A 56579-nucleotide genomic window follows, 5' to 3' on the forward strand; every position below is an offset into this window, starting at 1 on the left:
TCTGCCGTCTCAGTGGGGTCGCATTATAGGGAGATCCGAAAACAGATCAACCCTTTTTTTAAGAAAACTTAAAATAAATGACTGTTCGCTGCGTATTTGAGCTAAACGCTCAAAAACACAACTAAAAGTAGCCTTTATTTAGATGATAGTAGTGCTTTTATGTAAATGAATGCTGTGATTGCGCTTATTTATAACTTACCCATTAAGTAAAGCTCTATAATAAGTTTATAAGTACTATTAAAGCTTACTAGATAGGCCCATTCATTTCTTAAGCTAAAAATTCTTAAAATTGATAAGTAGATAAGTAGATAAGTAGATAAGTAGATAAGTAGATAAGTAGATAAGTAGATAAGTAGATAAGTAGATAAGTAGATAGAATAACTCAAACAATTTGTTTATCAAATCTTTGGTATTAAAAAGCCGAGCATAAGCTCGGCTTTTTGGTGTCTCTTTAAAGACTTACTCTGCAGACTGCGCGTCTTCTTGAACTTCTTCGTTAGTCGCTGGGCGACCCACTAGTTCAATATAAGCCATTGGTGCATTATCACCAGCACGGAAGCCACACTTAAGAATACGAGTGTAACCACCTGGACGGTCTGTATTACGAGGACCGATTTCGCTGAACAATTTACCAACTACTTCATTATCACGCGTGCGAGCAAACGCTAAACGGCGATTTGCTACACTGTCAGTCTTAGCCAGTGTGATTAAAGGTTCAATTACACGGCGTAACTCTTTCGCTTTAGGCAAAGTAGTTTTGATGATTTCATGTTTCACCAAAGAACCTGCCATATTGCTGAACATCGCTTTACGATGGCTACTGTTACGGTTTAATTGACGACCACTCTTACGATGGCGCATGACCCTATCCTTCTAACTAAACTAATATAGTGATTTAGATTATTCAGCTAGGCTTGCAGGCGGCCAATTTTCTAGGCGCATGCCTAGAGAAAGACCACGTGAAGCTAGCACGTCTTTTATTTCAGTTAGAGACTTCTTACCTAGATTAGGCGTTTTAAGAAGCTCAACTTCAGTGCGCTGAACTAAATCACCGATATATTGAATTTGCTCGGCTTTCAAACAGTTTGCTGAACGTACTGTTAGTTCAAGATCATCAACTGGACGAAGTAGAATAGGATCGAATTCTGGCTTCTCTTCTTTCTCTTCTGGCTCAGTTACATCACGTAAATCTACGAATGCATCTAATTGCTCAGCTAAGATAGTAGACGCACGGCGGATCGCTTCTTCAGGATCTAAAGTGCCGTTTGTTTCCATATCAATGATTAACTTGTCTAAGTCTGTACGTTGCTCAACACGGGCTGATTCAACCGAGTACGCAATACGTTCAACTGGGCTGAATGATGCATCAAGCAGCAATCGACCAATTGGACGCTCATCGTCATCAGAGGATAAACGACTAGATGCCGGCACATAACCACGACCACGCTCAACACGAATACGCATGCTGATCTCGCTGCTATCTGTCGTTAAATGACAAATAACGTGATCTGGATTAGCAATTGTTACATCGCCATCGTGCTGAATATCAGCCGCAGTCACAGGGCCTACACCAGATTTAGTCAGGGTCAGAAAAACTTCATCTTTGCCTTCTAACGTTACTGCTAGACCTTTTAGGTTTAGTAGTATTTCAATGATGTCTTCTTGTACGCCTTCTTTCGCGCTGTACTCATGCAATACACCGTCGATTTCAACTTCAGTTACTGCACATCCAGGCATAGATGATAACAGTATACGGCGTAAGGCATTACCCAGAGTATGACCAAAGCCACGCTCTAGTGGTTCTAAAACTACTTTAGAACGCGTTGGGTTGATAGCGTCGATATCGACTAACCTTGGTTTTAGAAATTCTGTAACAGAACCCTGCATTTTATCCTCTCTTAACTCTTAACTTTACTTAGAGTAAAGTTCGACGATTAGTTGTTCATTAATGTCCGCAGACAGATCTGAACGCTCAGGTAGGCGCTTAAAGCTACCTTCCAATTTCTTACCGTCAACTTCAACCCAAGTCGGCTTTTCACGTTGCTCAGCCAACTCTAGAGCAGCGATGATACGTGCTTGTGTTTTAGACTTCTCACGGATTACTACAGTATCTTCTGGAGTAATTACGTATGAAGGAATATTCACAACACGACCATTAACTAAAATCGCTTTGTGGCTTACTAACTGACGTGCTTCAGCGCGTGTGCTAGCAAAACCCATGCGATATACAACATTGTCTAAACGTTGCTCTAAAAGCTGTAACAAGTTTTCACCTGTATTACCTTTAAGGCGAGCAGCTTCTTTGTAGTAATTACGGAATTGCTTTTCTAATACACCGTAGATACGACGTACTTTTTGCTTTTCACGTAATTGTAAACCGTAATCAGATAAGCGACCTTTACGAGCGCCGTGCTGACCAGGTGCAGTCTCAAGTTTACACTTAGAGTCGATAGCTCTTACGCCGCTCTTAAGGAACAGGTCAGTACCTTCACGACGACTCAGCTTGAGCTTAGGGCCCAAATATCTTGCCATGTTATTTCTCCTAACCTATTGTTAAACGCGACGTTTCTTCGGTGGACGACAACCATTATGTGGTATTGGCGTCACGTCAGTAATGTTGGTGATACGGTAACCAGCAGCATTCAAAGCACGTACAGCAGATTCACGACCTGGACCTGGACCTTTAATGAAAACTTCTAGATTTTTTAAACCGTATTCTTGAGCAGCAGTACCTGCACGCTCTGCAGCAACCTGAGCAGCAAATGGTGTAGATTTACGTGAACCACGGAAACCTGAACCACCGGCAGTTGCCCATGATAATGCATTACCTTGACGGTCGGTAATTGTTACAATAGTGTTGTTGAAAGACGCATGAACATGAGCCATACCATCAGCAACTTGCTTTTTAACCTTTTTACGACGAATTGGTGTCTTAGCCATAATACTATCCCCTTATCGCTTAATAGGCTTACGAGGACCCTTACGGGTACGCGCATTAGTCTTTGTTCTTTGACCACGTAGTGGTAAAGAGCGACGGTGACGTAGGCCACGGAAACAACCAAGGTCCATAAGGCGCTTGATATTTAGAGTAACTTCACGACGAAGGTCACCTTCTACAGTGTACTTGCCAACTGCATCACGCAGTACGTCAAGAGTTTCGTCTGAAAGTTCACCGATTTTTGTGGTCTCGGCGATACCAGTCGCTTCTAAGATAGCCTTAGAGCGAGTCTTACCTATGCCATAAATTGCTGTTAAACCAATAACTGCATGTTTATGATCAGGGACGTTAATGCCAGCGATACGGGCCACTAACACATCTCCTATATTTGAATTTGGTAATCAAAAGTTTGAAAAGCCCGTAAGGATACTCAAACGAAGACCAAATCACAACTAAAAACACAGGCCGAGAAATCTCAGCCTGCACGACTGTTTACTTAGCCTTGCCTTTGCTTATGCTTAGGCTCACTGCAAATTACGCGTACTACACCAGCACGTTTAATAACTTTACAGTTACGGCATATTTTCTTAACGGAAGCACGTACTTTCATTGCTCAACTCCGTAAACTGACCTTATCGGCCGTAGCCTTTAAGGTTCGCTTTTTTCAGCACAGAATCATACTGATGTGACATCAGGTGAGTCTGTACTTGTGCCATAAAGTCCATGATTACTACAACGATAATCAAAATTGATGTACCGCCGAAATAGAATGGCGTTTGCCATGCCATAGTCATGAATTCGGGCACCAGACAGATAAAGGTTATATACAAAGCACCTGCCAATGTCAGGCGTGTCATCACTTTATCAATGTATTTAGATGTCTGCTCACCTGGACGAATACCTGGGATAAATGCGCCAGATTTCTTCAGGTTGTCTGCTGTTTCACGCGGGTTAAAAACCAACGCTGTGTAGAAAAAGCAGAAGAAGATGATAGCTGCAGCTAATACCATCGCATACAAAGGTTGACCAGGAGTCAACGTTGTTGCAATAGCTTGTAGCACATCAGCGACCGGACCTTCACCCTGGCCGAACCAGCTTGCAATTGTACCAGGGAACAGAATTATACTGCTAGCAAAGATTGGTGGAATAACACCCGCCATATTTACTTTTAGTGGTAAATGCGTGCTTTGAGCAGCAAATACTTGACGACCTTGTTGGCGTTTAGCGTAGTTAACAACGATACGACGTTGTCCTCGTTCGAAAAACACTACAAGATAAGTAACAGCGAATACTATAACCGCAACCATCAACAGTACAAAAACATTCAAATCACCTTGGCGCGCCATTTCGGCTGTCGAACCAATAGCAGACGGCAGGTTAGCTACAATACCAACAAATATTAGAACTGAGATACCGTTACCGATACCACGTTCAGTTATTTGCTCGCCCAACCACATTAGGAACATAGTACCTGTAACCAAACTCACCACAGCGGTGAAGTAGAAACCGATACCAGGGTTAACAACTAACCCTTCCATCATGCCCGGTAAGCTAGTCGCAATACCGATTGATTGGATAGTAGCAAGCACAAGCGTGCCATAGCGTGTGTACTGGCTAATTTTTTTACGCCCTTGCTCGCCTTCTTTCTTAAGCTCTATAAACGGAGGATACATATGCGTTAATAGTTGCGTAATAATCGAAGCCGAGATATACGGCATAATACCCAGTGCTAACACTGAAGCTCGCTCAAGCGCACCACCGCTAAACATGTTGAACATCTCAACAATGGTGCCCTTTTGTTGCTCGAAGAAATCGGCAAGTACAGCGGCGTCAATCCCAGGGATTGGCACAAATGAACCTAGACGGTAAATAATGATAGCACCTAAAACAAATAGTAATCGACGCTTCAATTCCGAAAGTCCACTTTGTGCACTTTGTGTATCTTGACCTGGTTTAGCCATCAGTACTTCCTTAGTCTTCTACCTTGCCTCCGGCAGCTTCAATAGCTTCGCGAGCACCTTTAGAAGCCTTAAGGCCTTTAACGGTAACAGCGCGTGAAACTTCGCCAGATTTAACAACTTTAACGAACAGAACGTTCTTTTTAACTAGACCAGCTGCTTGTAACGCGTTTAGGTCTACCACATCGCCTTCAACTTTAGCGATTTCAAAAAGGTTTACTTCTGCAGATACTAACGATTTGCGTGAAGTGAAACCAAATTTAGGTAGACGACGTTGCATAGGCATTTGACCGCCCTCAAAACCAACGCGTACTTTACCGCCAGAACGTGATTTTTGACCTTTGTGACCACGGCCACCAGTCTTACCAAGACCAGAACCGATACCACGACCAACACGTTTTGGAGCAGTTTTAGAACCTGCAGCAGGTGAAAGTGTATTCAAATGCATGAAATTAACCCTCTACCTTTACCATGTAAGAAACTCGGTTGATCATACCACGTACACATGCTGTGTCTTCTAACTCAACAGTGTGGTTGATACGACGTAAACCAAGACCGCGTAATGTAGCTTTATGCTTCGGTAAACGACCGATAGAGCTCTTTACTTGTGTTACTTTTACAGTTTTATTTGCCATGGTTACCCCAGAATTTCGTCTACGCGCAGACCACGTTTAGCAGCGATTGACTCTGGAGAGTTCATGTTCTCTAGAGCTTGAATCGTTGCACGTACTACGTTGATCGGGTTGGTAGAACCGTAACATTTAGAAAGTACGTTCTGCACACCAGTAACTTCTAGTACTGCACGCATAGCACCACCTGCGATGATACCAGTACCTTCTGATGCTGGTTTCATGAACACTTGTGAGCCAGCATGACGTCCTTTAACAGGATGCTGTAATGTGTTGCCATTTAGGTCTACATTGATCATGTTGCGACGTGCTTTTTCCATTGCTTTTTGAATAGCAGCTGGAACTTCACGTGCTTTACCATAACCAAAACCTACTTTACCTGCGCCATCACCAACTACAGTTAGTGCAGTGAAGCTAAAGATACGACCACCTTTAACTACTTTAGACACACGGTTTACCGCGATTAGCTTTTCAGCTAAATCAGGCTGTTGTTGCTTTGCTTCTACGTTAGCCATTGTCTACTCCTAGAATTGCAAACCGGCTTCACGCGCAGCATCAGCTAGCGCCTTCACACGGCCGTGATATTTAAAGCCACTGCGATCAAAAGCAATCTTTTCGATGCCTTTGTCAGCCGCACGTTCTGCAACCGCTTTACCAACTGCTTGTGCAGCTGAAACGTTGCCTGTGCCTTTAACTGTTTCGCTAATAGCTTTCTCAACAGTAGAAGCAGCAGCCAGTACAGTACCCTCAGCATTAACTACTTGAGCGTAAATGTGACGTGGCGTGCGGTGGATAACAAGACGCGTTGTGCCTTGTTCAATATAATTTCTACGAGTGCGTTTAGCACGACGTAGACGAGCTGTTTTTTTATCCATCGTCTTACCTTACTTCTTCTTAGCCTCTTTACGGCGTACATTCTCATCTGCGTAACGAACACCTTTACCTTTGTAAGGCTCAGGTTTACGGTATGCACGAATGTTAGCAGCTGTTTGACCAACTAACTGCTTATCTACGCCCTTAACTAGAACTTCTGTTTGGCTTGGAGTTTCAATCGTAATTCCTTCAGGAACTTCGAAATTAACTGGGTGCGAGAAACCAAGTGTTAAGTCTAAAACTTTACCCTTAGCTGCTGCACGGTAACCAACACCTACTAACTGAAGTTTCTTCTCGTAACCTTCATGCGTACCAACAACCATGTTGTTGATAAGAGCGCGAGCAGTACCTGCTTGTGCCCATGCATTAGCTACGCCTTCACGAGGTAAAGTTGTAATAACGTTGTCATTAATTTGTACTTCAACTGCATCGTTGATAGTACGCGTTAATTCACCGTTTTTGCCTTTAACTGTGATGTCCTGGCCTTTTAATGTAACTTCTACACCGGCAGGAACATTGATTGGTGCCTTTGCTATGCGAGACATAGTTCCCCTCCGATTAAGCTACAAAGCCAATGATTTCACCACCAACACCAGCACTACGTGCTGCGCGGTCTGTCATTAGGCCTTTAGAAGTTGATACGATAGCGATACCAAGACCACCCATTACCTTCGGTAATTCGTCACGTTTCTTATAGATACGTAGACCAGGGCGGCTAACACGCTGGATATTTTCAATTACAGCTTTGCCTTCGAAGTATTTCAACTCGATAGAAAGCTCAGGTTTCGCTTCGCTGTTTACTGCGAAATCTGCGATGTAACCTTCGTCTTTTAATACTTTAGCTACTGCTACTTTCAGCTTTGAAGTTGGCATCGTTACTGATACTTTCTTCGCTGATTGACCGTTACGGATACGTGTGAACAAATCCGCGATAGGATCTTGCAAGCTCATAGTCTTACTCCCGTGATACTATTACCAGCTAGCCTTTTTAAGGCCAGGAATTTCACCGCGCATAGCTGCTTCGCGAACTTTAATACGGCTCATGCCGAATTTGCGAAGGAAACCATGTGGGCGGCCCGTAATGTTACAACGATTACGTTGACGTGCAGGGCTAGAATCACGTGGTAAAGCTTGAAGCTTAAGTACCGCGTCCCAACGATCATCTTCAGATGCGTTAACATCGCTGATGATAGCTTTTAGTGCTGCACGCTTTTCAGCGTACTGAGCAACTAGTTTAGTGCGCTTTGCTTCGCGCGCTTTCATAGAATTCTTTGCCATAACCCTACCCTTATTTCTTGAATGGGAAGTTAAACGCTTCTAACAACGCACGGCCTTCCTCATCAGATTTCGCAGAAGTTGTGATTGTGATATCCATACCGCGTACACGGTCTACTTTATCGTAATCAATTTCTGGGAAGATGATTTGTTCACGTACGCCCATGCTGTAGTTACCACGTCCATCAAAAGACTTAGCACTCACACCACGGAAGTCACGGATACGTGGGATAGCGATTGATACCAAACGCTCAAAAAAGTCCCACATACGCTCGCCGCGTAAGGTTACTTTACAGCCAATTGGGTAGCCTTCACGCACTTTAAAGCCAGCAACAGATTTGCGTGCTTTAGTGATTAAAGGTTTCTGACCAGAGATAGCTTCTAGATCCGCTACAGCGTTATCTAAAATCTTCTTGTCAGCTAGGGCTTCGCCCACGCCCATATTTAATGTGATCTTTTCGATCTGAGGGACTTGCATGACAGAGCTGAAACCAAACTTCTCTTGAAGCTCAGCAACTACTTTGTCTTTATATACTTCATGCAGTTTCGCCATCATTCTACTCCAACTATTAGATAGTTTTACCAGTAGATTTAAAGATACGTAATTTCTTACCATCTTCAATCTTGAAACCTACACGATCTGCTTTACTCGTTTCCGAGTTGTAGATCGCAACGTTTGATACGTCGATAGACGCTTCTTTCTCAACAATGCCGCCAGCTTGGTTCAATTGTGGAACCGGCTTTTGGTGTTTCTTGATTAAGTTAATGCCTTCGACAAATACTCGACCAGACTCGGTAACAACTGAAAGCACTTTGCCGCGCTTACCTTTGTCTTTACCTGCTAGTACGATTACTTCGTCATCACGACGGATTTTTGCTGCCATGATAGACTCCTTACAGTACTTCTGGGGCTAGTGAAACAATTTTCATGAACTTGTCATTACGAAGCTCACGAGTCACAGGGCCGAAGATACGAGTACCAATTGGCTGCAAGTTATCATTTAAGATAACAGCCGCATTGCTATCGAAACGGATCAGAGAACCGTCCGGACGACGAACGCCTTTTTTGGTACGCACAACTACCGCGTTTTTAACATCACCTTTCTTCACTTTACCGCGAGGAATAGCTTCTTTCACAGAAACTTTAATGATATCGCCAACTGCCGCATAGCGACGGTGTGAACCACCAAGGACTTTTATACACTGCACTTTGCGAGCGCCGCTGTTATCAGCAACTTCCAGCTGAGTTTGCATTTGGATCATGTTAATGACCTCCGGTGTAGTAATTACAACTTGCCTTAAATTTGTTTAAAATCAAGGCACTTCGATTAAATCCCACTCTAAAAACAACGGAGTTGTCTCTTAAGGGCGGGCAATTGTACCAGCATTGGCTAGTGAGTGGTAGGTTATTTTTTAATTAATTTGAGTGAAGGCCAGATTAAAACTGAGTAAAAACCGCTATGTAGCTATTTTACAAGTGGTTATAAAACAACCAAGGCGCTAATAGCGCCTTAATTATTTATTTGTGGTTGCTTATTAGCTTTAGCCAAATAAGCCTTTTAGTTTATCTTTAACCTTGTCCTTGGCTTTCTCTTTTGCTTTTTCTTTGGCATCGTCTAGCTTTTGCTTTGCTTTATCTTTAAGTGCATTGCTTACATCTAGCTTAAAGCCAACGTCATGGAATGGGCCTTTTATTCGCAGTGGGATTTTAAAGCCCGTGCTGTCATCTGTAGTGCCTTGTCCTTCAATTGAATCAACAATGCCGGTCACTAAGCGATAATCAACATTGGTTTTAGGTAAATCTACATCGCCCTCACCTGTAATACGGATAAGTGGGCTCATCAGGGATAGGTCGTTATTATGTCCCACGCCATTCGTAAAATTAAAGCTACCGGTGAACGCAGAAAAATCTGTTTGCTCAGATTCTTCAAAGCCTGTATCTAGCCCTTCGCTTACAGCGCCCAAGTTACCTGTAATAAGCTCTTTACCCTTACGAACCATCTCAGCGACGTTTGCGCCCTTAACAGCCCCATCAGCAAATTCAAAACCAACCTTACCGTTTAATCCATCAATAAAGGTTTTTTGACTTTGGCCAGTCGTAGTTAAGTTCCAATTTAATGACCCTTTACCCATAAGTTTATCAAAGCCAGCTGCATCTGTGAGTAATGGCTGCGCATCTATGTCGGTTAAATCAAAATTTGTGCTTATTTTATAAGGCGTTTGCTGGGCATTTATATTAATGACCCCTTTACCGGTGCCCTCATAGGCTTTAAAGCTATCTAAACTTAATTTAGCAACGCTGTTGTTTAAGTCGACTGTAAATTGATTCGCACCGAGCTTAATATCATTCGCTTTTAAACCGCTTGAACGAATAACTACGTTAGCATTAAGTGCATTTAATGCGCTTAAATCAATTTTAGTATCGTCCCAAACAATCGGCTGTGCGGCTTTAGGTTCTTCGCTTTGCGGCGCTTGTTGCTTAGCTGCTGCCTCCGGTAAGTATGGATTTAGGTCAAGCATACCTAGGTCTATGTCGGCATTAACCGCTAGTTTATTTCCTAAGTTAACTTCACTTTTACCTTTAATCTCTAATTCATCTAGGGTAGCAATCAGCTCTTCTAGGTTAAACGTATCATTTATAAGGTGCATTTTGCCGTTTACGCTAAACGCATTAAATGCATTTTCTTTGGCGTTTAAGTCTACTCCCTGCCAAATTGCTAGCTCTTTAACAGAGTCACCACTGAGCGCTAACTCACCTTTTATATCTTTTCCTTGTTGCGCAATACTGCCGTTAAAAGTAAGGTCGACCAAGCGAGAGTCTACGCTTTGAGTAACCTCAAACATCGCCCCTTCAATAGCCTTTGCTGGCGTATCAAGTTTTACATCTAGCTCAAAGCGCTCTTGCATATATGTAATGCCGCCTTTGATCTCTAATGTTTTACGCAGTGATGGTAATAAAATAGCCAGCTCTAGGTCACTAATTTGCTGTTTAGCGCCAGTTTGCCCATCTAGGTAAGTAAATGTACCACCGTAAATAGCCACTTCACCTAGCTCTATATCAAAATTCTCTGGTAGCTTAACAGCCCCACCAGATTGAGTTTGCTCTTGCGGCTGCGCTGCTACAGCATCAAACAACTGCCAGTTAGCTTTACCGTTTTTATCAGTTTCTAATAAAATATTGGGTTCGTTAATAACAAACTTATCAAGTTTAAACTCACCACCAAATAACGATAACCAGGGTATATGCACAGCTAATTGCTCCATACTGGCCATGTCGTCGCGCGAGCCTGTCTGCATATTTGCAAAGTGCACATCGTTAAGCTCTAACTTTAATGCAGGAAATACACTAAGCGTTTTATCACCTTTAATAGTAAGTGTGCGCCCTGTTGTTTTTTCAACCTGTTCAGATACTTTATTAAAAATAGTATCAGTTGGAATTAAAAACGGAGCGGCAATAATTAACGCAATACAAAGTAAGAGTATTACACCAACAATTTTGAGTAAGGTCTTCATGATCATCCTTTCAAACGTGCAAATAATGTTCTTATCATAGCGAGTGTTAGCTTTAAAATCATTGTCGTTGCGACAAAAAAGCTGTTTATTGTAATTTATTTAATTTGAGATGAATTTATGCTTAAAAGTAAACTTTGCGAAATTGGTGACTAAAAGTAAAGCTCATCAAATTTAAATCTAGCCAAGTATTAAACCCTACAACATTGCATCCCTTAAATTGTTAGGTATGATGCACGGCCCTGTTGCTATTGGCGTATTTGCGCTAAAATAAAGCAGCTAAAAAATGTATCTACTCGGAGACTCTACAAGGCATGAAAAAACTGCTAATTTCACCGTCAAAAATGGCGCTAGGCGAACAAGAAAGTCAAATTTACCAAAACATCTTGAAGCAAGCTTCAGAACTAAGCCTAAACCTAATGGCCGTGAAAGTAGAAAACCACCCAGAGGATTTTTTAGGCTGGTGTTATGAGCTACTAAGTGCAAGTAAAGACCGCATAAATTACGACTTACTAGAGCCAAAACAGCTACCCGTTTTAAAAAAGCTGCACGATCAGCTAACCTCTGCAATTAGCTTTTTACAGCTTAAAACACTACGTGTAGCACCTTGGCCTGTTATTAGTATGTTTGTAGAGCAACATAAAGAACTTATTGCACTGGAAGAACAGCTTCGCCTTACCACGTATTTGCACACCATTCGTGAGCAAGCATTAAAAGACATGATCCCAGAGGATTTACTGGCATTTAGTGGTAAACACACTGCTACGCTCGATCCAAGCACCTATAACTTTGATGTTGAATGGTTTGCATCAACAAAAAGTGCAAAAGGTTTTCATCAAATGCTAGCCGACTTACCTGGCGCGTTTGACGATGCACTTGCTAACATTCCGCTTGAAGGAGATGTGAGCGAAGCTGATTACCAACAGTTTGTTGTTGCTTATTTACTTGCCTTTAACGGTAGCGATGAAAAACCTACCCTTGCCCCTGCTACACGTTTATTAGCAATGCGCCGCCCAGATGTATTTACGCCAATTAGTAATAGCCGTCTTGATGCATTATGCGCAGCTTTAGGTATTACAAAACTAAACAATCGCGACTTTGAGCGCTACTGGCAAGATATAGTACAAAGCATTCATGCTATGTCGTGGTTTAAAATGGCTAATGGCAGCAATGAACTAGAAGAGCAACTGGTCAGTATAAAAGCATTACTACCGTGCTTTTTTTACTATGCAGATGCCAGCACGGCCGACAATTCAAATTATATTAAGTTATTAAACAAACCTAAACGCAGCACAACAAGTGCGGGAAAACCACAACGTAGAGGCAAAGAGTCAGCCGAAATACTTGTAGACCGCGCACTTGCAGCCGATGACATTCCTGAGCATATTCGTAGCAAACGCGACTCTATTATTAGCGAAGTACAAAAAGGGCGCGGAGTAAACGAAACAATTAGTCTCATGCGCACTATATTTGGCTAAATTTACCTAACCTAACTGTATTTTTCTGGTGCAGTTAGGTTAAATTATGCACCAGCAGTGTGCGTTTTTTAATTAACCTCCTCAATCATTCCCTCTTCTAAAACTTCTCAACATATTGTTTTATAAAAGTAAAAAACCAGTTTTATAGAAATTATTTTAAGCTGGCACATACAGTGCAATTGCATTCCCAGTTAAACAATAAAACACCGCCAGTCAAAGGGTTGCCAATAAGAGAATAAAAACCTAGGCGATAAAAATCATATAACGGGAAATGGACATGCTAAAACTAAAAAAAACCATCGCAATTAGCGCAATAGCTTTATTAGGTGCTACATCTTTAACATCAACAGCCGTACATGCAGAAGTAACAGCAAACGCAGCGGCTACGTCTAACTACTTATGGCGTGGTCAAGAGCAAACTGGGGGCGATGCTGCTATTTCTGGCGGTATTGATTACGCTGACGAGTCAGGCTTTTATGTAGGTACTTGGGCATCAAATGCTTCATGGGCCGATGAAATGACTTATGAGCTTGATGTTTACGCGGGTTTTGGTGGCGATATTAACGACACATTTAGCTACGATGTAGGTTACATTTATTACGCTTACCCAGATGCAGCTTCTGAGGCAGATGCTGATTTCTCTGAAATTTACGGTAGCATCAGCGCAGAAGGTTTCACCTTTGGCGCTGCAATCCTTGCCACTTCAGCGGCAGATGGAGATGGCACCGACTTTGGCGATTCATTATACCTAAATGCCGATTACAGCTTTGCTGTTGGCAGCAATGGTACTGAGGTTGCGCTGCACTTAGGTCACTACTCTGGCGACTTTATAGGTGATGATAATATTATTGATTACGGTATCTCTGTATCAAAAGATGGTTTTACTTTTGGCGTATCTGACACCGACATGGATGAGTCAGATGTTAAAGTTTACGTAGGCTACGCTGTAGACTTTACGCTTTAAAACAAAATGTGTTACTTGCTGCAACACTAAGGGCCTTTTGGCCCTTTTCTCGTTTAGGGCACCTAAATACTCACAGCGCCTTTTAATTTTAGCGACTAAAGCACCTTACTATAAAACCCACTTCAGTTAACCGCCGAGCTCCTCGCTGCTATTACCTCTTTTTACCAATATGCTAATTCGCTTTATTAAGCTTTATTGCGCATTGGTATTAGCAATTCGCCAAAACAAAAAAGGCCGCATTAAATGCGGCCTTTCAGCTAATCGTTAAAACTTAGCTAGGTTATTTTTACTGTCTTTATCTACAAGCTTAATGTATGGGTCTACCCCTGCGTACACTGGCTTTTCTTTTACTTTTAGCTCAATAGCATTAGTACCAGAGACTATTTGATGCTTTTGCGAGTAAATCACAAAGTCTTCAGCGAGTAGGTTTTCAGGATCATCGCTAAATAATGCAATATCAATTAGCTCATCGAGCGGCTGCTCGGTTTCTTCACCTTGTCCATCGGCATGCTGCTTAGTTGCTTCAACGCTCAGTGTTACTGTATAAAAACCTTCGCTATCAACATCATCTGTAACCGACACTGCTTTCATTTCAAGCTCATAAAGCGTTATATATTTAAACTGATCATCAATAAAACGTTGTTCAGCTTGTGTTGCATCTCGCTTTAAATAGCTAAGTAAATCAAGTGTGGTTGGGTATGGCGTTGATTGGTATTTAAACTCATTCAAAAACGCTTTAAGTGCGGCATTTAAGCGCTCTTCCCCTAATCGGTCATAAATCGCCATCATCGTAACTGAGCCTTTATTGTAATGAAGATATTGTTGAGACTGCGTTTTATACAGCGGCATTTCTTCAAAGGCTTCGCCTGTGCGGCCCATTAAGTATTTATCTAACTCGTACTTTAAGAATTTACGAAGCTTCTCGGCGCCAAAGCGTTTTTTTAGCACCATAAGCGCACTGTATTGGGAGAGCGATTCAGAAATAACGGCACTCCCCTCTACATTAGCCCCCGATACTTGATGCCCCCACCATTGGTGTGCAACTTCATGTGCGGTTACATAGTAAGGTAGGTCAACTTTACTCTCATCTCTTAAGTCTGTAATAAAGCCAATACTTTCTGAGTAAGGTACCGTATTGGCAAAACTTTGCGCAAACGAGCGATACTTAGGAAATTCAATAATACGTAACTGCTTATGCTGATATGGCCCAAAGGCTTGCGTGTAGTAATCTATTGAGTCTTGTACTGACTCAATCATACGGTCAACATTCCATGCATGATCTTTGTGGTAGTACACCTCAATATTTACACCGTTGTGCTCAACCTTTTTGCTTTCAAGCTCCGCCGAAAGCACAGAATAAAAGTTTATAATAGGGGAATCCATTTCATAAACAAAAGTACGTCGTCCGTCTTTTACACTCTCACTTTTTAAGTAACCAGGTGTAATAGCAAACTGCGACTCATCGGTGGTTACCGTTGCCTTGTAGTTTATAAAGCCATTAGCAGGCCCAAACTCATTTTGCGTATAATAGCGGCTGTCTTCTAGTTTATGTGCACGTTCAAGTTCAGGTAAATCGTGCTTGCGGCGCTCATACTTATCCGCAATTTGAAAATACTTTTGATAACCAAAATTTGGCAATAATTCTCCATTATTTACAAATGTACCGTTGTGCACGAGTTGAGTATCAGATCTCCTATCAACAAAACCGTCGTGTTCACGAGAAACTGAAAGCTCACCTTCGCGTACTTCATTAGGCATTAGCGGTTGTTCAAACTCAAACCATACCATGCCAAAATCGGTTAAACGCTCAACTATTTTTCCGCCCGCCATTTTTACATCCCAGCTTTTAGATTGGCTAGGCTCGTTAATTAACACACGGGTTATTGGCTCGTTTGCGGTATTGGTAAACTTAATTTTAGCCACGGCATTTAAAGCACGTTTTTTAGGATAAATATCAATGTGTAAATCAACATCAGTTATTATAGGCAGTGGCAAGTCTTTGTATTGTGAGAACTCTTGCTCATACCTTACTTGTAGCACTTCGTTATCATCACTTGTTACAAACTCATTGATTACACGGGTGTTGTAATAAATGTTATAACCCGCGCCCACAAATACCAATAAACTTATAACGGCTGCAATCTGGCCTTTTAAAGACATGTTGTAACGCACTAAAGATAAACGCGTACGCAATGTTTGCGATGGACCACGATGCCATAAAGCAAACCCTACAATAGCTAAAAACACACTCAATGCGCCCCAATATAGGGTATACCAATGCGCGCCTTGTAAAAAATGCCCGTAACCGTTTATGTCTGAATACGGTACGCTACTGCTTTGCGAAAAATGATACATATGATGCTCAAATCCGTAAGCACCCATTACCATTTGAGCAATGTAATACAAAATAAACAAACCCATACCTATGTATTTATTAGGGCTAATTATTTGTAAAAAGAACGCCAAAATAGCCATCATAATTAAAGGCAGTAATGTAAGGTAACCCAACCTAAATAAGTACTGGCCAAGCTCTAGGTTAAATTGCCCCTTAAATAGCTGCACCGCAATGGTAAACATCATGCCTACTAAATAAAGGCCACAAACTGCAGTGATTAGCGCAATAATTTTAGATACCCAAAACACACTGTTATGCACCGGGTAGCTGTCAACAATATCGCCCATACCACTGTGGCGTTCTCGCCAAACCAGCTCTGCGCTGTAATAAGCAATAATAATAAACATAAATATAGCGGAGGCGTTTTGAATAATGCCCACCATGTTTTGTGTGAGCGGCCAATCTGTTGTGCCATATGCGCCAATAGGCGCAAAAAGTGGTGCGAGTAACGTAATAATACTGACGCCCGCTAAAATCATAAAAGGAGCACTTAATATAACCTGCTTAAGCTCAAATAAGCTGCGCATTACTAATTGTGATTGTGTATTGACCCCTTTTGACTTGTAATTTTTAGCGCTGCTAATAAGTGCTGCTTGTTTATTTTTTACAAACGTAGAGACAGCAAATTGCTTTTTCTGTTTTTTAGTGACTACGCGGTTACCTAACTTTCCGAGGCCAAAAAACATCGCTAAACTTATTGCTACCCATAAAATACGGTTAATTAAAAAATCGCCCGAAAGCGTTAACACTTCAGTATTTTTATCACTTACAGTCCAGTAACGGGTTAAGTCAATTAATGAACCAGTGCCAAATGGGTCTGCGTAAACAACAATATTTCTAAACGCTAAATCATCAAAATAGATACTCGCCAATTGGTAACTTATGTAGATCACCACGGCTGTTACATATACCGCCATCATAGTTTTAAAATAAACCGCCACACTATTAAAAATAGCACTGAGCACCAATAAGCTTGGCACGGCTAAATATAAAAAAGGCGCAGCGTAATATATAAACTTATTAGGGCCTACTAGCTCACTATCAAGCCAGCCAACCAACAAACCAAATTGAGTTCCCAAAAACACGCCTAATGGCACAGTTAAAAAAACAACGAGCACAACCAAGTAAGCACCAAAAAAGCGCCCTGATTGATAAGCAAGCGGGTTAACGGGCTTACTAAACACCAGCTCATCCATTTTGGTCTCACTATTGCGAATCGCAGAGCTTGCAACAAAGTTAACCACTAAAAACATAGCAAGCGTACAAAAGGTAACTGTTAAAAGCATAATGGTATAAGGCGAGTTCATATGAACATTAGCCCCGCCTAACGGAAACTTACTACTGGAGCTTATAAAAAACGCCATAAAAAAGAAGATTAATGAGGTCACATAAAACGAAGGCTGACGCACAAAATAGCGCAGCTCAAACGCGAGCATATTAAAAAACATAGCGCCCCCTTATGCTACTTGGCTATTACGGTGATTAAGCAACGTAGAAAAGTACACGTCTTCTAGGTTTGCACTGCTGAGCTCAAAACCTTCAGGGGCCTGTTCGGCTAATACGTGTAATATAGTTTGCCCAGCAAATAAGCGTTTTGAAATAACAGGCAGTTGCGGTTCAAGCTCTAGTGCTTCTTCTTGGCTCATGGCTTTGCGCCATATTTGGCCTTGGAGTTTATCGGTAAGGGCAATAGGGTTACCCTCTAATAGTATTTTTCCGCCTGCCAGTACGGCCATGTTTGGGCAAAGCTCTGCTACATCTTCAACAATGTGGGTCGATAATATAACGACTTTTTGCTCGCCTAAGCTTACTAATAAATTATGAAAACGATTTCGCTCCTCAGGGTCTAGCCCTGCGGTGGGTTCATCAACAATTAGTAAATCAGGGTCGCCAAGTAAGGCTTGTGCAATTCCAAAACGCTGGCGCATACCGCCTGAAAAGCCACTTACCGCTTTTGAGCGATGTTGATACAAATTAGTATGTGCAAGCAAGCCTTCCACCGACTCTTTACGCTCGCCTTTGTTATGAACGCCCTTTAAAACAGCCATATGATCTAGCAAGTCGTAAGCACTAACGCGAGGGTAAACACCAAAATCTTGCGGTAGATAACCCAAACGTTGACGTAGAGCCTGTGGGTCTTTAAAAACATCAATACCATCAAAAGTAATTGAACCCGCATCGGCAGATTGCAACGTTGAAATAGTACGCATTAGGGAAGATTTACCTGCGCCATTTGGCCCAAGTAGCCCAAACATCCCTTTTCCTATAGATAAATCAACACCTTGTAGTGCATGTACGCCATTATCGTAGGTTTTAGATAACCCTGTTATTGAGAGCATTTTTACTTCCTTGAATTTTAATAGTTTTTTTATTGCGCTTTTTATATCACATTAAAAAAAGGAACATAAGTTACGCAGCGGTTAATTTTGTAACAATAAATAAACACAACAGGTAATAATACTTGCCTCGCATTTATTCAGTCGGTATAAAAACCACACACACTTTATAAAAAGCGTAAAGCCATGCAAAAACATCAAAGCCAACCACTAAACGACTTTATAGAATACCCTCACGATGAAATGCTAAAACGCGCAACCGAATTTTTACAAACCAGCCAGCGCCGCCATAGTATTCGCAGCTTTAGCGACCGACCTGTGCCTAAAAATATAATTGAAGCCTGTATAAAAGCAGCAGGTACCGCGCCAAGTGGAGCGAATCATCAACCGTGGCATTTTGTAGCTATAAACAGTAGCGATGTAAAAAAACAAATAAGAGAGGCCGCCGAAAAACTAGAGCGCTCTTTTTATGAAGGCAGAGCAGGAGAAGAGTGGCTTGATGCGCTAAAACCATTAGGTACCGACGCCAATAAACCCTATTTAGAGTATGCGCCTTGGCTTATTGCCGTATTTAGTCAAAAAAAAGGCGGTGTAAATATGGATGATAAAAACACCAATTATTATGTACACGAATCAGTAGGGCTGGCTACTGGGTTTTTAATACAAGCCCTGCACCGCTGTGGCTTAGCTACGCTTACCCATACACCTAAACCAATGAGTTTTTTAACCGACATTTGTAAGCGCGACAAAGACAACGAACGTCCTTACATGTTACTTATTGCGGGCTACCCAAGTGACGATGCAACTGTACCTGCCCATGCACTTGATAAAAAGTCGCTTGATGAGATTGCCACTTTTATTTAAAGCAAATTACTCAGCCGTACTTTGCTTACAAAACCATTCGTATAGTAACGTAATAATCGACTCAACCTTTGGGTCAATTAACGAATAATAAATTGTATGTCCCTCACGGCGAGATGCCACTAGCTGGGCGTTACGTAAACTCGCCAAATGCTGAGACAAAGCAGACTGCGCCAACGGAACATTTTGATTTAACTCACCCACACTTTGTTCACCTTGCAATAAACTACATAAAATCATTAAACGGTTTTTATTTGCCATTAATTTTAAAAATTGCTCTGCCTGCTGAGCGTTTTCTGCAAGTTGTTCAATATTCATTGCGATACTTAATTATTTTGCGTGTTTTAATTATAGACTTTTACATTAGCAAGTTCTAATATAATTAACATTAGAAAAAACTAATATTAAGGTCAATTCATGAAAATAAGTGACGCCATACTCTTAATTGGCGGAAGTGCCGTTACAATTTCTGTGCTTTTAAGCTACTTTGTTGATAGTAACTTTCAATTTTTAACGTTATTTATTGGTATTAACTTAGTGCAATCCGCCTACACTAAATGGTGCCCATTAATGACTTTTTTGCGCAAAAGAGGATTTACAGACTAATGCTTACTTCAATTCCTGATTTACTAAAAATTATCACACCTAACCAACGCCGTATTGATGCAGCGCAAGCAAAGCAAGAGCTAGAGCAAAATAAAGGTTTACTTATTGATGTACGCGAACCCGCTGAGCATGCCAATGTAGCTGCGGTAGGGGCAATAAATATTCCACGCGGATTACTCGAAATGAAGCTAATGGAAATAGAAAAAGACGCTGCACGCCCTATTTACTTACATTGTGCCAGCGGTGCCCGCGCCACATTAGGCGCAGAAGCGCTAACCCGCGTTGGATACAAAAACGTAACGGTTATAACCTGTAACGCAACGCAAGTAAGTGAAGTTTTTTAATTGCTTCACAAAAAAGTAACCTAAATTGCCTACACTTTGCTTTTTACACTTTACAGGTACAAAGCAATGGCATTTACACGGAGAAGTTTTTTAAAAGCATCGGCAGCAGGATTTGGCGCTGCCGTATTATCACTTGGTTTAACAGGTTGTCGTTTTGACGATGATGACGACACTCCCGTTAGCTTTGACCACGGCGTTGCCAGCGGCGACCCGCTAAGCGATAGCTTAATTATTTGGACCCGTGTAACCCCACTCGATGTAACAACTAAATCGTTAAAAGTACAATGGCAAGCCGCCACCGACCAAAGCTTTACAAATATTGTTCACGATGGTGAAACACATATCAGTGACACCACCGACTTTACTCTTAAAGTTGATTTACAAGGGCTTGATGCCAACACCGTTTATTACTATCGCTTTAATGCACACGGAAAAACCTCCCCTATCGGGCAAGGAAAAACGCTTCCTGTCGGTGCGGTTGAGCAGGTGAAATTAGCCGTTGTATCGTGCGCAAATTATCCTGCCGGGTATTTTCATGTGTATGGCGAAATTGCTAAGCAAAGCGATTTAGATGCGGTACTGCACTTAGGTGATTACATATACGAATACAGCAATACGGGTTATGCAACCGAAGACGCCGCGCAGTTAGACCGCCTGCTACCATTAGATAACAGCAGCGAAATTATCGCACTGACCGATTATAGAAAACGCTATGCAAATTATCGCCTCGATGCCGACTTACAAGCAGCCCATAGCCACTGTGCATTTATAACAGTGTGGGACGACCACGAAATCACCAACGACACATGGCGCGAAGGCGCAGAAAACCATAACGAAGGTGAAGGCGAATTTAGTCAACGTAAACTCAATGCACTACAAGCCTACTTTGAGTGGATGCCAATTCGTAATGTAGCCGACAAAGAACGTATTTACCGACGCTTTGAGTTTGGTAATTTAGTCTCTTTATACATGCTAGATACCCGTGTATTAGCCCGTGATGAGCAGCTTAATTATAGTGATTTTGACCTTACCTCCACTGCCGGGCAAAGCGCATTTGCTGCAGCAATAGGTGCAACTGACCGTGCATTATTAGGTAGCGAACAACTTACCTGGCTTAGCGATGCAATCACGACCTCAAGCACACAGTGGCAAGTGTTAGGGCAACAAGTACTAATGACAAAAATGCACTTACCAGTAGAGGTCATGTTACTACTTGCTAGCTTACAAAGTGCACAGTCAAACGGAGGCGATCCAAGTGAATTGCTCGCACAGGCCAATGTATTATTTGCAGAGCTGGCGCAAATTAAAGGCCGTGTATTAGCGGGCGACCCAAGTGTAACCGAGGCAGAGCTTGCCCGTGTTCAAACCACCATACCGTATAACCTTGATGCGTGGGATGGCTACGCCTACGAGCGAGAAGTATTATTAGGTACCGCTATTGCAGCACAAAAAAACTTAGTAGTTTTAGCCGGAGATACTCATAACGGCTGGGCGGGACAGCTTAAAACTGATGCCAGTAACCCTATTGCAGCCTCACAAAATGCTGGGGTGGAATTTGCAACGGCATCGGTTTCATCACCAGGGCTTGAAGAATATTTAGCGCTAAACACACAAGATGCGCAAACCGTAGCGCAAATAGAGCAAGTAATTGCCTTATTAGTTGATGACCTTGCTTATAATAATTTAGTGGAGCGCGGCTATTTAACCGTTACATTTACACCTGCAAAAGCCAGTGCTAAGTGGAATTATATAAGCACAATTAAAGCGCGCGAATATCAGGTTGTTGAAAGCCGTACCAAAGAGCTAAGTATGCTGGCAGGTCAGGCTCAATTACAAAACGCTTAACGCTTCGCCTCTAAAGCTGCCAAACGCGTATCTATGCGCTCTACTACCTCAACTAAGCGAGCAAGTAATGCTTGGTTGAGGTGATCTTCAGCAAGCTCCTGAGTTTTAGGGGCTTGCGCAGCTAAGTTATCTTTTTGCTCAAGTATGGCTTCTCTAAACTCACTGGCATTTTCAACACCAAGTAATGACACCAATGCACCATGACCCGACTGCCCTGCAGTTTCAAAGCTTAACCGATATAAGCCAAAAAAGCGCATAAGCGGCCCTTGGCTCAGCCCAACATCGGTTATTTTTTCAAGCGGTATCGATTTTTCTTCTTTAAATAAAATACCGCGTTTAACCACCAACTTTTGCGTGAGTAATTGCGCCGACATAGCGGCCAATATTTTACCTGCCACCAGCCAAACAATAATTAACACCACAGGTATAAGTGGAATGGTCACTAATGCAACGGCACTAAAAAAGCATGCCATGGTCATCCAGTATTGTTTCACTTTGGGATCAAAGCTGGCACTTTTTAAAATAGGGTTGCTCATTTTTTATCCTCATTCCCATTTTATTAATCTAATCAAACGTATGCCTTTATTTAACTTACGTGACCAACGGCTTCAATGCAATTTATCCACTAACATTCAAATAAACTTTTACACACTCTCTTACAAACACCAACAGTAAATATAGCTACACTAAAGCCTATTAGTTTTGAGATGCACTTTAATTGTCTCAGCAATTTACCTTTTTACTTATTTAACACCTAAGGCTTTTAATGAACACTTATATTAAAAACTCAATACGGATATTGGTTGGCACTCTTACACTTTGCAGTATTGCTGTACAAGCTGAGTCGCAGTTTTCTTTAGGGGGCGGCGTTATTTCTACCAGCTCACCTTATGCCGGCACAGACAGTGAAACGCTATTTTTACCTATTATTACCTACGAAGGTGAAAGGCTTAGTTTTAAAGGTTTGTCACTTGATTATAAATTAGTGGAGCAGCAAGGTTTTAACTGGTCATTAGTTTTAGAGCCAGGTGATAACTTTGATACATCAGATTCAGACCTTGCAGCCATAAAAGCCTTAGACGATAGAAAGCTATCTCTTTACGCAGGCACTAAGATTAGCTACTCTGCAGATTTTGGTAAAATAAGCGCCAGTGCGACTCATGATGTAATTGGCCACGGCGATGGCGCTAAATTTAAAACCAATTACAGTTACCCTATTAAATTATCTAAACAACTAATGCTCGTTCCTTCTGTGGGTGTTGAGCTAAATAGCAGTGATGTATCTAACTACTATTATGGTGTAGCACAGGGCGAATCTACTACCTATGCGCCTTACGAACTTAGCTCTACGGTTAACTACAATGCGGGTTTATTTTTAATGTATTACATTAATAAAAACTGGAACGTAAATGCCATGGTTAACTATAAGCAGCTCGATTCTGATATTGAAGACTCACCCATTATTGATACCGATAGCACTACGACTGTTATGATGTCGGTTAACTATCGTTTTTAATATTATTAGCGTGTGACAAATTATCACACGCTAATAATTACTCGTATCGCAAGGGCAATAAATACGACTCCCAGTATTTTATCAAGCCACGGACTTTGCTTGGTAAAACCAAAACGATTTTTTGAAACCTCTGTCAGTAACGCGACCAGCAAATACCAGCCGGTATCAATTACAAACACGGTTAAACACATAATTATACCCACGTTTAAAGTAAGTAGCTGAGGGTCTATAAATTGCGAGAACAAGGCTAAAAAGAAAATAGCGAGCTTGGGGTTTAAAAACGCAATAGCAAAGCCATCTTGTAAAGCTTGGCCAGCACTTACTTCACTTTTTTGTACTTCAAGTTCGTTATTGCTGGGTTTTGCTAGCAATATTTTTATACCTAAATATGCCAAATAGGCTGCGCCTAAATAGACCAGTATTTGATAAACAGTCGGAAACTGCATCATTAAAGCGCCTAGCCCTAATAACGATGCACCTGCGTATAACCCAACACCTGTACCATGGCTGAGCGCGGCAAGCATTCCGTTTTTCATACTGCCGTTAAGTGAGTGCTTTAAAACCACCGCTAAACTTGGCCCTGGCGACATTGCGCCCATCATACAAATAGCCGCTAGGCTTAACCATACTGTAAATGTCATTTAAAACTCTTCATTTTCAATAAGTAATGTATAACCGTGCACTTGGCCATAAAAACCCACTAATGGCACTGCGTTTATTACTTTCCAGCCATCTTGGTTTAATTCCTGTATGCGGTCATTCAGTGCGGCTATATCTACGCCACCCAAAAAACGGGTCTTTCTAAATTCGATTACTTTTTGCATTTTAATCCTTGTGTATCTTATACCAATTCGCTATTTAGTTGTTCTAAATGAGAATTTTTTAACGCAGGTAGCGACACGTTTAAGCCCGCAAAATGATTAAATAATATTGCGGATTGGTATTATAAGGTGTATTCAAAATCGTAGTGGTGAATCCCTTGCTCAATACGTATTTTCATACTGCCCGTTAACCCTTCTAGCTCATGAGTGCCTGAGTCGGGAATGACATTTAAAATTAGGCTGTCTTGACCTTTATCCATTGTACCAAAATGCTGTAGTACAAAGCTGCCTTTTTTATCTTCAAGCTCGCCTATTACTTGCTCTATGGCAACATAACCAGCACTGCCCTGCGTAGGAGTCATGGCGCTTAGCATTTCGCCTTGGCTGGTGGCATTTAAGCTACCTTTAAATGTTTTATCTATCGACATACGCCCTAAATTAACGCCGTTTTGGCCGCTTGCGTAGCCTTCTATAGGGGCTAGGTTTACATTAAATTCTCCACTTACGGTTGCAGTAGTCATAACGTTTCCTTATTGATGCTAATGTTTAAAAGTATTGATTTTTATTATCTTAGTGCCATATCTATACCTTAACCTTTAAAAAGAATCCACTATGTCAAAAACAAGCCCTAAGCCCGAAAAAGCCGCTTTTAGTAGTTTATTACCTATTTTTGCGTTTATTAAACCGTATAAATGGATTGTAGTGGCGGCACTTGGCGCCCTTTTAGTCACTGCTGGCGTTAACTTATCATTAGGGCAAGGCGTTAAATTTGTCATAGATCATGGTTTTATTGCAGGCTCCCAAGCCCAGTTACAACACGCTGTATTAGTGCTTATTGGTTTAATTAGTTTATTAGCCCTGGGCACCTTTAGCCGCTTTTATTTAATGTCGTGGATTGGCGAACGTGTTAGTAACGATATTCGCAAAGCGGTGTTTAATCGCATTGTTACCTTGCACCCAAGCTACTTTGAAGAAAACCGCAGTGGCGAGCTGATGTCGCGTTTAACAACCGACACCACCTTGCTGCAATCGATTATTGGCTCATCGTTTTCTATGGCACTGCGTAGCGCATTAATGTTGGTGGGCGGCTTAGTAATGCTGTTAGTGACTAACTTAAAGCTGACGCTCGTAGTTGTTGCTTGTGTGCCGCTGGTATTAGTGCCGATGATGGTATTTGGCAAAAAGGTTCGCAAACTTGCAAGTTCTAGCCAAGATGCAATAGCCGACATAAGCACCTATGCCGGCGAGATCATTCAAAATATTAAGGTAGTACAAAGCTATAGCCACGAACAGCGTGAGCAACAAGCCTTTGCACTTGAAACAGAAAAAGCCTTTAGCGTTGCCAAAAGTCGTATTAAACAGCGTTCTTTTTTAATTGCTGCGGTCATATTTTTAACCTTTAGTGCGATTAGCGTAATGCTCTGGGTGGGCGGTAGTGACGTACTGGCGGGCACTATGACCGGGGGTGAACTGGGTGCGTTTGTGTTTTATGCTATAATGGTGGCTATGTCGGTGGCAACCGTTGCAGAGGTTTACGGCGAGCTTCAACGAGCTGCTGGGGCGGCAGCGCGCCTACTTGAATTACTGGCCGTTAATAGTGAAATTAAAAATCCAGAAAACCCGCAAGACGCTCAACTACAAAATAATGCAGGTTTGCCTGCAATCTCGCTTGAAAATATTAGCTTTAATTATCCGTCTCGCCCTGATGTCAGTGCACTTAACAAAATAAGCTTAAGCATTTCGCAAGGTCAAACAGTGGCTATTGTTGGCCCCTCTGGCGCTGGTAAAACAACTTTATTTGAGCTACTTCAGCGCTTTTACGACCCAGCTCATGGCGCGATTAAATTTCATGACGTAAATATTAAAGACATATCGCTTACCACCCTGAGGAACAAAATGGGCACGGTGGCGCAAAACCCTATTTTATTTAGCTCAGATGTAATGCATAACATTCGTTACGGCAACCCAAACGCCACTGACGAGCAAGTTTATGCCGCCGCAAAACATGCCCACGCTGATGAATTTATTAAACAATTACCACAAGGTTATAACAGCTTTTTAGGTGAGCAAGGCGTAAGGCTATCGGGTGGACAAAAGCAGCGTATTGTATTGGCACGCGCTATTTTAAAAGACCCAGAAATACTGCTTTTAGATGAAGCAACCAGTGCACTCGATGCGCAAAGTGAGCACCACGTACAAGCCGCGCTTGAGCACTTAATGCAAAATCGCACAACGTTAATTATTGCCCATAGGCTGGCAACGGTTAAACATGCCGATGTGATTGTAGTTATGGAAAATGGGGAAATAAAAGCAACGGGGAGCCACCAGCAATTGCTAGCGAGCTCCCCTTTGTATCAGCGTCTTTGTGAATTGCAGTTCAACAAACACTAACCTTCTGTGTTTGGCACTATTTGAATTTCTACACGGCGGTTTTGAGCTCGGCCGTTGGCGCTATCGTTAGTGGCTATTGGGCGGGTTTCGCCGTAGCCTGTAGTGCTAATACGTGCAGCCATAATTTGCTGGTTCACTAAGTAATTTTTAACGCTTTGCGCACGCTCACGCGATAGGTTCATGTTGTAGCTATCTTTACCTGTGCTATCTGTGTGACCTTCTACGCTTAAGTAGGTTTTTTCGTACTTGTTCATTACTTTAGCAATAGCGTTTAGAGTATCGTTAAAACCTGATGAAATATAAGATTGGTCTGTCGCAAAGGTAATGTTAGATGGCATAACTAAACGTAAGTTATCGCCTTCACGTACAACTTCCACACCAGAGCCTGCTAGTTCATCACGAAACGCTTCTTCTTGCTTATCCATGTAATCACCTACAGCAGCACCGGCTAGTGCTCCAATAGCTGCACCAATAAAGATACGCTTGTCTTTATGATTACCCGTTGCTTTACCTAATACGCCACCTGCGGCGGCACCAATTGCGGCACCCTTGCCTGTGTTGTTCATTTCGCAACCACTTAGCAATACAGCTACTACGGTTACGCTTAAAAGTGATTTAGTTAAAGTCATGTGATGTCCTATTCATTAAGAATTATAAAGCGAGTATGCAAATACATGTATGAACAAACTATGAAGAGCATGTTAAAAGCAGTTCGCTTTATACCAATCCACTTAATTAAGTGGATTGGTATTATTTGTAGATTACGAATTAATGTATGCAATTAATAAAAGTGTCATACTCCTTTGTGACAATTTAATGAACCTTAAGGAGGATATGAGCTCAATGTTAGTCGCTATTTTTAGACAGTTTTTTTTACTTGGCTGCATGAGTTTTGGTGGCCCTGCCGCACATTTAGGCTATTTTAAACGCCACTTTGTAGATACATTAAATTGGTTAACCGATACTCGCTATGCCCAATTAATTAGTTTAAGCCAAGCATTGCCAGGGCCAGGCTCTAGCCAAGTTGGGTTTGCTATAGGCGTAGAACGAGCAGGCCTATTAGGGGGTATTACCGCATTTATTGCATTCACCCTCCCTTCTTTTTTAATCATGTTATTACTAGCTGTAAGTGCACATCAATTTGACGCTGTTTATTTTGCGGTTATTGCGGGATTAAAGTTATTTGCAGTGGTTATTGTGGCCGATGCCACGTTGGGCATGGCTAAAAGTTTTTGTACTAATTATGTTTTAAAGCTATTAGCATTACTAAGCACATTGGTGCTAATACTTATGCCTATGCTGAGCACACAAATAGCTATTTTAGTTATTGCAGCCACCGTTGGCGCTATTTGGCCTATGCTCAAACTTGCTCAATCAAGTACCCCTAGTAGTAATAAAAGTAAGGTAAATTGGATTGCTTTAAGCATATTTGTACTCTTACTAGCTGTTAGCTTTATACCTTTAGGTCAAAATACCAATGTGTTTGCTGCTTTTTATCAGGCCGGTGCAATGGTGTTTGGTGGCGGACACGTTGTATTGCCAATACTACAAGCGGGCTTACCCACACTAAGCGACGATCAATTTTTAAGTGCATATGCCAGTGCTCAAGCAATTCCAGGCCCCATGTTTACAATAGCCACTTACCTAGGCGCGCAACTCACTACAGAGCAGCCATTAATAGGGGCCATAGTTGCAACCCTACTTATTTTTACACCGGGCTTTTTATTAATGCTGGCGTTTCAAAAAAGCTGGTTAAATTTGGCTAACAAACCTCGCTTTGCAAGCTCTATTGCGGCGCTTAACGCAGCCGTAGTGGGCTTTTTAGCGGCGGCGTTGTACTCACCTATTTGGACATCGGCCGTCCACAATCTATGGCAGGTTGCACTGGTTATTGCCGCTTTTGCATGGCTAAGAATGAAAAAGCCACCGATTTGGTGGCTATTAGCTTTATTTATTAGTGTGGGCCTTACTCAGTACTATTTGCCATTACTTTAAAAGTTGGCTTGTCGGTTTGCTGTGCATTAGGAGGGCTTAGTTGCCCGCTAACACTTTGATACGCTCTTAGGCCAAATACAGGCAACACTGCCAATAAGTGATCCATAATTTCGGCTTGTAAATGCTCGTAAGATATCCAGCGTTTATCTTCACTAAAGCAGTAAAACTCAATCGGCAAGCCATGGTTCATTGGTTGTAGCTCACGCACCATAAGCGTAAGTGAGGTATTTATTTTATTATGCTGCTTTAAATAGCCCTCGGCGTAGCGGCGAAACAAGCCTAAGTTAGAGACCGGATCAGGCAACGAGGCAACACGTATATATTCGTGCAGTGGTATTGCTGCATCTATTTGTTTTCTAAATTCATCACTCACTAAACAAATGCTATGCATGTCTATATTAAGCGAGCGCTTAATGCGTCGGCCACCAGACTCTTGCATTCCGCGCCAGTTTTTGAACGAGCCCGCTACCAACATATAAGTAGGAATAGTGGTAATGGTGTTATCCCAGTTACGCACTTTTACGGTGTTTAGGCCTAAATCTATTACTTCACCGTCGGCACCGTAGTTTTCTACTTGAATCCAATCACCGTAAGTAACTAATCGGTTTGCCGCAATTTGGATACTGGCTACAAAACCTAAAATAGTGTCTTTAAATACTAATAAAGTAACGGCGGCTATGGCACCAAAACCAGAGAGAATATAAGTAGGTGATTTTTCAAGCACTATGCTTACAATTAATATTGCACACACAATAAAAGTAATAAGCTTAACAACCTGCAATAGCCCCTGTATTGGCACTTCACGAGCAAAATCTAGCTGGTTATAAATGGCCCCAGCAATACTTACAATGCTGCTAAAAATAAAGCCTACATAAATAATTAATATACCTTGACCAATGGTTTTTAGTATTTCTGCACTGAGTTCATTAACAGGGTAAACACTATCGAAGGTTGCTAAAAAAAGCACGCTACATAACATACCTGCTATGCGCTTATTCAATTTGGTGAGCAGCGGCGAAAGTAAGCCTATACGTTCAGGAGATAACTTAGTCACCACTTTTTGAATGCCCGGCAGCATTAATCGGCGAGTAAATAAATACACCACCAGCAAAGAAAGCACACCAATAGAGGCTGCAGTAATTGCACTTAAAAAATCTGCGTCGGGTACTTTTTCAAACCAAGGAGCAATTAACTCCTGCAGGTGGGTATTGGTCATAGTGTTTCTACTTCCTTACTAATGTGTGGCTCAGGTAAATCGTGTTGAGCATAAATACTGGTAAGTTGCGCGTCTTTAGCAACCCATAGCTCATTAACGTACTTTTGAAAACTGCTTCTAAATGCTTTGTCGTGTTGGTAACTACCTAACATCTGCTGGTTAATAGCCAACACATCAATAGAAACATAAATCGAATCAAGCTCGCCCTTTAAAATATTGCGACAAACATGGCTTGTGCTGCCGCTGTACACCACACTGGTATTTAACATGGCATCAAATTGCTCGCCTAGTACCTCAAGAGCGAAAGCAATACCACCTGCTTTGGGCTTTAATAAGTACTTAAACGGGCTTTGCTGTTGTGCATGTTTAGCAGGTGTGTAGCGGGTGCCCTCTACAAAATTGATAATGGTGGTGGGGTTATCTCTAAAGTTACGGCAACTGTGTTTGGTGCGCTCAACGTCTAACCCTTTTAATTTGGGGTTTTTAGCCAGCTGGGCTTTAGTAACGCGCTTCATAAAAGGCATACCCATAGCCCATGCGCCAGAGCCAATGAATGGTACGTACTTTAATTCATCTTTTAAAAAAAACTTTGGAGCTGGTAATACATTAATTGAACTAAGCACTACAATATCTAACCAGCTCATATGATTACAAATTAGTAAGTACCAACTTTGCGAGTTTACATCGCCGTTAATATTGATGTTTATATTAGCGCAGCCAAGCCATAAACCAAGCCTATTGCCATTACACCAGCCTCGGTACAGGCTGTGCAGCATAGCGTTAATTATAGATAAAGGCAGTAAAAGCTTTATTAGACCTAGTAGTAAAACTAAGGAGCCAAAAATAATTAAATTTGAAAAAAACACGCAGCCTACAATTAAGCCATTGAGCCAATTTGGTAACCACTTTTTTAGCATAATTGTAAGCCCATTTTGTTGCCTTATTATTTATGGTTTTGTTCGAGCTGCTGAATTGTTTGCTCTTTTTCTTCCCATAAACGGTTTAGTTCGCTTTGAAAGCCCACTCTAAACTCAGAGTCGCCAGTGTAATCACCAATCAACTCCTCGCTTACAGGGCGAATGTCTACATGCACATTAATTTGCTTCACTTTGCCACCGGCAAAGTCCATAAACGTAGGTATGCCATCGGGGTAATGGATTGTTACATTCACCACTTTAGAGATTTGCTCACCCATGGCTTGCATTACAAATGCAATCCCACCTGCTTTTGGTTTTAATAAATGTGGAAAAGGGCTGTTTTGACGTGCGTGTTTTTGCGTAGTAAAACGTGTACCTTCTACAAAGTTAACAATGCTTACTGGCATTTCTTTAAATTTTTCGCAGGCTTTACGGGTGGTTTCTATGTCCTTACCACGTAGCTTTGGGTTCTTTTTTAGCTGTGCTTTACTGGTACGGGTCATAAATGGAAAGTCGAGCGCCCACCAGCACACACCTAAAATTGGCACGTAAATAAGCTCTTTTTTTAAAAAAAAGTTTAAAAAAGGTATTTTTCGATTAAATACACGCTGCAGCACTAATATATCTACCCAGCTTTGATGATTAGCAATTACTAAGTACCAGTCTTTTAATTTGGTTTCTTCAAGTCCAGTCACATTAATTTTAGTTGGCGTGAATAAGCGTTGGTTAATGCTATTAACCGACACCCAAATAGTGGCACACTGCTTAGCAACCCAGCTTAAAAACTTTTGCATAGGTTTGATAGGGATTAATTTTAATAGCCCACAAATAAAAATAGGTAAAAACCAAATAAGTGTGTTTATTGTGTAAAGTAAAATACTAAATACACTACGAATTACTGACATTTATTTCTATTCCTTTAAACAATGCGCAGCAAACAACCGCGCTTTTAACACTGAGTATGTAAAGTTAATCTTCAAAGTAAGTATAACCTTCAAGGCCGGCATTTAGTTCAGCTAAATAGCCTGCTTTACACTGCTCAGACACTGCTAGCTTGTTGACCAATAGTTCAAAGTTTTGTGCCAAAATGGCGCTATCATAGTCAACAAACTTTAATACATCCTTAACGCTATCACCTTTTATAGCATTGGTTAACACATAGCCCTCATCGTTTAGCTCTACATGTACTGAATCTGTGTCGCCAAATAGGTTATGTAGGTCACCTAAAATTTCTTGGTAGGCCCCTACCATAAACATAGCTATATGGTATTGCTCACCGTGTTGGTATTCAGGTATAGGTAAACTGGTCTCTATGCCTGCACCCTCTACGTACTCACGGATTTGTCCGTCAGAATCACAGGTAATATCTTGAATAATCGCACGCTGTGTAAGTGGCTTATCTAGGTTTTCGATTGGCATAACCGGGAACAACTGCTCAATGCCCCATACATCAGGTAACGACTGAAACAGTGAAAAGTTAACAAATAGTTTGTCGGCTAACTTTTCGTGTAAATCGTCAAGTACCTCGCGGTGCGCACGCGCGTTATCGCTAAGTGATGCTCGCACTCGGTGCAAAATAGTAAAATATAACTGCTCTATTTTCGCCCACTCTAGCATGCTTACTAATCCATGCACGTATTGGTCATGGGCTTCGCTAAATAAGTGCATTGCATCGTGGTAAATCTCTAGCGCCATACGCGGGTTTAAACGCTGTAAACACTGCCACATTTCATCAAGTACTAACGCGCTATTTTGAAGTGGCGGCTCAGGGTTTGCATGATTGGGCGCTTTTTCTACGTCTATCACATCGGTAATTAACACCGCGTGGTGCGCTGTTAAAGCACGCCCTGATTCGGTAATAATGGCAGGGTGCGTTAAACTATGCTGATCGCACACCTCAGCAAAAGCGTTAACCACATTACGTGCGTATTCTTCAACGGTATAGTTCATCGAGCACGCACTACGTGAGCCTGAGCCTTCGTAATCTACGCCTAAGCCACCGCCTACATCAACGGTATTGAGCGGTACACCTAGCTGAGTAAGTTCAGCAAAGTGGCGTGCACATTCGCGCAGGGCGCGGTGTATGTCGCGTATATTGGCAATTTGGGAGCCAATATGAAAATGCACCATTTGCATTAAATGCAATTTATTATGCTTTTTAAGCACCTCAACAGCACTAAGCACTTGCCCTGCGGTTAAACCAAATTTACCTTTTTCGCCCCCGGTATTTTGCCATTTTCCTTTACCCACCGAGTTTAAGCGAATGCGTATACCAATGGCTGGCTCTATGCCAAGGTTATCTATTTCCTCAAGTAAAGTAGTGAGTTCTGATAATTTTTCGACTACTATTTTAACACTGTGCCCCATAGCTTGACCAATACAAGCTAAACGTAAAAATTCACTGTCCTTATAGCCATTGCACACAATAGTAATGGGTTTATCAGCTATGCCTAAAATTGCCATTAGCTCGGGTTTTGAGCCAGCCTCAAGGCCAACTAAACCACTTGGGTGCGCCAATAGCTTGCTTACCACAGAGCGCTGCTGATTAACCTTTATTGGGTATACACACGTATACTTGCCTTTGTACTCGCGGTTGCTTTGAGCAAGCGTAAATGCATTAGTGAGCGTATCTACGCGGTTTTTTAAAATATCGGTAAAGCGAACTAATACCGGTAAGGTTAAACCTTGCTGCTTAAATTGTTCTGTGAGCTGCGTTAAAGAAATCGCATTTTTAGATTGGTCGCCATCTGGGTAAGCAACCAGCTCGCCTTGTGCGTTAATATCAAAATAGCCATCGCTCCAATGAGCAACATTATATGTAGCGCGTGCTGTTTCTAAACCCCAACTCATGGCAACTCTTCTTTAATCAATTAGCTATAAAGGCGCATTTTAATACGTCACTATCCCCTACGCTAACAAAAATTGAACTTTAACTCGATACTGGCTAACTTTATTGGCTAAGCAGTTAAAATTTCATTGAGCATAACGCAAAGCGCTGGCAAAATTGCCCCCTTTTCATACTCAACTTAAAAAGTGTAAAAGCAACTATGGCAAATTTAGATCAAAGTAAGTGGTTTACAGAAATTAGCGACCGTGATGGTAGCGCATTTTCATTGCGTATTAACAAAAAGTTGGATGAAAAACAGTCTCCTTTTCAAAAGGTAGAAATGTTCGAAACCACAGACTTTGGTAATTTAATGATCATCGATGGTTGCACCATGGTTAGCACTCGTGAAAACTTTTTTTATCATGAGATGATCAGCCACCCTGCACTTTTAGCGCACCCAAATCCTAAAAACGTGGTCATTATTGGCGGTGGCGATTGCGGTACATTACGTGAAGTTTTAAAACACCCAGGTGTAGAAACCGTAACGCAAATAGATATAGACGAAGTAGTAACGCAAATGTCGTTAAAATACTTCCCAGAGCTTTGTGCGTCTAACAACGATACACGCGCAACCGTTATGTTTGGTGATGGCATTAAATACATGCGCGAAGCTGCGAGCGAGTCTATTGATGTTGTTATTGTTGATGGCACAGACCCAGTAGGCCCAGGCGAGGGGTTATTTAACCACGCGTTTTACACGAGCTGCTTAAATGCACTTCGCCCGGGCGGTATTTTAGTGCAGCAAAGCGAATCACCATTAATGCATATGCCACTATTAGTAGAAATGCGTGAGGCTATGTTAAGTGTAGGCTTTAACGATTTACAAACACTGCCATTTCCACAGCCAATTTACCCAAGCGGTTTATGGTCGGTAACGCTTGCTCGTAAATCACAAGCATTTTATGGCTTTAGAGAAGCCGATGCAGAGCAAGTTGCACAGCAAAGCGAATACTACAACAGCGGTATTCATCATGGCGCACTTGCTACACCAAACTTTATGAAACGCGCATTTGATAAAAAATAAACACTAAGGGAGCCTATAAAGCTCCCTTTTTTAACATCTATTTTTTAAAAGCGCCTTAGTTAAAAGCGCCATTGTGCGTTAGCCATAAGTTGCTGCTGCGATATTCGCTGAGCAAACCCACTACCCGGCCTATTTTGTACAAAGCTATGCAGCGCTGAACCCTCAACACCTATTTGTACCGTATCGGTTAATTGGTAACGCCACGTAGCTGTTAAGCCTTCGCCGTGGCTGGCGTTAGGGTCAAACGCGGTGGTGTCATCGTCATCTACTTTAAAATAGTCATACCTAAGCGATAACCTATGCTTACCCGCCTTATGACTAAGCATTAAATAATGGCTAAAAAAACGGTTATAAATAAGCTTATTAGCGCCCATTTCAGTTTTACCATCGAGTAGCTGGGCAATAAAACGGGTTTTTCCTGTCAATTTATATAACCACGCTAAGCTGCTAAAACGAGTATGCCAAGCGTATTGACCGGTTGTGCGATTAAAAATGCTCGGATCGGCGTTATTATCGTAATAATAAAACCTAAACTGCGAGCGCTTTAAATAATCCCAATGCACACCGGCGTAATAGCCAAAACGACCATCAACTTCTTCAAAAGGCAGTACTTGGTTAGCTTGCCAGCGTAATTCGTCGCTATTTAATGCCGCAATAGGTGCAAATTGTACACTTTCATTAAAGGTTGTTTGCCTATCGTGCAATGCAAATCCGCGCCACGAAAGTAACGTCCCTGTTGGGTCGTTTCCTTTGTAAATAGCAGCGCTCACACTAAAGCTGTGCTTAGAATTAAAACGTTTTCCGGGGCGCTTAATACTAAGCTCACCACCGACAGTGCGAAGTTCTTCGCCTATCCAGCTATTAATGGCCGAGTTTGTATAGTTATAGGGTGAAGTCCAGCCTATATCGGGGTTTTCTAGCGACATACTAGGATAAAACCCACCGAGCTTTACATGCCATTTATAACGGCTGTTTACTAACGGCTGATACTGTAAATACGCTTGGCTTAAACCTAAAGTAGTTTTCGGCTCTTGATTGGCATTAACAACGGCATGTGCGCGCCAAGCACTACTTAATTCGGCCTTAAAGTCTATAATTCCTTGCGATAACAAAATGCTATCACTGCTATCCCCATGGCGATATAAACCAATACCGCCATCTTGAAAGCTTTGTGTATCATCGCTTGCAACCGCACGTACCTGAATAAGCCCATTAACTTGCGAAAAAGCCGGTAGGCTCATAAAAAGTAAACTAAGTATTACTGTATTTTTGCGCTTAATAGTCATCGAATTCATCCGTAGCAAAGTCTATTTGCTCGGCTATGGCCTGCTTTACGGTGTAGTGTATAGGTGACTCGCTCACATTAACGCTGTGGGTTTCTACGTTGCTTATATCGCTAAAGCCAGAATGCCATACGCTCATGCTGTATTGCCCATTAGGGGCAGTTAAATTAACCACACCGTTGTCGTCGGTAATTGCAAAAACGGTGCTATCAACCACCACAATATAGCCTAGCATCCAGTCATGAATATTACAGCCAAGTTCAACCACCCCTGTTTGATCAAACGTTATGGGCGCTTTAGGTTGCTCTTTGTAAAGTTTCAACTCAAAGGTTTTAGCTTTAGAAAACGAATAAACATGGTGCATAATAGAGTCGGCATTAGGAAACTCTACCTTTGCATTTTGCGGAACCACTAACGTATGCGGCGTAAACTCGCGGTTTTTTTGGCTCATTGCATAGGTTTTACTTGCTTGGTTACTAGCTTCAATGGGCGCTCCGCTTAGCCACACTACCGCATTTGCTAAAGGCTGATTATTGGCATTTTTTATAGTTATTGTTGTTGCAGCTACGCAAGTACTCATACTTAGCAGTAATATACTGAGTAAGGGTTTTATCATGGGGCTAATCGCTATTATCAATTTGTTTACATTATAGACCGATTAAACCGTTAAATTCTTTCTATTTTTTAAAACATTGAATACGTATGTAGACAGTCGTATTAACAACTCAGTGCCATTATCCTTAAAGGTCACCACCGACTCATCAAAGGACACACAATGAGAACATCCGCACTTTTACTACTGGCGTTTGCTGGCAATAGCTTTGCACAAACCGCTGTAGTTGAATCACCTAATTCACAAATAAAAGTGACTATTTCAGATGAAAATAGCACACCCAGCTACGCTATTAGCTTTAAAAACAAACCCGCTATAAACGCATCGCGCCTGGGTTTTGAATTTAAAACCCAAGCGGCATTTAGCGATGGTTTTAAAATTACCCATGTTAAGCAGCAAAGCGTAAATACCCAGTGGCAACAACCTTGGGGCGAGCGACAAACGGTTACTGATAAACACAACGAAGTTGCGGTTACGTTTACAAAAAACGAGCCTAATGGGGCAGCCTACACAGTGCGCTTTAGAGCTTTTGATAGTGGCGTTGGGTTTAGATACGAAGTGCCAAAACAGGCAGGCTTTGAGCAAACACACATTACCAAAGAGCTCACCGAGTTTGCCATTAACAATAACAACAATGCCACCGCCTGGTGGATACCCGCCCGCGGTTGGAACCGATACGAATACGTTTACAACACGACCGCATTAAATGACGTCCCCCTTGCGCATACGCCGTTCACCTTAAAAACCAATGACGGTACCCATATAAGCATTCATGAAGCAGCCTTAGTTGATTACGCAGGTATGGTGCTTAATCAGCGCCGCCCAGGCACTTTTAATGCCGATTTAACACCGTGGTCAGACGGCATTGCTGTTAAAAAGCAAGGGGCGTTTAATACCCCTTGGCGCACCATTCAAATTGCCGACAGCGCGGTTGGCTTAGTCAATTCAGACATAATATTAAATTTAAACGAGCCTAATAAACTCGGTGATGTATCGTGGGTAAAACCTGGTAAATACGTGGGTATTTGGTGGGGCATGCATATAAACACGCAAACCTGGGGCAGCGGCGAAAAGCACGGTGCCACCACACAAACCACCAAATACTACATGGACTTTGCCGCAGAATATGGCTTTGATGGCGTACTAGTAGAAGGCTGGAACATAGGTTGGGACGGTGACTGGTTTTTTAATGGCGATGTATTTAGTTTTACACAACCCTACGACGACTTTGATATAGCGGCCCTTACTCAATATGGCAAACAAAAAGGCGTGCAGTTAATTGGCCACCACGAAACATCGGGTAATGTAAGTAACTATCGCGACCAAATGGACGAGGCCTTTGCCCTTTACGAAAAATCAAATGTAAGCCAAGTTAAAACGGGTTATGTGGCCGACGGCGGTAATATAAAGCGCATAGACGAAAACGGCATTGCCCGTCATGAGTGGCACGATGGCCAATTTATGGTTAACGAGTACCTGTACAACGTAAAGCTGGCTGCTAAACATAAAATTAGTATTAACACCCACGAGCCAATAAAAGACACCGGCCTGCGTCGTACCTACCCAAATTGGATTGCCCGCGAAGGGGCACGCGGCCAAGAGTTTAATGCATGGGGCACGCCACCTAACCCACCAGAGCATATTCCTATGCTGGCGTTTACCCGTATGCTGGCAGGGCCTATGGACTTTACCCCAGGTATTTTTGATATGAGTTTTAATGGCTTAGGCGATAATACAAACCGCCCGCAAACAACGCTTGCCAAGCAGCTTGCACTGTATGTAGTGCTATATAGTCCGATTCAAATGGCCGCCGACTTACCTAAAAACTATTTAGCTAAGCCTGATGCATTTCAATTTATTCAAGACGTACCCACCGATTGGCAGCAAAGCATTGCGCTTGATGGCGAAGTGGGCGATTTTATTGTATTTGCCCGTAAAGAGCGCAAACGCGATAAATACTCAGGAAACGACTGGTATTTAGGCGCCGTAACCGATGAAAAAGCCCGTACTATTGAGGTAAAACTCGACTTTTTAGAAAAGGGTAAAAAGTTTGAAGCGCAGATATACCAAGACGGTAAAAACGCTGAATGGAAAAACAATCCGTACGATTTAGATATCGAAAAGCGCATAGTTAGCGCAAACGACAAGCTAACGTTAAAACTAGCAACAAGTGGTGGTACAGCAATCCGCTTTAAAGCACTTTAAGTTTTAACGCTATTAAAGTTATTAAAATAGCCAACTCTGCACAGCTTACTGTGCAGAGTTTTGTATTTTTATCGGTAAATAAATTTGTGCACTTAGGCCACCCTCTGGGCGGTTTTCAAGCTTAACTTTACCATCGTGCATATCAATAATACGCTTAATAATGGCAAGGCCTAAACCACTACCTTCGCTGCCACGCGCTGCATCTCCTTGCTTAAAGGGCTCGAACACCGATTCAAGTTCGCTTTCTGGAATGCCTGGCCCGTTATCGTTTACCGCTATCACAACGTATTTTTTGTTTGAATTAAAGTAGCTTAAAACTTCTATGTCGCCGTCAGAATAACGCAGCGCATTTTCAATCATGTTAGTAATTACACGTTTAATAGCCACACTGCTTAACGGAACAAGTCCCACGCTAGGGTTACCTTTAAAGGTAATAACACGCTGATGTTTAAGCTCACAATTAACCACTTCAGACACGAGTGCGTTTATATCTTCGCAAACAAGCTCATCTGTTTTGTGGTGGCGTAAATACTCAATAAATTGATCGATAATGCCGTTCATATCTTCAATATCGTATATGATGCCCTCGCGAAGGTAGTCATCCTCATCGCTCATCATTTCGGTTGCAAGACGAATACGAGTTAGCGGGGTACGTAAATCATGAGAAACACCAGCCATGAGTAAACGGCGGTCGTTTTCAAGAGCGGCAATGCCACGCGACATCTGGTTAAATGCACGGGTCACTTCGATTACTTCACTGGAGCCCTCTTCTTCAAGCTTAGAGCTAAAATCGCCCTTACCTACTTTCATAGCAGCTTGCTGCAACGCCTTTAATGGCCGGTTCAAGTGCCTCGCAAATAGCCAGCCGCCTAATACACTTAAAAAACCAATACTTGATAAGTAAAAGGTTAAAAATTCGAGATTGTTTTCTTGATACCCGCTAAGCGGTACTTTTACCCAATACCCCGGCGCTTGCGGCGCTTCTACCCAATAAATCAGTGGGTCGGTTTGGCTAATGCGCACCCGCGCCGAGCCATTTAATTGCTCAGACATACTACGCGACAGCATCGAGTACTCTCGGGTTTGACCAAGCCCTTGGCGCATTGCCTCGCGCTGCGTCATCACTTCTATACCAGTAATTTCAAAAAATTTTTCAGATACTTCGTCGTTTATTTCTACGCCATCTTCCCAGTCTATAAACACCGTTTTAATTTGCTTTGCAAGCATAAGGTTTACTTGCTCTATGGTCGGTTTTACAACGTAAAAGCTTACCGTAACATAGGACACTATTTGGTTAATTAGCAGTAAAGCGGCCACTAAAAATACAGTTTGTCCAAACGCACTTCGCGGAAAAAATCCCATATAAACTACTTTTCACCGTCAGGAACAAACACATAACCTAAACCCCAAACCGTTTGAATATAGCGCGGGTTGGCGGCATCTACTTCAATCATGCGGCGAAGTCGCGAAACCTGCACGTCTATACTGCGCTCAAGGGCGCTGTAATCCCGCCCTCGAGCAAGGTTCATTAGTTTATCACGGCTCAGTGGCTCGCGCGGGTGCGATACAAGGGCTTTAAGCACGGCAAATTCTCCGCTGGTGAGCGAAATGGTTTTATCGCCTTCACTCATTTCACGGGTGGCTAAGTTAAGTGTAAATTGGCCAAACACAATAAGGTTTTCTTCTGCTGCGGGTGCGCCCGGCACTTCTTTAGCACGGCGACGTAAAATAGCTTTAATGCGAGCCAGTAATTCGCGCGGATTAAACGGTTTAGGGATGTAGTCATCTGCGCCTAGCTCCAAACCAATAATACGGTCGACCTCATCGCCTTTTGCTGTCAGCATCACAATAGGAATTTCGTTTTCTTTTTGGCGTAGCCGGCGGCAAATTGATAAGCCATCTTCGCCTGGTAGCATTAAATCAAGCACCATTAAGTGAAAGTTTTCTCGCTCAATGAGTCTATCCATTTGCTCTGAGTTTGCGGCGGTTCTAACAATAAACCCCTGCTCTACTAAATAACGCTCTAGTAAGCTGCGCAGGCGCATATCGTCATCAACAACTAATACTTTTGTGGTTTCGTGTCCCATTGTTTGTTTCTTATTTTTATCTCCAATTAATAGTTAATATAAATGAAAAACTTAATAATCAAAATCTAATTGCGCGCTTAGATTGTTACTGAACATTTCAAAGCTTAATTTTAATAAATTTTACACTCGACAAATTTTAGCAAGTTTAATAACGTGCACAGCATTAGAGTTAATGAATAAAAGCCGATGAAAACAAATTTAATAACCCGCGAAGGTTACATACAATTACAGCAAGAGCACGACCATTTATGGAACGTTAAACGCCCTGAAGTCACTAAAATAGTAAGTTGGGCGGCAAGCCTTGGCGATCGCTCAGAAAACGCAGATTATCAATACAATAAGCGCTTACTGCGCCAAATTGATCGCCGCGTTCGGTATTTGCGAAAACGCCTACCCGATTTAAAAATTATTGATTACTCACCGCAGCAAGACGGTAAAGTATTTTTTGGTGCATGGGTAGAAATAGAAAACGAACAAGGCGAGATAAAAAAATTTAGAATTGTGGGGCCTGATGAAATATACGACCGCAAAGACTACATATCAATTGACTCACCTATGGCGCGCGCCCTAATAAAAAAACAAGTAGATGATGATTTTGAGGTACCTACACCACAAGGTAAAAAAGAATGGTATGTAAATAGTATTGAATATCAAAAATAATCCCCCATAACATTATTAATAGGGAATAACATTGATTCAGATCAGCTAAATTTTTTATTGTGTAATATATCTCATTAGGATATATATTAAGTTCGCAGGTTTATTTTTAACCTGATTTTTAAGGTAATGGCTATGTCAAACTTAGTACAGCGCATATGTAGTAATGCCGTATTGTTTGCACTTTTAATGAGTGTGAGTTTGACGCTGCACGCCAATACCACCGAAGTAAGTATAGATAACGCCAGTGTATCTAATCATTTTATCGCTTGTGAATTTCCTGACCAAGCCCCCCCCGACATTGACTTAGATTCTCATGTTAATGCATTTGCTATTAGGTTGTTTCAACCGCTACCTAATGTAGTTTCATCTTTTTACCAAAGTACAAACCTAAACCGTCCTTTTAGTACGGCATATCAACGTGGTCCACCTAGCTATTTAATTTAATTCACAATTTTACTTTTTGATTAAATTTTATAACGAATAAGGTGACTACCATGTCTAACTTTAAAGAATTGCGTACCCAAAATATTTCTAATGCTGTTATTGCAAGCACGTTTGAAGAGCAACAAGCCGCTATTGATTTAACGTCTCCGGCATTAACCGTAATCAATAACTTTACCCAAAAAACGCCTATTCGCGCTCCATACGACACAACAATTAACGATGCGCTTAAACAGGTGTTAGCAGAGCATTCTGACTATGTATTGGTAACTGATGAGGCGCAAAAATTAATTGGTATTGTTTCAAGTGCCGACTTACAAAGCGCTAAAATTACAGCCATTGCACAGCGGTTAAATACCACTCGCAATGAAGTGAGCCTTCGCTACATTATGACACCTATTAGCCAACTTAGTGGTGTAAGTATGCAAAGCCTAAGCTATGCAAGTATTGGCGATGCACTGCAAACAATGGAACATCAAGGCAGTATGTTTTTATTAGCAACAACCACTAATAACGAAATATGCGGTTTAATTTCGGCGCGTCAAATAGCTAAAACGTTACATATTCCGGTACATATTACCCCTATTGCTCACACGTTTAGTGATGTTTTAGAAAGTGTAGAGCACCCTCACTAAAGCGCGCTTTTTCACTTTGTCAGCTCAGCCAAGCCAACCATCTTAAAGCAAGCAAAATTGCTTGCTTTAAGAGCTTTTTATTACAACCTGCTGTGATATTATTCAACTAATAAATACCTACCAAACTCATTAAATAGCAACTTTAATAAGCTGGGTATAACAGTACCAGAGGGATTTTCTGGTTTTATTTTTTGTATTAAAAGGTTTATGCATGAGCGATATCTCTGCACGTTTAGCCACTGAGCTAAATGCACAACAGCAACAAGTTGTTGCTGCTACAAAATTACTTGATGAGGGCGCAACGGTTCCTTTTATTGCGCGTTACCGTAAAGAAATTACCGGTGGATTAGACGACACGCAATTACGCCTTTTAGAGCAACGTTTGTCGTATTTACGCGAGCTTGAAGAGCGCCGCAGCTTTATTTTATCAACCATCGAATCACAAAATAAATTAACGCCAGCGCTAAGTGCCGATATTACCAGCGCGCAAAGCAAAACTGAGCTTGAAGATTTATACCTTCCTTATAAAGCGAAGCGCCGTACCAAAGGTCAAATAGCTATTGAAGCAGGCCTTGAGCCACTTGCCGATGCGCTATTTAACGATGCAAACTTAGACCCTGAGCAACACGCACAGCAGTATATTAATGCCGACCAAGGTATTACAGATACCAAAGCAGCCCTTGATGGTGCTAAATTTATTTTAATGGAACGCTTTGCAGAAGATGCTAAGTTATTAGCAAAATTTAGAAGCCACATTAGCCAACACGGCGCCATACAAAGCACACTTATTGACGGTCAAGAGCAAGCGGGTAGCAAATACCGCGACTACTTTGATCATCAAGAACCTCTTAAAAAGGTCCCTTCGCACCGTGCACTTGCTATGTTACGCGCACGAAACGAGGGTATTTTACAGCTAAGTGTTAACCCAGAACCAAGCAGCGAAAATGCAGCCCAGCTATGCGCACAAATGATTGCTGATCACTACCGCTTAGACGTGAAATATAAAGCAGCTAGCGCATGGTTGTTAAGCGTTGTGCAATGGGCTTGGAAAATAAAGCTTGGCCTACACTTAGAAAATGAATTTTTAGCAGCCATGCGAGAAAAAGCCGAAACCGGCGCTATAGATGTATTTGCTAAAAACTTAAAAGACTTACTTATGGCCGCGCCTGCTGGGCCACGAACCACGCTTGGCCTCGATCCTGGGTTACGTACTGGCTGTAAAATTGCCGTAGTTGATGGCACAGGTAAATTGCTTACAACGCAAACTATTTTCCCCCACGCGCCACAAAATCACTGGGAAAAATCGTTGCGTACATTAGAGCAATTATGTCGCCAGCATAAAGTAGAGCTTATTGCGATTGGTAACGGAACCGCATCACGCGAGTCTGACAAGCTAGTAGGCGAACTTATTAAGGCTAATGCTGAGCTTAAATTAAATAAAATTATGGTAAGCGAAGCCGGTGCATCTGTTTATTCTGCGTCTGAATTTGCAGCGAATGAATTTCCTGATTTAGATGTGTCTTTACGTGGCGCGGTATCTATTGCGCGTCGCCTGCAAGATCCACTTGCCGAGCTTGTTAAAATTGAGCCAAAATCAATTGGTGTAGGCCAATACCAGCACGATGTATCGCAAAGCCAATTGGGTCAAACACTGACCGCAGTGGTAGAAGACTGTGTAAACTCTGTGGGTGTTGATTTAAATATGGCGTCGGTGCCGCTCCTTACTCGCGTGTCGGGGTTAAATAAAACCTTAGCGCAAAATATAGTAAATTACCGCGACACTAACGGCACGTTTACTAAACGTAGCGAACTTAAAAAAGTTGAGCGTTTAGGACCAAAAGCGTTTGAGCAAGCTGCAGGCTTTTTGCGAATTAATAACGGGAAAGATCCACTTGATAACTCATCTGTTCACCCTGAGGCTTATCCTGTTGTTAAACTTATTTGTGAGCGTAACAACCTTGATGTAAATAGCTTAATTGGCAACAGCGAGTTTTTAAATAAACTGGTTGCTAATGACTACACCGACGAGAAGTTTGGCTTACCTACTGTAACCGACATCATTAAAGAGCTAGATAAACCTGGGCGCGATCCTCGTCCTGAGTTTAAAACTGCTGAATTTAAAGCCGGCGTAGAAAAAATCACAGACTTAAAACCTGGAATGATTTTGGAAGGTGTGGTTTCTAATGTAGCTAACTTTGGTGCGTTTGTTGATGTAGGTGTACACCAAGATGGTCTAGTGCATATTTCGGCAATTACTAATAAGTTTATCTCTGATCCTCGCGAAGTAGTAAAAGCCGGTGACATTGTAAAAGTAAAAGTGGTTGAGGTAGATGCCCCACGTAAGCGTATTAGCTTTACTATGCGCTTAGATGATGAAATAGACACAAGCAATAAACCCGCTGCTGCGCCGCAAAAGCAACGCAGTAACCAAGGCCAGCAACCGCGTGCAGCAAAACCAAAGCGCGATAACGGTAACGCCATGATGGGTAATGCCTTTGCCGATGCATTTGCTAATGCAAAAGTAAAAAAATAATACCAATCCGTATAATTAAGTGATTTATTTTAGGGTGGATAAACATGTTGATAGCAAAGCAAAAAATTCGCTATTTAGTTGTTCTAAATGAGAATTTTTTAACGCAGATAGCGACACGTTTAGCCCCTGAAAATGATTAAATATTAATGCGGATTTGTATAATCCCCTTTTGCTATAAGAAGTGATGTCTTCTTAAACTAAAAAGCCGCTCATTGAGCGGCTTTTTTAATTATGCTTAACTAGTTTTAACCAAACGCAGAAAAACCACTCTCGTTTTGTGGCGAGCTAGTCATTTGATAAAAATTAGCAATACGGCCAGCTCGAGCGTCTACTTCAGGATCGCGTGATTGCTCTGTATTTGTATCGCTTTGAGACTCAGCGGTGCTGGTTTCGTTTATTGATAACGCACTTTGTGGCTCTTGTGCTCGCGCTTCATCGTCAGCAGGGGCTGATAACTCAGCTTGTGCTGCGGCCATTTTTTGGGTTGCATCAGCCGCGATTGCCCTGTCGGCACTTGATGGCTCTGCTGGGGCAAGTGCGGCTGCACGTACCGTTTGCATTTTCTCTATAGTGGCTTGCGGATCGTCGGGGATTACAGATACATCAATTTGTACCTCACCGCCTACCGCGTAATTAGTGCCATCTGGTCCACGTTGGTATTCATAGCTTGGCGAGCCTGCATACTGCCCACCCACCGATGCATGAGCTTGCTCATGCACACGCACTTCAGTGTCGCGCGCTTTAAGCTCTTTAATTTGCTGCTGTTCTATTTCAAGCTGTTGCTGCTCTTGTTCTTCCTCGGAGGTGTCTGCGCTTGCTTGTTGATTTTGTTGCTGTTCGTTATTTGAATCTTCGCTGCCTTGCTGACGCTGCTCAACAGTTTGCTCATCACTCAGCTTACCGGTTGCATCGTACGTGGCGGGGTCTGCACTTGTTGGCAGCTTTGCTTTATCAGCATCACTTTGCGCTTTGGTTTCTGTGTTACTGGCACTATTAGGGGCAGGGGCAGGAATAACGTCGCGCAGTTGGTTGTCACGCCGAGCGGTTTCCGTATAAACATTGGCGGTGTTTATATTGATAGACGGAAATGGCGTGACAATATTCATAACGTTTAAGCTTTAATATCGATTAGCGTACCAAGCACTTCATCAGCCGTTTGAATAGATTGCGTGTTTGCTTTGGCATTAAATTCTTCGACTTTTAAATTAACAAGCGCTTCGTCAACTCGAGCGGGTTGTGCAGCAGGCGCTGTTACAGCTTCATCTGAACTCGCTGCTGTTAACTGGCGCTGTTGGGCTAGCTGTGTATCGTCTTGCTCTTCAATGGTGGCACGGTTTATCTCTGCGCTTGCTCGCTCTATACCTTGGCTTGCACGATTAAACCCTTCTACACCACTATTAAATACTGAACCAATAGCCATGCTGTACCTCCAAAAAATAAATATTGTTTAATTATCGCTCACTTTATGGGCAAAATAAAGCTTTAAACAGGACCTTTCTTTAGGCTATTTTAAAGCATTGATTTAACGACAGATAAAAACTCTCTTTTATGAGAAATAAACGGCGCGTGCGAAGCTTTGTCTAGTACTTCGTATTCAAACTCAGTATTTAGTGCTGCCATTTTATTAATTGCTTTGTAAGGTACCAGCGCATCTAAACGACCAAATATCGCTTTTATAGGCACTGGGCAATGTGTAAATACGTCGCGCAAATCATCATTTTGTAAAATGCTTAAACCCGCACTTAACGCCTCACTTTCTGGGGCGTTATACTGGTTTAACAATTGCTTTAGCTGCTTTATATCATCGCGTGCCGACTCGCTCCCCATAGCCTGAATAGCTAAAAAGCGCTCTATGGTTTTTTCTCGGTGATTAACTAATTGCTCTTTAAATTGCTCAAGCACGCTGGCTTTTATGCCAGGCCAATCATCTGCCTCGGCGAAAAAAGGGGTTGAGGCAACTAAAATAACTTTTGAAACTTTTTCAGGCCAATGCTTTGCAATATACAATGCAAACAACCCTCCTAGCGACCAACCCATTACAATAGAGTTAGGGCTAAGTTGCTCGCTTACGATTTCAGCCGCATCGTGAAAATTATAAGGGCTTGGGCAGCTATTGCTGTTGCCAAAGCCAGGCAGGTCAATACTGCGCACCGAGCCACTGTATAAAAACGTTAACTCTGGCTGCACTAATTGCCATACGCCTTGATTCATACCCCAACCATGTAATAAAACTAACTCGCTTTGCATATTTGCCTAACCTTAACCAAACTTAGCTCCATCATAACGGTTAATAACGCGAAAGCAACGCAAGGAGCTGCCAATGCAGCACACATTCTTTAACTGGCTGTTTCCCTCTTACTGCTTGCAGTGTCAGGGGGTTGTTAGTACTCAAGAGGCCCTGTGTAACTATTGTTTGGCAGATTTAAACGTGTTTGATTTGAATAAGCACAGCAATTTATTACACCGCCCTGATATTGTAGAAATGTTTCCAAATTGCGAATTTGATAAGCTCTTTGCCTGCGCTTTTTACCAACCCCCTTTTGAGCACTGGCTTAAACGCCTCAAATTTAATAATCAAATTCATTATAAAAAAGCACTGCAACAAGTAATTAAATGCCAACTTGCTCTATTTTTTGAAAATTTAGCTACCCAGCCCGACATTTTTATCATTCTACCCTTGCATCAACGCCGTTTTTTAACACGAGGGTTTAATCAGGTCAGTCAAGTATGGCAGCCTTGTTTAGCCAAACACGCTTGCATTAGTAATGCGCTTACACGAAATAAAGCCACGCAAGCACAGTCCCGACTATCTAAAGCCAAACGGATTCAAAATGTAAAAAATGCCTTTGTATGTACACAAGATATGAGCGGAAAAACAGTGGCAATAGTCGATGATGTAATGACCACAGGCGCAACGCTCAACGCAGCTACCCGAGTATTAAAGGAAGCGGGCGCTAAACAAGTGTGGGCTTTTGTTACTTGTTTAACGCCACTTTAACAGTGTACTTAATCGCCTCTCACTCTAAATGTATGGCCAAAAAATAACGCATTACTGAGTAATCGACTTGTGCCGTACCAGTATCCTCTAAAAACGGGGTTATCGGTCATCGCAATAACACTGCCACGCCCGTATGAGTGAGCAATCATGGCTGCTGCACCGGCAATTTGCTGCTCATTTACGCCATCGGTAAACCCTGCTAGTAGTGGTTTTTGTGGGTAAGTGAGTATGTTTACAAACGGTGCGGATGATTTTTCTAATAACCAGGTGCTATTTTTAAATACTGGCAATGTTTCGCGATTAAGCGAAAATGTAAGTGGATGCGTGGTGTCCACATCGGTATTAAAAATAGCGCCGGCTATGCGTTGTCGCCCTGCTAAATGGTCTTTATCTGCGTAATTTAACCCTTGAGTATTAAAAGCGCTGGCTACATCTTGCCTAGATAAATAATTAGCTTTAAGTAATTGCTGATCGGCTAAAAATTTAGCGCCGCCTTTGTGGCCCCAAATTACGCCGCCTTTTCTTACCCAGCTTTTAATGGCAACTTTATCACTATCAGGTAAGCCCGAGTAATTGCCATTCGCTAGTACAATGTGACTGTAATTATTTAAGTCCAGGCTACCTAAGCGCTCCATTTCTACTATGGTCGGAGAAATACCGACAAAGCGGTCTAGGTAATACCAAACTTCGCCTGCTTCGTATTGGCTTACACCTTTACCGCCCACAAGCAGTACTTTTGGCTCGTTTAATACTGCCATAGTGCGCGACCCTAAATCGGCGCCTTTACTAGTAAGACCGGTGGTAATAGGCTTTATCGCAATACCAAATTGGGTTTGCGCATCGTTTAAAATAGCCACCCAATCAGGATTCGTTTGCAACCCAGCAGGAACAATAATACTGCCAGGTGCAAAGTCTATTTCGGTGGTGCTGCTTTTAGCTGTTAATGCGCTTAACGCTACACGCGCTTTAATGCCTTGCTTTAGCAAGCTATTTAACATTTTAGGTGCTAAGTAATCATCCCAGGCAAAACCAAATGCATAACTTTGCTTTAACGCAGCAAATGATGGTTTAACGGCTTTTTGCCATGCAGTACTTGCAACCTCTAAACCCCAACTACTTTTTACTTTTGCAAACTCTAAATTAAACGCATGGGCAAGGGTCCAACCCGATACATCGTAAAATGTGTTGTCGGCAAAGCTTTTTTGCTCGCTAAAAATAGCCTTAACTAATCTAAATTGAGGTTGTGCCAGCGGGACAAAGTAACTATTTGTAGAAAAGTTTTTACCATTGGCTTTTAGCGTTTTGGTAAGTGGGTAAGCATTTATTTGATGCTGCTTTAACAGGTTTAAAAATAGCTTAATGCGGGTGCTGTCTTTAGCACCCTCAACCACATAGCCTTCAAAACTTTCATCATGTGCTAAATCAATTGCTTGGTTATAAAATTTTGCCTGATAGGTTAATAGCGCCTCACGGTTATCTACCGCTGCTTTAAAGGTTGATAGGCTGGTTAATAACTGATTTTTAATAGTAAAAGGAAAGGTAAGCGTACCGTTTATGGTGTCTTGTACATGCCCACGTGAGCTTGCTTGCTCAAATAAAATACCTATACCGCCGTTTACATCGGGGTAGGTTGAACCCTTGCCGTAATAAAAGTCGTCAAAGCTTTCTTCGGTAAAATAAAGGGCATTATTTTTGTCTAAGGTTTTAGCATGGTAATTGGCTATAGCTTTAGTAAGCGTTACGTTTTCATCTGGGGTGATTGGGTGCTTGCGACTAGCAATACCAGGTTGAAAAAAGTAGCTGCTGTTAGGGCCCATTTCATGAAAGTCGGTAAGAATATTTGGCTTCCATTGATGAAATTTAGCAATGCGTGCTCGCGACTCTGGGTGTTGTAGCAATAACCAATCGCGGTTTAAATCAAACCAATAGTGATTTGTACGGCTACTTGGCCAGCTTTCTACGTGTTCACGCGTTTTTGGGTCGCTTGATAAGTTCATCCCCCGATTACTATTAGCCCAATTGGCAAAGCGAGCCAAGCCATCGGGGTTAAGTGAAGGGTCGAGCAAAATAACGGTATTATTTAATAGCTTTTCTATTTCTGGGCCTTGCGCTGCAGCAAGGTAATACGCAACCAATAAAGCGGCATTGCTGCCTGATGACTCATTGCCGTGCACACTGTATCCCATCCAAACTACAGCAGGCTCATTTTGTGTGTTTTTAGCTTGCTCACTGTTTGTTAAACGGGCTAAATGCGCTTGGCGAATTTGCTCTAAATTAGCGAGTTTTTCAGCGCTACTAATACTTAGCATCACAAGCGGACGTTGCTCGTGTGTGCGCCCTATTACTTCAAAATTTATACGATTACTTTTTTGCGCTAGAATTTCCATATAACGCACAAGTTGGTCGTGCCTTACATGCCACTCACCTACTTCGTAACCAAGTACGTCTTGTGGGGTGGGTATTGTTTTATCAAACTCTACATCTTGTTCAAAATAATACGAAAGTGGTTTTGCCATACTTGAAAAGCTAAGCATTACCACCATTATAGTTACTATCCAGCGCATATAAATCACTCTAAAAATGTTTGTTATTTGCACGCTAGCATTGCTTAAAATAGATGCCAACTTTTTACGCTCAACACTAGCCGCAACACGATGAGCGGAGTATGATATGCAGTATCCGAGTAATTTAGTCAAGTATAGACGGTTTTATGATTTCTATTTCCGAAACAGCACAAGCGCATTTTGCTAAACTTTTAGCAGATCAAGCACAACAAACTAATATTCGTGTGTTTGTTGTAAACCCTGGTACATCACAAGCGGAATGTGGTGTTTCTTATTGCCCAGAAGACGCCGTAGAAGACAGCGATATTCGTCTTAACTTTAATGGTTTTGATGCCGTAGTAGATACAGAAAGCGCCCCTTTTTTAGAGGAAGCTGAAATTGATTTTGTTACCGACAAAATGGGCACTCAGTTAACGTTAAAAGCGCCTAATGCAAAGGCACGTAAACTAGGCGATAACGCATCACTAAATGAGCGTGTTCAACACATGCTTGAGACCGAAGTAAACCCACAGCTAGCTAACCATGGTGGCCAAGTAAGCTTAGTTGAAGTAACCGCTGAAGGTATTGCTGTACTTCAATTTGGTGGTGGCTGTAATGGCTGTTCTATGATCGATGTAACCCTAAAAGAGGGCATCGAGAAAGAAATGGTTGCTAAATTTGATGAAATCACCGGTGTTGCCGATATTACCGAGCACCAAGCGGGCGATCACTCTTATTACTAAGCAATAATGTTAAAGCCGCTTATTTATCGCTTAGGGAGCAACCCTAAGTTGAGTTTAACGCGCTTTTTTCGCGGCTTAGCACTGTTTGTGCTAGCCGTGATATTTATAGCCCTTGGCTACTACACTCATTTTAGTTTGCAAATTATAGGCGTGGTTATTTTAATCCCGGCATTATTTTTTGCTGCATGGGGGTATAGCGGTATTTTTGCCAATCGTTTCTCACAAGTTTTAAAAGATATGGGGCCAAAAGATCACGACCCCGACCTATGGAAATGACGCGTTCGCTTAATCGAGTAGCTGATTCGTTGCTTTTAACTGCAAGTACTTAATAAATAACGTAACGCCGCGCATAAACATAAAGCAACTCATGGCCAGCCATAATGCATTATTTTGCCACTCTATAAACACCCAAAACACCCCAAAAAAGCCAACAGCAGCTGAAAGAATCATACTGTTACGCATATTTTTTGCCCGTGTAAGCCCTACAAATACGCCATCAAACAAAAAGCAGCTCATTGCTAACATAGGCAATACGATTACCCACGGTAAGTAATTTGTCGCCGCTTCTATCACTTCGGGCACATTAGTTAAAAGCTTAATAATAGCGCTACCAAACACAGCAAAAAATACGCTGTACAACACGCCAAAAAGCATTCCCCAAAACACACTTATTTTTACCCATAACCTGATATTATTAACGCTTTGCTGGCCTTTTGCTTGGCCAACTTTGGCTTCGCTTGCATAGGCAATGCCATCAAGCGCAAAGCTTACTAACATTAAAAAGTTAAGTAATACTGCATTTGCTGCAAGCGTTGTTTCGCCTAAGCGCGCACCATAAAAAGTCATAAAGCTAAAGCACAGTTGCAAAATTAAAGAGCGAATAAATATATCTCTATTTAAACTAAGTAGCTCTGTCATTTTGCTGATACTAAGCCAGTTTGGCACGCTTAGCGCCACGCCTTGCCTTTTTGCGAGCTTAATCACTAGTAACAACGCAAAAGCCAACGCACAGTAATCTGCAATTAACGACGCCCATGCTGCTCCCGCTACTGCCCAGTCTAAATACACCACAAAATATATATCGAGCACTATGTTGGTAATATTGGTCACTAGCAGCAAGTAAAATGGCCCACGTCCATAATGTACGCCAAGCATCCACCCTAGCAGCACTAAATTACACAGTGCGGCAGGGGCACTAAATATACGAATACTAAAATACTGATATGCTTGCGCTAAAACCTCGCTATTTGCGCCTGACAAAAAAGAAATTGCTTGTTTTATCAAGGGGGAGAAAGCAATAAGCGCTAACGCCACAAACACAGCCAGCAATAAGCTGCGTTTTAAAAGCGCAGCCAAGTGTGTTAAGTTATTTTGCCCGTATGCTTGGGCTACTAACCCTGTGGTACTCATACGCAGAAAACCGGCGAGCCAAAATAAAATAGAAATAACCGTTGAGCCAAGTGCAATCCCCGCTAAGTAATGTGCACTACCTAAGTGGCCGATAACAGCAGTATCAACAATTCCTAACAGTGGGACAGTAATATTTGATAATATCATTGGTCCCGCTAGCAACAGCAAGCTTTTATGGTGTGCCTTATTATGTTTAAGAAATTGTTTCATTTAGTTTTAATTACTCTCATTTGTTTTTCAGTACGTGCTCATGCGGCAGTTATTCTACAGTATCACCATGTAAGCGAAACCCTTCCGGCTGTAACCAGTGTAAGCGCAAACACCTTTACCAAGCACATGAACTATTTAAAAGAACACAATTTTAATGTTATAGCGCTAAATGAGCTAATAAACGCTATACAACAGGGCAAAAACTTACCTGAGAAAACAGTCGCTATCACCTTTGACGATGGTTATAACAATAACTACGAACAAGCAGCGCCAATTTTAGAAAAATTTGGCTATCCCTATACTATTTTTGTAAACCCTACCCTTATTGATGAAGGCAAAGGCTACGTAATGGGGTGGGAAAAATTAAAAGAGCTCGCTGGCAAGGGAGCGTTAATTGCAAATCATACAGCCCAACATGACTACCTGCATATCAAGCTAAAAAATGAGAGCGATGCGCAATGGCGGGCTCGTATAAAACAAGATATTTTGCACTCGCAACAACGCATTAAAGAAAAAATAGGTCACGATTACAAATACCTTGCTTACCCGTATGGCGAGTTTAACAACACACTACAAGAGCTTGTAAAAGAACTTGGCTTTGTTGGTATAGGCCAACACTCAGGTGCGGTTAATAGTAATTCTAATTTTACACGTTTGCCCCGTTTTCCAGCCTCTGGCTTTTATAGTAAATTAGATACGTTAATCACAAAATTAAACTCACGAGCGTTTAATATAAAAAATCTAGTCTACCAAGACAGTGTAACCTCGCAAAATCCACCAACACTGAGTATTGAGTTTGAAATGGGCGATTTTCATAAAAGTCAGTTTGCGTGCTATGTATCAAGTGTAGGGCAGGCGAAATTAACGTGGATAAACGACACGACTGTAAAAATTGACTCGCCAAAGGCGCTAAATAAAGGTCGCTCACGCTTTAATTGTACCGCGCCTTCTATCAAGCATGCTGGTAGTTACTATTGGTTTTCACAACCGTGGGTTATTCAGTAGTAATTACAAGCTATAACTCGCCTTACACCTTTATAGCTTGATGCAATAAGCGCTGCGTTACTTTATCAAGCGCAACAATTTCATTAGCGGCACCTAAATCTACTGCCGCTTTGGGCATTCCCCACACCACAGAAGAAAACTCATCCTGGGCAATGGTGTAACCCCCCGCTTGTTTAATACTTAGTAAGCCCTTTGCGCCATCGCTTCCCATACCGGTGAGCAGCGCTGCCACAATGTTTTTTGCGCCGCACTCAAGTAACGAGTTAAATAATACATCTACCGCCGGTTTATGGCGGTTCACCGGTTCAGAATCATCAAGTTCGCAATATAAACTCACCCCTCTTTTTTTTATGCTTAAATGCAAACCACCTGGGGCTATATACGCACACCCTGCACTAAGCTTGTCACCGTGCTGCGCTTCTTTTACGTTAATAGCACAAGTGCGGTCCATACGCTGCGCAAACGAGGTACTAAATACCGGAGGAATATGCTGAGTGATCACAATTGGCGGGCTATTTACTGGCATTTTTATAAGGACTTCTTTTATTGCTTCTGTGCCCCCTGTCGAAGCCCCAATAGCAATAACTTTGTTTAATAAAAATTGTGCATTGGTGGGCAAAGGCTCGCTCACTGTCGTGGCTTTTTTAAAGCTTCTTACCCTTGCACCTGCCGCCACACGCACTTTTTGCTGCACGACATACGCATATCGACTCATTTGCTGCTTAACATTCACAGTCGGCTTGGCAATAAAGTCCACCGCACCAAGCTCAAGCGCTTCTAAGGTGATAGGTGAGCCTTGCTGGGTTAATGTAGAAATCATCACAACGGGCATAGGTCTTAAGCGCATTAGGTTTCTTAAAAAACTAATGCCGTCCATTTTTGGCATTTCTACATCGAGGGTAAGCACATCTGGATTGAGCAATTTAATCATTTCTCGTGCTTGGTAAGGGTCTTCGGCACAGCCAACAACCTCGATATCGCTCGCCTGAGATAGTATTTCGCTCAGCAAACGCCTTATCAGTGGTGAATCATCGATTATCAGAACTTTAACCATTGCGGCTCCTAAAACAGCTCTATGTTAGTCTCGGTGGCTTTATCTTGTTGCTTAAGGTTTTGCAGGTAGCGCACTTCGCGTTTTTCAATTGTATTGTTATGCAAATTCTTCAGCTTTTTTACGTGGACTTTGCCCGTATGCGGATGAAAAAAAATTTTTCGAGGCCACGGCCCCCCCATATCTTGTGCTACAAGATTAAGCGACTCTTCCTGAATATACGCATTGGCGAAGCTAATATTCCCTATCCCTATGTCGGTCATGGCGCTAATTATTTTTCCGCCACCAAAGAGCTTTATTTTTAAATTTTTTCGTGCAGCGCCACCTTTTAACACTTCGTTGATCAGGTATTCCATTGCCCAATTTCCGTAGCGACAACTTAAACTATGTGCACTGTTTAACTCTAAACCTTTTTTTACCGGCAGCATAAAATGATTTACGCCTCCTATACCGGCTTTTTCATCATATACACACGCGGCTATACATGAGCCTAGCACTGTAGAAATAAGCTCATCATTTTTAGATACATAAAATTCGCCAGGTAATATTTTTGCCACCACACTTGTGCGCCCTGCATCCCAGTAACGTTTTATATGTTCAAACCCTGGGAGCACCGGCCTAAACTGTGCGTGCATTGTGTTGCTTTTGATACATGGTTTTCCCTAAATTTTTAAACTCAGCATGATCTTTTCCCATACTCTCTGAGTGTCCTAAAAACAGATAGCCGCCTCGATTAAGTGCATTTGCATAACGTTTAAACAAAGTATCTTTTGTTTCTTTATCAAAATAAATAACCACGTTACGACATAAAATTACATCAAAATGCCCTTTCATGGGCCACTCTTGTAAAAGGTTAAGGCGTTTAAAAAAAATGTGCTTATTTAGTTGTGGTTTCACTTTATATGTTTGCCCATCTTTGCTTTTTAAAAACCACTTTTTAAGTACATTGTTTTCTAAACCATTTACATTAGCCGCGGTATAAATACCCGCTTGCGCTTTGGCTAATACATTAGAATCTAAATCGGTTGCTAAAATTTTTACATCCCACGAACTTGGGAATAAATCGGCAAGGGTTATTGCTAAGCTGTAAGGCTCTTCGCCTGTAGAGCAACCCGCTGACCATACGCGTACTCGTTTTGTTACTTTGTTAGTGCTAAGTAACTGCGGCACTATGGTGTTTTTTAAAAACTCAAAGTGGTGGGGCTCTCTAAAAAAGGAGGTTAAGTTAGTGGTAATCGCATTAATAAATGCGTCAAACTCAGCCTCTTTATTATTGTGTAAGTACTCTAAATACTGCGAAAAGTTTTTAAGTTTATGCTCTCTTACCCTTCTTGCTAAGCGGGAATACACCATTTCGCGTTTATGATCGCCAAGCACAATTCC

61 protein-coding genes (1 of these 61 running past the window's edge) are annotated in these 56579 nt (G+C 41.9%); 19 read left to right on the plus strand and 42 right to left on the minus strand.

Features of this window, described 5'->3' with window-relative positions; all coding sequences use genetic code 11:
• Positions 1-459: 459 nt before the first annotated feature.
• The 18 genes from rplQ to AN391_RS10900 form a co-directional block, all read right to left on the minus strand.
• Entirely contained in the window at positions 460-861 is a 402-nt protein-coding gene (gene rplQ / locus AN391_RS10815; RefSeq protein ID WP_004589197.1) for a 50S ribosomal protein L17, read from the minus strand.
• A 39-nt stretch (positions 862-900) separates the two neighbouring features.
• Entirely contained in the window at positions 901-1887 is a 987-nt protein-coding gene (locus AN391_RS10820) for a DNA-directed RNA polymerase subunit alpha (protein ID WP_004589198.1), read from the minus strand.
• A gap of 24 nt (positions 1888-1911) precedes the next feature.
• Complete coding sequence (gene rpsD / locus AN391_RS10825; RefSeq protein ID WP_002959461.1) at positions 1912-2532, minus strand: 30S ribosomal protein S4; 621 nt, start codon at positions 2530-2532, stop codon at positions 1912-1914.
• Positions 2533-2553: 21 nt separating this feature from the next.
• Positions 2554-2940, minus strand: a complete 387-nt coding sequence (gene rpsK, locus AN391_RS10830) for a 30S ribosomal protein S11 (RefSeq protein WP_002959471.1) — start codon at positions 2938-2940, stop codon at positions 2554-2556.
• A 12-nt stretch (positions 2941-2952) separates the two neighbouring features.
• On the minus strand, positions 2953-3309 hold the full coding sequence (gene rpsM, locus AN391_RS10835; protein ID WP_004589200.1) for a 30S ribosomal protein S13: 357 nt from the start codon (positions 3307-3309) through the stop codon (positions 2953-2955).
• A gap of 125 nt (positions 3310-3434) precedes the next feature.
• Positions 3435-3548 carry a 50S ribosomal protein L36 gene (gene rpmJ / locus AN391_RS10840; protein ID WP_002959476.1) on the minus strand — a complete coding sequence of 38 codons (114 nt, stop codon included), beginning with the start codon at positions 3546-3548 and terminating at the stop codon, positions 3435-3437.
• Positions 3549-3570: 22 nt separating this feature from the next.
• Positions 3571-4899 carry a preprotein translocase subunit SecY gene (gene secY / locus AN391_RS10845; protein WP_055015418.1) on the minus strand — a complete coding sequence of 443 codons (1329 nt, stop codon included), beginning with the start codon at positions 4897-4899 and terminating at the stop codon, positions 3571-3573.
• Between the two features lie 10 nt (positions 4900-4909).
• Positions 4910-5344, minus strand: coding sequence for a 50S ribosomal protein L15 (gene rplO, locus AN391_RS10850; protein WP_004589202.1), 435 nt, complete (start codon positions 5342-5344; stop codon positions 4910-4912).
• Between the two features lie 4 nt (positions 5345-5348).
• Positions 5349-5531: a 50S ribosomal protein L30 gene (gene rpmD, locus AN391_RS10855; RefSeq protein WP_004589203.1), complete on the minus strand. Its 183-nt coding sequence runs from the start codon at positions 5529-5531 to the stop codon at positions 5349-5351.
• Positions 5532-5533: 2 nt separating this feature from the next.
• A complete protein-coding gene (gene rpsE / locus AN391_RS10860) occupies positions 5534-6040 on the minus strand; it encodes a 30S ribosomal protein S5 (RefSeq protein ID WP_004589204.1) in 507 nt (168 codons plus the stop codon).
• 9 nt (positions 6041-6049) lie between these two features.
• Positions 6050-6400, minus strand: coding sequence for a 50S ribosomal protein L18 (gene rplR / locus AN391_RS10865; protein WP_004589205.1), 351 nt, complete (start codon positions 6398-6400; stop codon positions 6050-6052).
• Between the two features lie 9 nt (positions 6401-6409).
• On the minus strand, positions 6410-6943 hold the full coding sequence (rplF, locus tag AN391_RS10870; RefSeq protein ID WP_055015419.1) for a 50S ribosomal protein L6: 534 nt from the start codon (positions 6941-6943) through the stop codon (positions 6410-6412).
• 13 nt (positions 6944-6956) lie between these two features.
• The gene (rpsH, locus tag AN391_RS10875; RefSeq protein WP_004589207.1) at positions 6957-7349 is read right to left on the minus strand and encodes a 30S ribosomal protein S8; all 393 of its coding nucleotides are present in this window, start codon (positions 7347-7349) and stop codon (positions 6957-6959) included.
• Between the two features lie 21 nt (positions 7350-7370).
• A complete protein-coding gene (gene rpsN, locus AN391_RS10880; protein ID WP_004589208.1) occupies positions 7371-7676 on the minus strand; it encodes a 30S ribosomal protein S14 in 306 nt (101 codons plus the stop codon).
• A gap of 10 nt (positions 7677-7686) precedes the next feature.
• Complete coding sequence (rplE, locus tag AN391_RS10885) at positions 7687-8226, minus strand: 50S ribosomal protein L5 (RefSeq protein ID WP_010392500.1); 540 nt, start codon at positions 8224-8226, stop codon at positions 7687-7689.
• A 16-nt stretch (positions 8227-8242) separates the two neighbouring features.
• Complete coding sequence (rplX, locus tag AN391_RS10890) at positions 8243-8557, minus strand: 50S ribosomal protein L24 (protein ID WP_004589210.1); 315 nt, start codon at positions 8555-8557, stop codon at positions 8243-8245.
• 10 nt (positions 8558-8567) lie between these two features.
• Positions 8568-8936, minus strand: a complete 369-nt coding sequence (gene rplN, locus AN391_RS10895; protein WP_004589211.1) for a 50S ribosomal protein L14 — start codon at positions 8934-8936, stop codon at positions 8568-8570.
• A gap of 279 nt (positions 8937-9215) precedes the next feature.
• Entirely contained in the window at positions 9216-11186 is a 1971-nt protein-coding gene (locus AN391_RS10900) for an AsmA family protein (protein WP_055015420.1), read from the minus strand.
• Between the two features lie 311 nt (positions 11187-11497).
• On the opposite strand from AN391_RS10900, the gene AN391_RS10905 reads away from it, so the two are divergent.
• Together AN391_RS10905 and AN391_RS10910 are read left to right on the plus strand one after the other, a co-directional pair.
• A complete protein-coding gene (locus AN391_RS10905; protein ID WP_055015421.1) occupies positions 11498-12661 on the plus strand; it encodes a hypothetical protein in 1164 nt (387 codons plus the stop codon).
• 277 nt (positions 12662-12938) lie between these two features.
• A complete protein-coding gene (locus AN391_RS10910) occupies positions 12939-13625 on the plus strand; it encodes a TorF family putative porin (RefSeq protein ID WP_004589216.1) in 687 nt (228 codons plus the stop codon).
• Between the two features lie 264 nt (positions 13626-13889).
• Here AN391_RS10910 and AN391_RS10915 read toward each other — a convergent pair whose 3' ends face one another.
• Entirely contained in the window at positions 13890-17468 is a 3579-nt protein-coding gene (locus AN391_RS10915; RefSeq protein WP_055015422.1) for a M1 family aminopeptidase, read from the minus strand.
• A gap of 9 nt (positions 17469-17477) precedes the next feature.
• Positions 17478-18359, minus strand: a complete 882-nt coding sequence (locus AN391_RS10920) for an ABC transporter ATP-binding protein (RefSeq protein ID WP_055015423.1) — start codon at positions 18357-18359, stop codon at positions 17478-17480.
• Between the two features lie 183 nt (positions 18360-18542).
• Between AN391_RS10920 and AN391_RS10925 the strand changes: the two genes are divergently transcribed.
• Complete coding sequence (locus tag AN391_RS10925) at positions 18543-19220, plus strand: nitroreductase family protein (RefSeq protein ID WP_055015424.1); 678 nt, start codon at positions 18543-18545, stop codon at positions 19218-19220.
• A 6-nt stretch (positions 19221-19226) separates the two neighbouring features.
• On the opposite strand, the gene AN391_RS10930 is transcribed toward AN391_RS10925, so the two are convergent.
• Positions 19227-19535: a helix-turn-helix transcriptional regulator gene (locus AN391_RS10930; RefSeq protein ID WP_055015425.1), complete on the minus strand. Its 309-nt coding sequence runs from the start codon at positions 19533-19535 to the stop codon at positions 19227-19229.
• Between the two features lie 99 nt (positions 19536-19634).
• Between AN391_RS10930 and AN391_RS10935 the strand changes: the two genes are divergently transcribed.
• From AN391_RS10935 to AN391_RS10945, 3 genes are all read left to right on the plus strand, one after another.
• Positions 19635-19823 carry a DUF2892 domain-containing protein gene (locus tag AN391_RS10935; protein ID WP_004589221.1) on the plus strand — a complete coding sequence of 63 codons (189 nt, stop codon included), beginning with the start codon at positions 19635-19637 and terminating at the stop codon, positions 19821-19823.
• Positions 19823-20167, plus strand: a complete 345-nt coding sequence (locus tag AN391_RS10940; protein WP_055015426.1) for a rhodanese-like domain-containing protein — start codon at positions 19823-19825, stop codon at positions 20165-20167. Before AN391_RS10935 ends, AN391_RS10940 begins: the two co-directional genes overlap by 1 nt.
• A gap of 66 nt (positions 20168-20233) precedes the next feature.
• On the plus strand, positions 20234-22012 hold the full coding sequence (locus AN391_RS10945) for an alkaline phosphatase (RefSeq protein WP_055015427.1): 1779 nt from the start codon (positions 20234-20236) through the stop codon (positions 22010-22012).
• Here the strand turns inward: AN391_RS10945 and AN391_RS10950 are convergent.
• A complete protein-coding gene (locus AN391_RS10950; protein WP_055015428.1) occupies positions 22009-22548 on the minus strand; it encodes a PH domain-containing protein in 540 nt (179 codons plus the stop codon). The genes AN391_RS10945 and AN391_RS10950 overlap by 4 nt on opposite strands.
• A gap of 230 nt (positions 22549-22778) precedes the next feature.
• On the opposite strand from AN391_RS10950, the gene AN391_RS10955 reads away from it, so the two are divergent.
• Entirely contained in the window at positions 22779-23528 is a 750-nt protein-coding gene (locus tag AN391_RS10955; RefSeq protein ID WP_055015429.1) for a MipA/OmpV family protein, read from the plus strand.
• Positions 23529-23551: 23 nt separating this feature from the next.
• On the opposite strand, the gene AN391_RS10960 is transcribed toward AN391_RS10955, so the two are convergent.
• From AN391_RS10960 to AN391_RS10970, 3 genes are all read right to left on the minus strand, one after another.
• A complete protein-coding gene (locus AN391_RS10960; protein WP_055015430.1) occupies positions 23552-24169 on the minus strand; it encodes a LysE family translocator in 618 nt (205 codons plus the stop codon).
• Complete coding sequence (locus tag AN391_RS10965; protein WP_055015431.1) at positions 24170-24352, minus strand: hypothetical protein; 183 nt, start codon at positions 24350-24352, stop codon at positions 24170-24172.
• Between the two features lie 119 nt (positions 24353-24471).
• Positions 24472-24870, minus strand: coding sequence for a DUF3224 domain-containing protein (locus tag AN391_RS10970; protein WP_055015432.1), 399 nt, complete (start codon positions 24868-24870; stop codon positions 24472-24474).
• A 91-nt stretch (positions 24871-24961) separates the two neighbouring features.
• Here AN391_RS10970 and AN391_RS10975 point away from each other — a divergent pair, with 91 nt between their 5' ends.
• Positions 24962-26740 (plus strand): ABC transporter transmembrane domain-containing protein, encoded by a 1779-nt coding sequence (locus AN391_RS10975; RefSeq protein WP_055015433.1) that lies wholly within the window; start codon positions 24962-24964, stop codon positions 26738-26740.
• On the opposite strand, the gene AN391_RS10980 is transcribed toward AN391_RS10975, so the two are convergent.
• Complete coding sequence (locus AN391_RS10980; protein ID WP_004587548.1) at positions 26737-27369, minus strand: OmpA family protein; 633 nt, start codon at positions 27367-27369, stop codon at positions 26737-26739. The two genes, AN391_RS10975 and AN391_RS10980, sit on opposite strands and share 4 nt — an antisense overlap.
• 214 nt (positions 27370-27583) lie before the next feature.
• Between AN391_RS10980 and chrA the strand changes: the two genes are divergently transcribed.
• A complete protein-coding gene (gene chrA, locus AN391_RS10985; protein ID WP_055015506.1) occupies positions 27584-28735 on the plus strand; it encodes a chromate efflux transporter in 1152 nt (383 codons plus the stop codon).
• Here chrA and AN391_RS10990 read toward each other — a convergent pair.
• From AN391_RS10990 to speA, 4 genes are all read right to left on the minus strand, one after another.
• Positions 28707-29951, minus strand: a complete 1245-nt coding sequence (locus AN391_RS10990) for a mechanosensitive ion channel family protein (RefSeq protein WP_055015434.1) — start codon at positions 29949-29951, stop codon at positions 28707-28709. The genes chrA and AN391_RS10990 overlap by 29 nt on opposite strands.
• The gene (locus tag AN391_RS10995) at positions 29948-30868 is read right to left on the minus strand and encodes an acetyltransferase (protein WP_055015435.1); all 921 of its coding nucleotides are present in this window, start codon (positions 30866-30868) and stop codon (positions 29948-29950) included. The genes AN391_RS10990 and AN391_RS10995 overlap by 4 nt, the downstream gene beginning before the upstream one ends.
• A gap of 26 nt (positions 30869-30894) precedes the next feature.
• On the minus strand, positions 30895-31773 hold the full coding sequence (locus AN391_RS11000) for an acyltransferase (protein ID WP_055015436.1): 879 nt from the start codon (positions 31771-31773) through the stop codon (positions 30895-30897).
• Positions 31774-31837: 64 nt separating this feature from the next.
• Positions 31838-33718, minus strand: coding sequence for a biosynthetic arginine decarboxylase (gene speA / locus AN391_RS11005; protein WP_055015437.1), 1881 nt, complete (start codon positions 33716-33718; stop codon positions 31838-31840).
• 197 nt (positions 33719-33915) lie between these two features.
• Between speA and speE the strand changes: the two genes are divergently transcribed.
• A complete protein-coding gene (gene speE / locus AN391_RS11010) occupies positions 33916-34779 on the plus strand; it encodes a polyamine aminopropyltransferase (protein ID WP_055015438.1) in 864 nt (287 codons plus the stop codon).
• A gap of 59 nt (positions 34780-34838) precedes the next feature.
• Here the strand turns inward: speE and AN391_RS11015 are convergent, their stop codons facing one another.
• Together AN391_RS11015 and AN391_RS11020 are read right to left on the minus strand one after the other, a co-directional pair.
• Positions 34839-36065 carry a hypothetical protein gene (locus AN391_RS11015; protein ID WP_055015439.1) on the minus strand — a complete coding sequence of 409 codons (1227 nt, stop codon included), beginning with the start codon at positions 36063-36065 and terminating at the stop codon, positions 34839-34841.
• Complete coding sequence (locus tag AN391_RS11020) at positions 36055-36678, minus strand: methylamine utilization protein (RefSeq protein ID WP_055015440.1); 624 nt, start codon at positions 36676-36678, stop codon at positions 36055-36057. Before AN391_RS11020 ends, AN391_RS11015 begins: the two co-directional genes overlap by 11 nt.
• A 159-nt stretch (positions 36679-36837) precedes the next feature.
• Between AN391_RS11020 and AN391_RS11025 the strand changes: the two genes are divergently transcribed.
• Positions 36838-38880: a glycoside hydrolase family 97 protein gene (locus AN391_RS11025; protein WP_055015441.1), complete on the plus strand. Its 2043-nt coding sequence runs from the start codon at positions 36838-36840 to the stop codon at positions 38878-38880.
• A gap of 45 nt (positions 38881-38925) precedes the next feature.
• Here the strand turns inward: AN391_RS11025 and envZ are convergent, their stop codons facing one another.
• Positions 38926-40242, minus strand: a complete 1317-nt coding sequence (envZ, locus tag AN391_RS11030; protein WP_055015442.1) for a two-component system sensor histidine kinase EnvZ — start codon at positions 40240-40242, stop codon at positions 38926-38928.
• 5 nt (positions 40243-40247) lie between these two features.
• Positions 40248-40967, minus strand: coding sequence for a two-component system response regulator OmpR (gene ompR / locus AN391_RS11035; protein WP_055015443.1), 720 nt, complete (start codon positions 40965-40967; stop codon positions 40248-40250).
• Positions 40968-41153: 186 nt separating this feature from the next.
• Between ompR and greB the strand changes: the two genes are divergently transcribed.
• From greB to AN391_RS11055, 4 genes are all read left to right on the plus strand, one after another.
• Positions 41154-41627, plus strand: coding sequence for a transcription elongation factor GreB (gene greB / locus AN391_RS11040; protein WP_055015444.1), 474 nt, complete (start codon positions 41154-41156; stop codon positions 41625-41627).
• A gap of 132 nt (positions 41628-41759) precedes the next feature.
• A complete protein-coding gene (locus AN391_RS11045) occupies positions 41760-42071 on the plus strand; it encodes a hypothetical protein (protein WP_055015445.1) in 312 nt (103 codons plus the stop codon).
• 50 nt (positions 42072-42121) lie between these two features.
• Complete coding sequence (locus tag AN391_RS11050; protein ID WP_055015446.1) at positions 42122-42703, plus strand: CBS domain-containing protein; 582 nt, start codon at positions 42122-42124, stop codon at positions 42701-42703.
• Positions 42704-42914: 211 nt separating this feature from the next.
• Positions 42915-45236, plus strand: coding sequence for a Tex family protein (locus AN391_RS11055; protein ID WP_055015447.1), 2322 nt, complete (start codon positions 42915-42917; stop codon positions 45234-45236).
• A 245-nt stretch (positions 45237-45481) separates the two neighbouring features.
• Here AN391_RS11055 and AN391_RS11060 read toward each other — a convergent pair whose 3' ends face one another.
• From AN391_RS11060 to bioH, 3 genes are all read right to left on the minus strand, one after another.
• Positions 45482-46342 carry a putative metalloprotease CJM1_0395 family protein gene (locus tag AN391_RS11060; protein WP_055015448.1) on the minus strand — a complete coding sequence of 287 codons (861 nt, stop codon included), beginning with the start codon at positions 46340-46342 and terminating at the stop codon, positions 45482-45484.
• A gap of 5 nt (positions 46343-46347) precedes the next feature.
• Entirely contained in the window at positions 46348-46656 is a 309-nt protein-coding gene (locus AN391_RS11065; protein ID WP_055015449.1) for a hypothetical protein, read from the minus strand.
• Between the two features lie 89 nt (positions 46657-46745).
• Positions 46746-47483: a pimeloyl-ACP methyl ester esterase BioH gene (gene bioH, locus AN391_RS11070; RefSeq protein ID WP_055015450.1), complete on the minus strand. Its 738-nt coding sequence runs from the start codon at positions 47481-47483 to the stop codon at positions 46746-46748.
• Between the two features lie 73 nt (positions 47484-47556).
• Between bioH and AN391_RS11075 the strand changes: the two genes are divergently transcribed.
• On the plus strand, positions 47557-48234 hold the full coding sequence (locus AN391_RS11075) for a ComF family protein (protein ID WP_055015451.1): 678 nt from the start codon (positions 47557-47559) through the stop codon (positions 48232-48234).
• Positions 48235-48242: 8 nt separating this feature from the next.
• Here AN391_RS11075 and AN391_RS11080 read toward each other — a convergent pair whose 3' ends face one another.
• On the minus strand, positions 48243-50798 hold the full coding sequence (locus tag AN391_RS11080) for a M14 metallopeptidase family protein (protein WP_055015507.1): 2556 nt from the start codon (positions 50796-50798) through the stop codon (positions 48243-48245).
• Positions 50799-50944: 146 nt separating this feature from the next.
• On the opposite strand from AN391_RS11080, the gene nfuA reads away from it, so the two are divergent.
• A complete protein-coding gene (gene nfuA, locus AN391_RS11085; protein WP_055015452.1) occupies positions 50945-51520 on the plus strand; it encodes a Fe-S biogenesis protein NfuA in 576 nt (191 codons plus the stop codon).
• Positions 51521-51526: 6 nt separating this feature from the next.
• Entirely contained in the window at positions 51527-51796 is a 270-nt protein-coding gene (locus AN391_RS11090; protein WP_029774191.1) for a hypothetical protein, read from the plus strand.
• Between the two features lie 9 nt (positions 51797-51805).
• On the opposite strand, the gene dinF is transcribed toward AN391_RS11090, so the two are convergent.
• A complete protein-coding gene (gene dinF / locus AN391_RS11095) occupies positions 51806-53140 on the minus strand; it encodes an MATE family efflux transporter DinF (protein ID WP_152967901.1) in 1335 nt (444 codons plus the stop codon).
• Here dinF and AN391_RS11100 point away from each other — a divergent pair.
• A complete protein-coding gene (locus AN391_RS11100) occupies positions 53120-54145 on the plus strand; it encodes a polysaccharide deacetylase family protein (RefSeq protein WP_055015508.1) in 1026 nt (341 codons plus the stop codon). The genes dinF and AN391_RS11100 overlap by 21 nt on opposite strands.
• Before the next feature lie 22 nt (positions 54146-54167).
• Here AN391_RS11100 and AN391_RS11105 read toward each other — a convergent pair whose 3' ends face one another.
• The 3 genes in view from AN391_RS11105 to AN391_RS11115 are tightly spaced (at most 8 nt apart) and all read right to left on the minus strand, a layout consistent with a single transcriptional unit that may run on beyond the window.
• The gene (locus AN391_RS11105; RefSeq protein WP_055015454.1) at positions 54168-55199 is read right to left on the minus strand and encodes a chemotaxis response regulator protein-glutamate methylesterase; all 1032 of its coding nucleotides are present in this window, start codon (positions 55197-55199) and stop codon (positions 54168-54170) included.
• A gap of 8 nt (positions 55200-55207) precedes the next feature.
• Positions 55208-55831, minus strand: a complete 624-nt coding sequence (gene cheD, locus AN391_RS11110; RefSeq protein WP_029774194.1) for a chemoreceptor glutamine deamidase CheD — start codon at positions 55829-55831, stop codon at positions 55208-55210.
• Positions 55815-56579, minus strand: the 3' portion of a protein-coding gene (locus tag AN391_RS11115; RefSeq protein WP_055015455.1) for a protein-glutamate O-methyltransferase CheR. The gene runs 66 nt beyond the window's last position; only the last 765 of its 831 coding nucleotides appear in the window; the start codon falls outside the window, past its right edge; its stop codon occupies positions 55815-55817. Before AN391_RS11115 ends, cheD begins: the two co-directional genes overlap by 17 nt.

Source organism: Pseudoalteromonas sp. P1-13-1a (genome assembly GCF_001401875.1).
In the GTDB taxonomy this organism is placed as follows: Bacteria; Pseudomonadota; Gammaproteobacteria; order Enterobacterales; family Alteromonadaceae; genus Pseudoalteromonas.

Bases quoted from the DNA above. Each gene is read 5' to 3' on its own strand.
- rplQ (WP_004589197.1), bottom strand. From the start codon at position 861: ATGCGCCATCGTAAGAGTGGTCGTCAATTAAACCGTAACAGTAGCCAT.
- AN391_RS10820 (WP_004589198.1), bottom strand. From the start codon at position 1,887: ATGCAGGGTTCTGTTACAGAATTTCTAAAACCAAGGTTAGTCGATATC.
- rpsD (WP_002959461.1), bottom strand. From the start codon at position 2,532: ATGGCAAGATATTTGGGCCCTAAGCTCAAGCTGAGTCGTCGTGAAGGT.
- rpsK (WP_002959471.1), bottom strand. From the start codon at position 2,940: ATGGCTAAGACACCAATTCGTCGTAAAAAGGTTAAAAAGCAAGTTGCT.
- rpmJ (WP_002959476.1), bottom strand. From the start codon at position 3,548: ATGAAAGTACGTGCTTCCGTTAAGAAAATATGCCGTAACTGTAAAGTT.
- secY (WP_055015418.1), bottom strand. From the start codon at position 4,899: ATGGCTAAACCAGGTCAAGATACACAAAGTGCACAAAGTGGACTTTCG.
- rplO (WP_004589202.1), bottom strand. From the start codon at position 5,344: ATGCATTTGAATACACTTTCACCTGCTGCAGGTTCTAAAACTGCTCCA.
- rpmD (WP_004589203.1), bottom strand. From the start codon at position 5,531: ATGGCAAATAAAACTGTAAAAGTAACACAAGTAAAGAGCTCTATCGGT.
- rpsE (WP_004589204.1), bottom strand. From the start codon at position 6,040: ATGGCTAACGTAGAAGCAAAGCAACAACAGCCTGATTTAGCTGAAAAG.
- rplR (WP_004589205.1), bottom strand. From the start codon at position 6,400: ATGGATAAAAAAACAGCTCGTCTACGTCGTGCTAAACGCACTCGTAGA.
- rplF (WP_055015419.1), bottom strand. From the start codon at position 6,943: ATGTCTCGCATAGCAAAGGCACCAATCAATGTTCCTGCCGGTGTAGAA.
- rpsH (WP_004589207.1), bottom strand. From the start codon at position 7,349: ATGAGCTTGCAAGATCCTATCGCGGATTTGTTCACACGTATCCGTAAC.
- rpsN (WP_004589208.1), bottom strand. From the start codon at position 7,676: ATGGCAAAGAATTCTATGAAAGCGCGCGAAGCAAAGCGCACTAAACTA.
- rplE (WP_010392500.1), bottom strand. From the start codon at position 8,226: ATGGCGAAACTGCATGAAGTATATAAAGACAAAGTAGTTGCTGAGCTT.
- rplX (WP_004589210.1), bottom strand. From the start codon at position 8,557: ATGGCAGCAAAAATCCGTCGTGATGACGAAGTAATCGTACTAGCAGGT.
- rplN (WP_004589211.1), bottom strand. From the start codon at position 8,936: ATGATCCAAATGCAAACTCAGCTGGAAGTTGCTGATAACAGCGGCGCT.
- AN391_RS10900 (WP_055015420.1), bottom strand. From the start codon at position 11,186: ATGAAGACCTTACTCAAAATTGTTGGTGTAATACTCTTACTTTGTATT.
- AN391_RS10905 (WP_055015421.1), top strand. From the start codon at position 11,498: ATGAAAAAACTGCTAATTTCACCGTCAAAAATGGCGCTAGGCGAACAA.
- AN391_RS10910 (WP_004589216.1), top strand. From the start codon at position 12,939: ATGCTAAAACTAAAAAAAACCATCGCAATTAGCGCAATAGCTTTATTA.
- AN391_RS10915 (WP_055015422.1), bottom strand. From the start codon at position 17,468: ATGTTTTTTAATATGCTCGCGTTTGAGCTGCGCTATTTTGTGCGTCAG.
- AN391_RS10920 (WP_055015423.1), bottom strand. From the start codon at position 18,359: ATGCTCTCAATAACAGGGTTATCTAAAACCTACGATAATGGCGTACAT.
- AN391_RS10925 (WP_055015424.1), top strand. From the start codon at position 18,543: ATGCAAAAACATCAAAGCCAACCACTAAACGACTTTATAGAATACCCT.
- AN391_RS10930 (WP_055015425.1), bottom strand. From the start codon at position 19,535: ATGAATATTGAACAACTTGCAGAAAACGCTCAGCAGGCAGAGCAATTT.
- AN391_RS10935 (WP_004589221.1), top strand. From the start codon at position 19,635: ATGAAAATAAGTGACGCCATACTCTTAATTGGCGGAAGTGCCGTTACA.
- AN391_RS10940 (WP_055015426.1), top strand. From the start codon at position 19,823: ATGCTTACTTCAATTCCTGATTTACTAAAAATTATCACACCTAACCAA.
- AN391_RS10945 (WP_055015427.1), top strand. From the start codon at position 20,234: ATGGCATTTACACGGAGAAGTTTTTTAAAAGCATCGGCAGCAGGATTT.
- AN391_RS10950 (WP_055015428.1), bottom strand. From the start codon at position 22,548: ATGAGCAACCCTATTTTAAAAAGTGCCAGCTTTGATCCCAAAGTGAAA.
- AN391_RS10955 (WP_055015429.1), top strand. From the start codon at position 22,779: ATGAACACTTATATTAAAAACTCAATACGGATATTGGTTGGCACTCTT.
- AN391_RS10960 (WP_055015430.1), bottom strand. From the start codon at position 24,169: ATGACATTTACAGTATGGTTAAGCCTAGCGGCTATTTGTATGATGGGC.
- AN391_RS10965 (WP_055015431.1), bottom strand. From the start codon at position 24,352: ATGCAAAAAGTAATCGAATTTAGAAAGACCCGTTTTTTGGGTGGCGTA.
- AN391_RS10970 (WP_055015432.1), bottom strand. From the start codon at position 24,870: ATGACTACTGCAACCGTAAGTGGAGAATTTAATGTAAACCTAGCCCCT.
- AN391_RS10975 (WP_055015433.1), top strand. From the start codon at position 24,962: ATGTCAAAAACAAGCCCTAAGCCCGAAAAAGCCGCTTTTAGTAGTTTA.
- AN391_RS10980 (WP_004587548.1), bottom strand. From the start codon at position 27,369: ATGACTTTAACTAAATCACTTTTAAGCGTAACCGTAGTAGCTGTATTG.
- chrA (WP_055015506.1), top strand. From the start codon at position 27,584: ATGTTAGTCGCTATTTTTAGACAGTTTTTTTTACTTGGCTGCATGAGT.
- AN391_RS10990 (WP_055015434.1), bottom strand. From the start codon at position 29,951: ATGACCAATACCCACCTGCAGGAGTTAATTGCTCCTTGGTTTGAAAAA.
- AN391_RS10995 (WP_055015435.1), bottom strand. From the start codon at position 30,868: ATGCTAAAAAAGTGGTTACCAAATTGGCTCAATGGCTTAATTGTAGGC.
- AN391_RS11000 (WP_055015436.1), bottom strand. From the start codon at position 31,773: ATGTCAGTAATTCGTAGTGTATTTAGTATTTTACTTTACACAATAAAC.
- speA (WP_055015437.1), bottom strand. From the start codon at position 33,718: ATGAGTTGGGGTTTAGAAACAGCACGCGCTACATATAATGTTGCTCAT.
- speE (WP_055015438.1), top strand. From the start codon at position 33,916: ATGGCAAATTTAGATCAAAGTAAGTGGTTTACAGAAATTAGCGACCGT.
- AN391_RS11015 (WP_055015439.1), bottom strand. From the start codon at position 36,065: ATGACTATTAAGCGCAAAAATACAGTAATACTTAGTTTACTTTTTATG.
- AN391_RS11020 (WP_055015440.1), bottom strand. From the start codon at position 36,678: ATGATAAAACCCTTACTCAGTATATTACTGCTAAGTATGAGTACTTGC.
- AN391_RS11025 (WP_055015441.1), top strand. From the start codon at position 36,838: ATGAGAACATCCGCACTTTTACTACTGGCGTTTGCTGGCAATAGCTTT.
- envZ (WP_055015442.1), bottom strand. From the start codon at position 40,242: ATGGGATTTTTTCCGCGAAGTGCGTTTGGACAAACTGTATTTTTAGTG.
- ompR (WP_055015443.1), bottom strand. From the start codon at position 40,967: ATGGGACACGAAACCACAAAAGTATTAGTTGTTGATGACGATATGCGC.
- greB (WP_055015444.1), top strand. From the start codon at position 41,154: ATGAAAACAAATTTAATAACCCGCGAAGGTTACATACAATTACAGCAA.
- AN391_RS11045 (WP_055015445.1), top strand. From the start codon at position 41,760: ATGTCAAACTTAGTACAGCGCATATGTAGTAATGCCGTATTGTTTGCA.
- AN391_RS11050 (WP_055015446.1), top strand. From the start codon at position 42,122: ATGTCTAACTTTAAAGAATTGCGTACCCAAAATATTTCTAATGCTGTT.
- AN391_RS11055 (WP_055015447.1), top strand. From the start codon at position 42,915: ATGAGCGATATCTCTGCACGTTTAGCCACTGAGCTAAATGCACAACAG.
- AN391_RS11060 (WP_055015448.1), bottom strand. From the start codon at position 46,342: ATGAATATTGTCACGCCATTTCCGTCTATCAATATAAACACCGCCAAT.
- AN391_RS11065 (WP_055015449.1), bottom strand. From the start codon at position 46,656: ATGGCTATTGGTTCAGTATTTAATAGTGGTGTAGAAGGGTTTAATCGT.
- bioH (WP_055015450.1), bottom strand. From the start codon at position 47,483: ATGCAAAGCGAGTTAGTTTTATTACATGGTTGGGGTATGAATCAAGGC.
- AN391_RS11075 (WP_055015451.1), top strand. From the start codon at position 47,557: ATGCAGCACACATTCTTTAACTGGCTGTTTCCCTCTTACTGCTTGCAG.
- AN391_RS11080 (WP_055015507.1), bottom strand. From the start codon at position 50,798: ATGCGCTGGATAGTAACTATAATGGTGGTAATGCTTAGCTTTTCAAGT.
- nfuA (WP_055015452.1), top strand. From the start codon at position 50,945: ATGATTTCTATTTCCGAAACAGCACAAGCGCATTTTGCTAAACTTTTA.
- AN391_RS11090 (WP_029774191.1), top strand. From the start codon at position 51,527: ATGTTAAAGCCGCTTATTTATCGCTTAGGGAGCAACCCTAAGTTGAGT.
- AN391_RS11100 (WP_055015508.1), top strand. From the start codon at position 53,120: ATGTTTAAGAAATTGTTTCATTTAGTTTTAATTACTCTCATTTGTTTT.
- dinF (WP_152967901.1), bottom strand. From the start codon at position 53,140: ATGAAACAATTTCTTAAACATAATAAGGCACACCATAAAAGCTTGCTG.
- AN391_RS11105 (WP_055015454.1), bottom strand. From the start codon at position 55,199: ATGGTTAAAGTTCTGATAATCGATGATTCACCACTGATAAGGCGTTTG.
- cheD (WP_029774194.1), bottom strand. From the start codon at position 55,831: ATGCACGCACAGTTTAGGCCGGTGCTCCCAGGGTTTGAACATATAAAA.